We start from the raw sequence: 55279 nt of genomic DNA on the forward strand, positions 1-55279 counted from the left end.
GGGGGGGGGGGGGGGGCCCCCCCGGGGGGGGGGGGGGGGGGGGGGGGGGGGGGGGGGGGGGGGGGGGGGGGGGGGGGGCGGGGGGCCTGGGGGGGGGCCGCCCCCCCCCCGCGGCTGCCGGGTGGGGTGGGTCAGTTCCCGGGGTGCCGGGACAGGAAGTGCTGGCGGCTGTCGGCTCCGGGCGGGGGCGGGGTGCCGTGCACGTACGCCACGCCCGCGTCCCGCAGGGTGGTGTGTGCGTCGCGGCTCAGTGCCCGGCCGGCCTCCAGCCGGGCTTCGACGTCACCGGCGAACCGGCCGCCGTCGACCGGCCCGAGTTTGATCTCGCTCAGTTCGATCGCGGACCAGGAGACGTCCCGGGCCGCGTGGGTGAGGCCGGGGTCGTTGGTGAGGAGGACCAGGGCGTCCCGGGCGTTGGTCAGCTCGGAGCGGGCGCGGTAGAGGGCGGCTCGTTCGCTGCTCGTCTCGAACTCGGCATCGCGGAGGGCGGCGATGCGGAGCCAGAAGTGTTCCCGGTAGGCGATGGCGGCGGCGAGCAGTTCCCGGACGGCGGTGACGACGTCCTGGCGGTGCTGCCGGCGGTGTTCCTCGACGCGGTCGCGGCTGGCGGTGAGGTGTTGTATGCCGCCGCCCAGGGCGGCGCCGGCGAGTGCGCCCAGTACGGCGATGATGGTGGGCCACATGGTGTGGAGGGGCTCCCTTGTCAGGTGGTGGGGCGGGTGATGACGATGGCGGTGGCGTCGTCGCGGTAGCCCTGGGGGTCCGGCCGTGCGGCGGTGACGAGGGCCTGGGCGAGGGCCTGGGGGTCGTGCTGGTGCTCGCGCACGAGGTCCTCCAAGACCTCGTGCGGGACCTGGTCGTGAACGCCATCGCTGGTGAGCAGGACGAGGGGGTCCGTGACCTCGACCTCGCCAGGGACGGCGACGGTCACGGTGGCGAGGGTGGCGCGCACCCAGTCGCCATAGTGCTTGGTCACGTCGACCGGGGGCCCGTACTGCTCGGCCCAGCGGGCCATGGTCTGGTCGGTGGTGTGCTCGGTCAGGGTGCGACCGTTCCAGCCGTAGGCGCGGCAGTCGCCCACCCACACTATGCGGATGCCGGTGCTGTAGCTGCGGGCAACAACCCCGACCGCGTTGGCCTCGTCGCCGTCCGGGCCCGGATCAGCCACGAGAAGCCCCGCGCCGATGATGCCGGCGAGCGCGCTCTTGTGGGCGGCGTAGCGGGCGGCGACCTCGGCCAGGAGCGGGGTGGTGCGGCTGGTGTGGGGGCCGTGCCCGATGCCGTCGATGACGGCTGCGCCGAGGCTGCCGTCCGCCAGGACGTACACCCGGGCGGCGTCGGCATTGTCCTCGGCGGTGCCCTCGCGGGTGGCGATTCCGGTTCGAATGGTCATGGGCGGGTGGTTCCTTCGCTGGTGGCGGGCTGGGTGGGGACGATGACGGTGAGGTAGGCGCGGGTGGCGTCGCCGTGGCGGGATGGCCGGTAGGAGGCGGGGCCGCAGTGGGCGGTCTGCTGGAGCGCGTCGACCAGGCGCCGGACGGCGGTGTCGTCGCCGATGAGGCGCACCTCGACCGGGGCCGGGCCGTCGAGGGCGGGGCCGGGTGAGTCCCGGCGGGCCGGTAACTGGGGGCGGCGGGTGGGCTGTTGTGGCATTCGGTGAGTTTCCTTGTCTGCTGGGGCCGACACGCGGGTATCGGCGGGGTTGTCGGGTTGTTGTCAGGTGGTGGCGGGCTGGTGGGCGTCGAGGTGGGCGCGGGCGTGGTGGGCGTAGGCGGTGGTGGTGAGGTGGTGGCCGCACACGGTGCAGGTGATGCCGTCCCGGCCGTCGACGGCGACGAGGCCGAACGCCTGGCAGTGGGGGCAGGGGGCGGTCTGGGGGTGCGAGTGGGGTACGGCGTGGGTGAGGTCGTACAGCCGGTCGGTGAGGCGGTGGAGCTGGTGGTGGAGGTCGCCGACCGCGGGCAGGCCGGCCGCGTAGGGGAGGTAGGCGGTGAGCCAGGCGCACCAGCCGGTGACGGTGTAGCCGCTGCGGGGTACGGCGGCCTCGCAGGGCTGGGTGTGCTGGGTGCCGTGCCGGTCGCGTGAAGCCGAGGAGTAGGTGTAGGCGAGGTGCCCGGCCCATTCGTCCAGCAGGGCGAGGATGGGCACGGTGCCGTCGTCGTCGGGGCCGGCCGGGTCGACCCGGCCGGGTCCGAGGAGTGTGAGGACCCGCAGATCGACGGGGACGGGGGCGTGGGCGCGGCCGGTGCTGCCGATCCGGCCGCGCGCCGGGGACCCGGAGGCGGCCACGAACTCGGCCTCCAGGAGCCGGACCAGGCGCGGCAGTTCCGCCAGGTGCGCGCGCAGATCGGCCAGGTGCCCGGGGCAGATGTGGGTGCCGGGGGTGGTGGTGCGGTGACAGACGGCGCAGGCGGGCCCGGTCATCGTGCGTTCTGCTCGATCTGGTGGTGGGCGGTGGCCTGGGCGAGGTGGACCTGGTCGATGAAGTGCTCGGCGGCGGCCGCGCCTTCGTGGTGGTGGATCTGGGCGATGACGGCGCCGACGATGGCGGTGAATCCGCAGCGGGGGACGAGGGCGTTGATGTGGTCGGGCAGTGCGCCGGGCTGGCACGGGGTGCCGGTGAGGATGACGTCGACGGCGGTGTCGCCGTGTTCGCAGCGGGCGCCGGAGAGGGCGGTGCCGGCGGTGGACACGATGTAGTGGACGTCGTCGTGGTCGTGTTGCTGGGTTTCCATGATCAGTCTTTCCGGCCGGTGTGACCCGGCCGTGGCTACCGGATAGTAATGACAGGTGTCTCGCGCGTACGCGCGTGCCTGCGTTGCGCGCGTGTGTTCACAGGCGCGCGAGGGGCTACTCGTCGGGGTGGTGGGTGGTGGGGAGGGTGTTGAGCTGGTCGCGGAAGTCGGCGAGGGCGCGGCGGTGTTCGCGTCGGGTGTCGCGGGCCTCGATGAGGCGGGAGGCGGTGAGGTAGATGCCGATGGCGAGCACGGTGAAGAGGACGAGGACGACGGCGACGGTGGTGCCGCCGATGACGGCGACGGTGTAGGTGTGGGCGGGGGTCATCGGGCGGCCCGTCCTCGGCGGCGGTCGCGGGCGTCGCGGGCGGTCTCGTAGGTGAGGAGTGCGGCGCCGATGGTGCCGAGGGTGGCCCATGCGGTGTCGCCGCGGAGTGCGGCGAGTACGGCGGTGATGGCGCAGAGGAGGGCGAGTGCGCCGGCGCCGATGACGGTGCCGCGGCTGGGAACGGGCATGGTGTGGGGTGCCTTTCGGGTGTCGGGGGTGATCCGGTAGCCGCTGCTGAGGAGGTACATCTCGACGGTTTCGGCGGCGTCGGTGGTGTCGGGGGGCCGGCTGGGGTCGGTGGTGAGCCACCAGTCATCGAGGGCGGCGGCGATGATCTTTCGGGGGCCGGTGTGCGGGGGTGTGGTCATCGCTGGGGCCAGGTGGTGGGGCGTGCGCTGCGGCGGCCGCCGGTGGTGGGGCGGGCGGTACGCGGGGCGGGGGTGGGACAGGTGGCGATGTGCGGCCGGTGGAGTGCCTCGGCGGCCTCGGTGGTGGGGCGTTCGGTGGTGAGTTGCCGGGTGAGCCAGCGGCCGGTGTGGTCCTGGCGTACGGCCTGGTTGCCGCCCGGGTCGCGGTCGCGGTCGACGGCCAGGGGGACGCGGTTGGCGGCGGTGACGCACCAGATCACCGGGCAGTGGCATCTGGGGCAGTGGCCGGGGCCGTTGGGGGCGGCCGGGCGCGGTATCGGGTGGTACATCGCATCGGGTCCTTTCGGGTCGGTCAGGCGGTGGGGCGGCAGGTGGTGCACAGGCCGGTGGTGAGGGGGTGGCGGCTGGGTCTGCGGCAGTCGCCGCACTCGTGCCAGCCGGGGCGGGTCGCGGCTGGGGGCGGGTGCACGGTGGCGATCTCGGCGCATGCTTTGCAGGGCTGGCCGGTATGGGCGAGGAACCCCCAGTGGCAGCCGGGCATCCCGCACTTGCTGCGGACGGGGAGGACGGCGCCGAGGAGCCAGCGGCCGGGGTCGTAGATGTCCTCGGCGGGGGTCCAGCGACGCAGCCGGGTGATCTGGTCGCGGATGTCCTGGGCCCAGATCCCGGCGTCCAGCTGCGCGCCGATCTCCCGTGCGATCCGGCGGACCACGAACGGCCGCACGCCGGGCAGGAGGTCGGCCACGGGTTCCAGGACGCGCCAGACGCGGGGGCTGAGCGTCAGGGGCGGCCCGGTGTACGGGGCCGGTCCGGGGCGGGCCGGGCGCAGGGCGGCCGGGACCACCCCCGGCGGGCAGCCGACCACCCCACCGTTACCGGCGGTATCCACAGGATCCGGCCCGTACTCACGGTCATCTCGCCTACGGCGGAAGGAACCACCGGCCGGTGTTTCCCTTCCCCGGTCGTTCAGTTGGTGGTCTTCCTTATACGCGGGGGATCCGTCACCAAGATCGGGACCCGATCCGTCATCAGGACCGGGTGTCGCCCCGGGGCCCTCGGCGGGACGGACCGGGTCGTCGTGCACGGTGACCAGGTGGCGGCCGCGGTACCCGGCGCGGCGCTCCAGGGTGATCCAGCCCAGCGCGTCCAGCTCGGCCAGGAGGCGCGAGACCGTGGCGTCGGCAAGGGGCTGCCCGGCCCGCTTCCCGGTGCGGTGGCGCAGCACCCAGGCCATCTCGGCGAGGGTCAGCTGCCGCTTCTCGACGGTCTGGGTGTAGCGCGCCAGGAGGTAGAGGCGGTGGAGGGTGCCGCGCAGGGTGTCCGCGGCCCGTACGGGGGCCGACACGTACCGCTCGCCGGGGCCGAGGTCGCGGGTCCACCGCTCGGCGGTCTGCCCGGTCCCGGTGACCTGGTGGGTCCGCCGGCGGGTGAACAGCTCCGTCACCCCGTCGGCGGCCGGGCTGCCGAGGCGGCGCGCGCCGCGCTCCACGGTCGACTTCGACACACCCAGCCACGCGGCGACCTTGTCCACCGCGGCGGTCGCCCGCCTGCCCCGGGACAGCGCCTTGTACTTGACGTAGACGCGGGTGTCGGAGTCCTCGTAGCCGTCGGCCCACACGATCCGCATGGGGACGGTGCTCCACTGCCCGCGCCCAGCACCACCGGCCCCGCCACCGTGGTGGTGGCGGGGCTCGGCGGCGGGCGCGGGCTGGCGGGGCATGTCAGACGGCGTCCGGCTGGGGCGCGGGCGGGATGGTCAGGGTGACGGGGCGGCCCATGTGCCGCGGCTGCCAGGTGTTCTCGGCGGGGCGGTGGATCAGCCCGGCCCGCTCCAGCTGCCACAGGTTCAGCCCGAGGTGCTTGTGGGGCACCCCGAGCCGGTCGGCCAGACGGCGGGCGTCGGTGGTACCGGCGGCCAGGCGGCCGGAGTCCCCGGCGAGGTGGGCCAGGCCCCAGGCCAGCAGGCGGGCGGAGGAGTGCGGCAGCGGCGTGGCTATCAGGGCCTGTTCCCAGCGGTGCCGGTCGTAGCCGGCCGGGACCGGGGCCGGAGCGGGGGCCTGCGCGGGGGCGCGCCGGGGCGCGGCCGCCATGTCACGGGGGGTCGGGGTGGGCATGAGCGCTCCTCACTGGACGGGGCCCGGACAGGTCCGGGCATGGATGTCGGCGATGCGGGCGGTGAACTCACGGACGTGGAAGGTGCCGTGGGCCTCCAGTTCGCAGCCGTGACGGCACGTGAACCGCGCCTCCGGGGTGTGGCCCCGGCGGTCTCCGAGGTCGACCCACAGACCGTGCAGACCGGCGTCCAGTCGGACGGCGGGGGTGGGCCGCCCGCCCCCTGGGGGTGGCGGAGCGGGCGGCCCGGTCATCACGCGCCGCCCGTGGCCGGGGCGGGCGTGGTGCGGGAGGCACGGTGCGGCAGCGGCCGCAGCACCATGCCCGTGACGACGAACGGCACACCGGGCCCGATGTCCCCGGCGGCCAGGGCGTGGCGGTACCGGTCGGCCACCGCGCCGATCACCTGCTGCGCGATCTCGTCCGGCGTCCGGCCGGTCTGCGCCAGCACCGCCAGGTCGCGGTCGACCGGCCGGAGCCGGACCAGTCCGGCCCCGGCCGGCGGCGCGGGTTCGGCCGGGTCACCGGGGCTGGCCTGCGGCGCAGAATCCGCCACCGGCCGATCGGCCGGAGACCGGCCGGGCACCGGGAGGCCGAGGACCTCCAGGTCCCGGGTCACCGTGTCGCGGGAGATCTCCAGCCGCTCGGCCATCTGCCGCAGGCTCAGGTCCGGCTCGGCCGCCCGCAGATCGGCCACCTCACGGCGGCGGTGCGCACGCGCCGACTCCGGACTCACCAGCCACCGCCGTCCGGCTCGTCGTCCGGCTCGCCGGGCTCGTCCTGGAAGGGACCGGCCAGGTCCTCCCGGTCATCGAAGTCGTCCCCGTCGTCGTGGGGGTGCGCCAGGGGCTGGCGGGCGTGCCACGCGGCGAGCGCGACCGACCGGCGGACCGCATCCAGCCACAGCTGCGTGCCGCGCTGATCGGCCCGCGTGTGTGCCTCGACGGCGAAGCCGAGGACCTCGTGAGCGCTGCGGGCGTGGAGCCGGAGCTGCGGCAACGGGGCGGGGAGGTCCCGCGGGTGCGGGGTGTAGGTCCATGCCTCGATCCGGTACTGCCTGCGGGGCGTGTCGTAGAGGCCGGAGTCGCGGAGCTGGACCGCGTGCGCGAGGCTGCATGCCGGGGTGCGGCCGAACACCTGCTCCTCCTGCCCGGCCGTGATGTACACGGCGTCGGGCGTGCAGTGGTGGGCCTCACCCGGCGCGTGCGGGCAGACCGCACCCCGCGCGGTGGCCTCGTGCACGTGCACGTCCGCCATCGCGAACCGGACCACCCGGAACGCCGTCGGCTTGCCGCAGCCCTGCACCCAGCAGCGCCCGTTCCGGGCGTACGCGTTGTAGAGGCACTCCTCGCAGATGCAGCCGCCGCCGCAGTTGCAGCCGAGGGACTCCCCGTCATCGTCCTCACCCGCGCAGCCGCAGTACTCGTCCGGGTCCCCGTCGTCCCCGCCCGTGTCGCCGTCGTCGCGGCCGGGCGGCAGGCTGCCGGGCGCCCAGGCCCGCAGCAGGATCCGGGTGGCGGCCTCGGTCTCCTCCGCCGTCGGCGCACGCAAGACGCCCGGCCCGGCGGCAGCGGCCGGGGGCGGGGGCGTCTCCGCCCCGGGGAAGAGCGCGGTGTCGAGGACCTCGGCGATCTGGGGCAGGGTGGCCGTCCACTCGGTCTGCGCACCGGTGTACGTCAGGACCGCCTGCCGGAGTTCGTGCCCGACCACGGGCCGGGTCAGCCGGGGCCGGGTCAGGGCATCGGTGATGATCTTCAGTCGCTGCTCGCGAAGCATGGAAATCTCCTCGTTGGTGCCCGGCCGGGCGGACGGACGTCGGCACGGCCGCCCGGCCGGAGATCAGAAGTAGGGGTGCAGGTCAGTCGGGCGGTGCGAGGTCGTAGCGCGCGAGTTCCCACGCGGTGCGCACCGGCACGTACAGCCGGTCCCGCACCCGGTGCGCGCGGCGGGTCACACGGTCCGCGGCGCGCATGGCGGGGCGGGTCCCGGCGGCCAGGATCACGGCCCACCCCCCGGCCACCGCCACGGACAGGACGAGGAGCCAGAGCACCGCGCTCACCACTCCACCTCCCGCTCCTCGTGCACGCCGAGCGCCGCGTCCAGGCGTCCGGCGTGCTCCCACCGGCCCTGTACCGGGACCACCCACGGGCTGGAGAGGCAGTGGCGGACGTAGTGGGCGGCGGCGTCCGCGATCAGCTCCGGCGCGGCCAGCTCGGGCACGTCGAGGAGCACCTCGTCACCGTGCCGGTCGTGTGCCGACCACGCGGACAGCGGCGCCCAGGCGAGCGTCAGCCCGTCGCGGCGTACGGGCTCGGCCAGCGCGGGGTGGCCCGGCGGCCACGCCAGCCGCAGGTACAGCTCGGCCCGGCCGCTGTACTCCTCACGGACGCCCGCCTCGACGGCGCCCGGAACCAGGCCCCGGGCCAGGACCGCGTTGTGCACGGCATCCGCGTAGGGCAGGTGCGGCAGCGTCAGGGCCCAGGTGGCATCGCCCACGGACAGCTGGTCGCCGTCCTGGGTGCTCTTCCCGGACCTTGCCCCCGCCGCGCCGCTCTCCTCGATGGCGGTCACGCGGCATCACTCCCTGCCGCGCGCTCGGCGAGGCGCGCGCCGACCCACCGCGCGGCCGCCCGCACCGTGCGCAGCGGCGGGTCCCCGGCGGTGTAGCCGTCGTTACGGTGCGCGTACTTGACGGGCTGGCCCGCCCCGTACGGGCCGTCCGGGGAGGGCACGGCGAGCGCGGCCCAGATGACGCCCTTGCGCCTGCCCGTGCTCTGCATGATCTGCCCGACCACCGAGTCCTGAGTGACGGCCTTGACGCCGGTGCGGGTGACGACGAAGTCGTGCGGCTCCGCATCCAGACCGCGGCCGTAGGGGAGCCACGGCGCGGCGGGCCACAGCAGCAGCCCGGCCGCCTGACGCGGCGCCATCCCGTACCCCAGCCACCAGGTGCTGGTGTCCGAGACCCCGGTGTCCTCGGTCTTCTCACCGGTCACCACCTGGGCGGCGCCGCAGGACCGGCACACGATCCGCACCGTCACCTGCTCGAAGTCACCGCCGTGGCCGCAGAACTCGTCCTTGCACTTGTGGTGCGCGGGCTCCTGGCCGTAGTGGTGCTGGGCGCTGTAGCGGGTCTCCTCCCCGGTGCGTACGGCGACCTCCCAGGACGGGCGCCTGCACTCGTCCATGTGCCGGGGCTCGTCCCAGCCGAGGTAGGTGTCGAGAACGCTCTTCACCAGGCACCGCCCACACGCTCGTCCGTGGCCACGGCCTCGGCCTGGTCGTCGTCGGCGAGCTGCTCACCGGCACGGTCCAGGGCGGCGGTGACGCAGCCGGGCGTGCAGTACCACCGGGGCACATCGCCGACGCCGGCGACCTCCACGCGGGTCCAGCCGAGCATGGCCGGGTCCGACGCGTCGCAGTCGTCGGGCGTCCCGCACCCGTCCGTCTCACACGGGCTGGTGGCGGCGGGCGGGGGGATCAGCAGCGCGGCCAGGGCCGCGCGGTCCTCGCCCCGCTCGATGGCGAGGACGGCGGGCTGTCCGTACGACGAGGTGCACCGTACGGCCACGGCGGTGCCCGGGATGTAGTCGATGGCCCCGGTCCAGTGCAGGGTCATCGGGATGCGGTCGCGCGGCGAGACGGTGTCGCCGAGGACCGCGGTCGCGACCTCGGCGGCCGTCAGCCAGTGCGCGGCGGGGCGGCCCTCGATCAGCCGCATCACGCGGTCCCGCTGGCGGCGTATGTCTGTGATCTCCGCTCGCGACTCGGCGCGGGTCTGCTCGCGGACGGCGGCCACGGCGGCCTCCACGCGGGAAGGCTGGAAGAGCAGCCCCGCCAGCTCCTCGGCGGCGGCCAGCTCGGTGCCCGTTGTGATGCCCTCAGCGGTCATCGTCGCGTCGATGACCGCAGCCGCCGCCTGCTCTGTCGTCACCGCCGACCCCATCGGGGCGGGAGTCGCGAGGCGGAAGGTGTCGAACATCGCAGCCGTCAGCAGGAGGACGGGCGGAGCCTCGGGGGGTAGTGCCCCGGGCGGGTTCTGAGAAGATTCACCCATGGTGATCCACTCCTTGGGCTTGGGGTTTGAGGGGTGGTGATCCGAAGGGGCCGTTGCCTGGGTGGAGCCGGGCGCGGCCCCGGCCGTCAGGCGCTCCGGCGCTGCGTGGTCTCCGAGAGCGGCCGAACAGCGGTCATGTCGCTGATCTCGCGGATGTCGCGGCCCGTGAATGTGATGCGGTTGCCGCCGTCGTTGAAAGGGATCTCGCGGGCGTATGCCTTCCGGCGAAGCTGGAGGGCGGACCAGGGCAGGTACCCGGCGGCCTCGGCCGGCGTGTAGTGGAAGACCTCGCCCTCTGGGGTTCCCGGGTACGGCGTGGCCCGCTGTACCCGCTCGGTCGTCGTCTTGGGGGGCACGGGTTCTCCTCGGGAGATGTCATCGGCGGGCACGTGGAGTGCATCCGCCAGCCGACGGAGCAGCGCCTCGCCTGGCTCGCCAACCTCCCCCCGTTCGATGCGGGAGATCTGGCTAGCCGTGGTGTCCGCGAGGCGGGCAAGCTCGCGCAGGCTCAGAGACTGAGCCTGTCGGAGCGCCCGGATGGCTGTTCCGTTCGGTCTCACGCTCAGAGAGTAGGCATCTCTTGCGCACCGATGCAAGACGGATGGGCTACTTGTGCGCTCAGTTACTGAACCTGAAGTGTGCTTTCTGGTGATCACTCACGGGTACTTCTGCCTCCTGATGTGCAACGCATGCGCCCCCGATGCGCTGGTCATGGGCACTTGCTGTTGCGTGAACGTGCGGCATGATGGAGGCCATGGCCAGAGATTGGACGCGGCTCGGCGAGAAGCTGAAAGCAGGACGCATTGCGCGCGGCATGGAGCAGCAAGAAGTCGCGTCGGCGATCGGCGTCAAGCGGGGCGCCATCAGGAACATCGAGATCGGCGATGTCGCGAAGGTGACCCCCACGATCAGGCAGTACGGGCTGCTGATCGGATGGGCTGACGGGGCTATTGAGGAGGTGCTCGACGGCGGCGAGCCGACCCTCGGCGCTGCGCCTCCCGCCGCGCCCGAGGTCGCCTCCAGTGGCCTGTCCGATCTTTCCCTGGAGGTGCAGGAGTCGCTACGCCGTGGCCCGCTCCTCAAGGCGATGGTGGAAGAGGTGGCTACTCCCACAGGCCGAGTGCGCGCGACCATCGTCATCCGCGGTGTCGACGGCCAGTCGCCAGAACAGTTGCTGGAGTCGCTGCGCTCCCTGGACATCGCAATCTCGGCAGAACCTGATGCCCACTCAGTAGACAATTCTGACTGACTTTTCCCTACCGTCTGCCATCAGTGATGAACATGTGGTCATATTTGACCACCGGATGAGGGGGCCACCGAATTCGGTGGAGGGATGACGTATGTCGCCGCACATACGGCCCTGCGCTCTACGCGTGTCAGGAGTGCCAACTGTCGTCGCCATGTGGGTCGACCACGAACGCGACGAGCGCGTGCTCTGCCTGAACGCTGACCTGTTCACCAAGGAACAGGAGCAAGCGATCACGGGCACTTTAAGACGCGGTGGCTACACCGCGCGCGAGCTGATCCATGCCCTTGTCTCGACACCGAGAGGGTGAGTCGTGTGGCTTACGCAGAGAAGAGAACGGGCCGGGGTGGCAAGGTCTACTACCGGGCATGTTTTCAGCGCCCAGACCGCGTGGCACAGGGGGTCGTCGTGGACGAGGACGGCCGAGCCGTCCGCTTCCCAACCAAGACCACAGCGCAGAAGGCCGCCGAGAAGGCCGAGTCAGACGCCTTCGCGGAAGCCAAGAAGGGCCGATGGGTACCACCTGAAGAAGCAGCCGCCGCCGCTCGGGTCACCTTCGGCGAGTTCGCCACGAAGTGGCTCGCCGAGCAGGTTCTCGCCGACTCGACGATGCAGAACTATCCGCGCAGCCTCGCACATCTCTTGCCGACGTTCGGGGACAAGGCGATCCGTGAGATCACCCCACCCAAGGTGAACGCATGGGAGAAGGAGAAGCGTGAGACGTCCGCGCCGAGCAGCGTTCGGACGTACCGCTCACTCTTGCATCTCATTCTTGCCGACGCGGTCGACGCCGGCCACGCTGACAAGAACGCTGCCGAACGCCGCCGAGGCCGTGGCCGACGTCATGGTCGGAGCCGGAGCCGCGGCCCCGAGAAAAAGATCACCACGATGCTCGGCTCCCTCCTGATTGCGGAACGCTCGTCGCTTCTGTCCGGCCGCGACGACGAGTTCGTGGCCCACATCCACAAGACCTACACCGGCCAGCGCTGGGGCGAACTGGTCGGGCTGGAGACCCAGTACGCCCGGCCCGAGGCACGCTCCTTCCGGATCGAGTGGCAGCTCTACGAACTGGACAGTGGGGAGTTGGTGCGCTGCCCGCCAAAGGACGACAGCTACCGCACCATAGATTCGCCGCCCTTCCTCTCGCGCCTCGTCGGTGGCCACGTTGCACGGACCAAACCCGAGCCCTGCCCCTGTCACGGCCTCACGTACGTGTACAGCGGCAGGGGCGTGGGCGGTGCCCGCCAGCAGGGGCCGACCCTTCGTCAGGTCGCCGAGGTGGCCGGCGTCTCCACCGGCACGGTCTCCAACGTTCTGAACCGACCTGACAAGGTGGCGGCGAAGACCCGGGACCGAGTGGAAAAAGCCATCGCCGACCTCGGATTCGTCCGGCAGGTCGGGCCGTCCCGCGAGGCAGCGCACTGGCGGCGCAGCGGACACGCAACATGGGTCTTCACCCCGGCCGCCAGCGGCTGGTACCCGAAGAAGGCGCCTCAGGAGGCGCATCCTGTCCCTGTGTCGGGCGGATTCCCCGGCGTTCCGGTGCGAAGCCGGGGGGCCTCCACCCGCGCAGAGGCGTGCTGGCTGCCCATCAAGGACCGGCTGACTCGCCACGGGCTACGGCACGGCCATCGCACGCTGATGGAGGAACTCGGCACGCCGAAGGTCCTGATGGACGAACGGATGGGGCACGAGGACAGCTCGGTCAGCGCCCGCTACACGCACGTCACGGACTCGATGCGGGCGACGCTCATGGATCAGTTGACGGAGGTCTGGTACGAGGCGCTGGACGCCCGCTTAGCGTTGCAGCCACAGTCCCCAGTCCCGGTGCTCGACCGGCTGTTGCAGGAGCGTCTCACGTCGCGATAGCCGACGGTCAAGATCACACCCAGCTCACACCCAGAATGCCCCAGGACTGCAATCAGGGCCGGTCTCCGATGAAGGAAACCGGCCCTGACCTGGTACTTCTCTGTCGGGGTGGCGGGATTTGAACCCACGACCTCTTCGTCCCGAACGAAGCGCGCTGCCAAGCTGCGCTACACCCCGATGTCCCCACTCGCCGTGGCGACGTCGATTACTTTAGCCCACCGGTGGCTAGAGACGAAATCCGGTTTTGGTCCGGTGACGTACCGGGTTCGGGCGGATGTGGTCCACGACGACCAGCACCACCGCGGCGGCATACAGCCCCAGCCCCAGCAGCAGCGCGTTGGCCAGGACCCCCCGGTATCCGTGCTGGTCGACGTCGAGGAACGGGTAGAGGTACCGGCCCGCCGCCCCCGGCAGTATCAGCTCACCTCGCCCCAGGGAAAAGGCCAGGTAGGCGACCGGATAGAGGAGCCACGGCGCGGCCTGCCGGAGGCGGAGGCGGCCCGGCGTCGTGAACAGGAGCCAGTCCAGCACCGCCGCGGCCGGCGTGACCGTGTGCAGCAGGATGTTCGCCGCCGTGGCCCAGCCCGTCGCCTGCGGCTGTCCCGCCGCCCCGGACGTCGCGGTCATCGCGAACGGGCTCGCTTCGTTCGCCAGCAGCAGGTGGTAGACGAGCGAGGTCGTGACGATATAGAGGAGCGCCGCCCCCGACACCCCGCCCGAGAGCGGGCGACGGGCGGTCCAGGCGCGTCGGGCCGACGCCAGCATGACCAGCGCGAGCAGCACGTTCGCCTGGACGGTGAAGTAGCTCAGCACCCGGAGCGGGTTGCCGAGGAGCAGGTAGACGGCGACGCCGGTGGCCGCGGTCAGCGCGATCAGTACGCGGAGGACGGCGGCCAGCGGTCGGCGCACCGGCGTCACCACGGCGGCGGCCGGAACGGCGGACGGGAACAGTGCGGGCATACCCGGGACCGCGGGGAGGTCGGGTATGTCCCGGGGTATAGGGGCGGTCATGCCCTCAGGCTAGGCAAAAGGGGCATATGGGGCGATGTGGGTGGGCTGTGCGGGGTAACGGGTCCCCGAGCGCCGCGCCCCCACCCCCGAGCCGCCGTCCCTGGTCCGCCAATCCCTACCCCCCTACTCCCGCCCCACCAACGTCAGCAACGAAGCCTCCGGCGGACAAGCGAACCGCACCGGCGTGTACCGATTCGTCCCGCACCCCGCCGACACATGCATATACGCCGTCCGCCCCTCCGCCGTATGCGTGGACAGCCCCTTCACCCGCTCCGTGTCCAGATCGCAGTTCGTGACGAACGCCCCGTAGAACGGCAGACACAGCTGCCCTCCATGAGTGTGACCGGCGAGGATCAGCGGGTAACCGTCCGCCGTGAAGGCGTCCAGGCTGCGCAGATACGGTGCGTGCACCACGCCGATCGCGAGATCACCCGCTCCCGACGGACCGCCCGCCACCTGCTCGTACCGGTCCCGCTTGATGTGCGGGTCGTCCACGCCCGTCAGCTCCACCGACACCCCCGCCGCCTTCAGCACGCCCCGCGTGTTCGTCAGGTTCAGCCAGCCGGCCTCGTCGAAACCGTCGCGCAGCTTCTGCCACGGGTTGTGGATCGCCCCTACGGCCGGGGCATTGCCGTTCAGCCCATAGCGGCCCTGCGCCTTCTCGAAAAGATAGCGGGCCGGGTTGCGCAGCTTGGGGCCGTAGTAGTCGTTGGAGCCGAAGACATACGCCCCCGGGAACTCCAGCAGCGGGCCCAGCGCGTCCAGGACCTCCGGGACCCCCTCCGGGTCGGACAGGTTGTCCCCCGTGTTGATCACGAAGTCCGGCCGCAGCCCGGCCAGCGCCCGCAGCCACCGCTGCTTCTTGCGCTGCCCGCTCACCATGTGAATGTCGGAGACATGCAGCACGCGCAGCGGACGCATCCCCGTGGGCAGCACCGGGATCGTCACCCGCCGGAGGCGGAAGGAGCGGGCCTCGAAGCCCGCCGCGTAGAGCAGTCCGGCGGCACTCGCCGCCGTGATTCCCAGGGGTACACCGTATCGAGCGCGCATACGACCATCGTGTCAGAACCGTCCGGTACGCCACCCCCCCCACCCGAGCCCCACCCGAACCCGGCCCGGCAGCCGCCCGGCACTCGCCTCGCACCCGCCCCTCCCGGCGGACACACCCACCCCCGCCTCCCGCCACCCCCGCGCCCCCACCCCCGAAATCCCCGGCACCCCTCCCCCCGCACCTGCGACAATCAAGTCATGACCACGCTCAAGTCGAAGCTTCAGGATGACCTCAACGCCGCGATCAGGGAGCGGGACGAGCTGCGCTCCTCGACGCTGCGGCTGACGCTCACCGCGATCACCAAGGAGGAGGTCGCGGGCACGACGAAGCGCGAGCTGTCCGACGACGAGGTCCTCAAGGTGATCACCCGTGAGGCGAAGAAGCGCCGCGAGGCCGCCGACGCCTTCGCCAAGGGTGGCCGTGCCCAGCAGGCCGAGCGGGAGACGGCGGAGGGCGAGGTGCTCGTCGGCTATCTGCCCAAGCAGCTCTCCGACGATGAGCTGGAGCAGATCGTCGTCCAGGCCGTGGCGGAGGCGAAGGCGGCCGGTGCAGAGGGGCCGCGGGCCATGGGTGCGGTCATGAAGATCGTGAACCCCAAGGTCGCCGGTCTGGCGGAGGGTGGCCGGGTCGCCGCCGCGGTAAAGAAGCACCTCGCGAGCTGACCCCGGTCAGCGGCCCCGCCCGCACGGATCGCACGACCATTCGCCCGCACGACTCCCGCCCGCACAGGCCACACGATCACCCCCCGCCGACAAGCAAACGGCGGGGGCGCCCCCCAGAGTGAGGAGCGCCCCCGCCACCAGAACGACTACCGACCACCGGCAAGGTCCCGGCTCCCTACATCAGCACACCACCCACCGGCACCGCCCCCGGTACCACCCACCGGCACCGACCCCGATACCGCCCCCGACCCCGACCCCCTACGGCCAACTCCCCCCATCCCCCCCGTTCCCACTCCCATTCCCATTCATCCCGCCATTCTCATTCCCCTCGATCCACCCCTCGGGAATCGAGAACGTCGGCGTGGGAACGGTCCCGCCGGTCCCGCCGTTCGTGCTGATCCCGCCATCAGCCGTCCCGCCCGTGGCCAGGCCGCCGATCAGCCCGCCGATGTTCGACTGGTCGCCATCCCCGTCACCGTTGTCCCCGTCGTCGTTCCCGCCTCCGTCATTGCCGCCGTTCCCCTCGCCGTCGCCGGGCTCTCGCTCGGGGCGGTCGGGGATGTTGACGAGGTTGAAGTCGGGGGCCGGCTTGTCGGCGAGGGCGCCGGACATCATGTCGCGCCAGATGGGTCCGGGGACCTGTCCACCGAAGACCTTGTCGTGCCAGACGCCGCCGATGGTGATGTCGGACATCTGCCGGTCGTGGGCCGGGTCGCCGACCCAGACCGCGCCCGCCATGTTGGGGGTGTAGCCGACGAACCAGGCGGCGTACCGCTCGTCCGTCGTACCCGTCTTACCGGCGCTCGGGCGACCGCCCAGACCGGCCTGCGCGCCCGTGCCGTCCTCGACCACACCGCGCAGCAGGGTGTTGATGGTGTCGGCGGTGGTCTCGGACATCGCGCGCGAGCACGTCGACTTCGGGACGGCCAGGGACTTGGACTGCTCACCGATCCGCTGGCTGATCGACTCGATGGCGACCGGCGTGCAGTACATCCCGCGCGAGGCGAAGGCGGCGTACCCGGCGGCCATGGTCAGCGGCGAGACCTCCTGGCTGCCCAGGGCGATGGCCGGACCCTGGTCGAGCGCCTCGCCGTCGGCCCGCTCGACACCCATCTTCCCGGCCATCTGGACCACCGGGCAGGTGCCGATCTCGCTGATCATCTGTACGTAGTAGGTGTTGACCGACTTCGCGGTCGCCTCCTTCATGTCGTACGGGCCGACCTCCGACTCGTTCTCATTGGCGAGCTCGATGCCCTCTTCGTCCCAGACCTTCCCGTCGCACTGCTGCACCGGCGTCGGGTAGTCCATCTCGTACGGCGACGAGTACACCTTCGTGGCCGGCATCCCGCCCTCTATGGCCGCCGCCGCCACGATCGGCTTGAACGTCGAACCGGGCTGGTAGCCCGCGCCGCCGCCCATCGACTGGTCGACCGAGAGATTGATCTGCGTCTCGTTCTTCCCGAAGCCGTACGGCCGGGACTGGCCCATCGCCAGGATCTTGCCGGTACCCGGCTCGACGATGGTCGCGGCCGTCGCCACCTCGTCGTTCTGGTACACGTGGTCCTTGATCGACTCCTGGACCGACTCCTGCGCGGTCGGGTCGAGCGTCGTACGGATGGTCAGACCGCCCTGGTTCCAGACCTTCGCCCGCTCCTCCTGCGTCTTGCCGAAGGCCGGGTCGCTGAGGAAGACCGCGCGGACGTAGTCACAGAAGAAGCCCGCGCCCTGGACAGCGGTGATGCAGCCGTTCTTGGGCTGGCTGACCTTCAGGCCGAGCGGGGTCTTCTGGGCCTCCGCCGCCTCCGCCGGGGTGATGTCGCCGACCTCGGCCATCCGCTGGAGCACGGTGTTGCGGCGCTTGGTGGCCTCCGCCTCGTCGTTGACCGGGTCGTACCGGCTGGGCGACTGGACGATTCCGGCCAGCAGGGCCGATTCCTGGAGGTTCAGATCCTTGGCGGACTTGGAGAAGTAGCGCTGGGCCGCGGCCTCGACGCCGTACGCCTGCTGGCCGAAGAAGGTGATGTTGAGGTAGTTCTCCAGGATCTTCTTCTTGCCGAGCTCCTCCTCGACCTGGATCGCGTACTTCAGCTCCTTGATCTTGCGGCCGAGGGTCTGCTGGGTGGCCTGGGCGACCTTCGTCGGGTCGTCGCCGGCCTCCTCCACGAAGACGTTCTTCACATACTGCTGCGTGAGCGTGGAGGCGCCCTCGGCGACACCGCCGCTCTGCGCGTTTCTGTTCAGGGCGCGCAGCACGCCCTTGAGGTCGACCGCGCCGTGCTGGTAGAAGCGCGCGTCCTCGATGGCGACGATCGCCTTCTGCATGTACGGCGAGATGCTCTTGAGGTCGACCACGGTGCGGTCGCGTGAGTACACCGTGGCGATCTGGCCGCCGTCGGCGTCGAGGATGGTGGTGCGCTGGCTCAGCGGCGGGGTCTTCAGATTGGCGGGAAGCTCGTCGAAGCTCTCCACCGAACCCTTCGCCGCGAGTCCGAGGGCACCGACGGCGGGCAGCGCGATCCCGGCCATGACGGCACCTGCGAGCACACTGACACCGAGGAACTTGGCGGCCTGCTGCGTCGGGGACAGACCACCGCCCGAGCGGTTCTTTGGCATGGGGGCAGCCTACGTTCTCATTCGCCGGACACGCGTATATGCCTTGGCCTAAGCTGCTCTCAACTGTCACAGCAGCAGGGCTACGTATCAATACGTCCGGCGACCCCGAATCGTTCCGGAGGTTCCCCGGCTTTCTCGATTCTTTCGACTCTTCCGATGAACTGTCGGTGCGCTGTCGATGTGCTGTCCATGACCTATCGATGGCCTATCGATAGGCATCGGTGGAGATCGACGGAGACCGGCGGAGATCGACGGGGATGTCGACGGGGTTGTCGATGAGGGTGTGTCCGAAACCGCCCTGAGTGTCAGATGGAGTCCGTTGTGACTCGACAGAAATGCCCCGGTTCGCCGGGATGGTCACGCATGTCGCCAGCTCACTCCCCCGGGTGATCTGCCGCTTACGCATAGTCCGTTCGGGCCATTCAAGATTGGGCCCGAAGGGGGTGTTGCGCTGTGCCCACCTTCCGTAACGTCCTCAACTGGCGGCGGTGAATATGCCGCTGCCGCCGTGGGGGAGCCTCGATTCGGGAGAGGACGGCGCCGGTATGGGCTGGGTAACCGACTGGAGTGCGCAGGCGGCCTGCCGCACTACCGATCCGGATGAATTGTTCGTTCAGGGAGCAGCGCAGAACAGGGCCAAGGCGGTGTGCACCGGCTGCCCGGTGCGCACGGAGTGCCTGGCCGACGCGCTGGACAACCGCGTGGAGTTCGGCGTGTGGGGAGGAATGACCGAGCGGGAGCGCCGCGCACTGCTGCGCAGGCGACCCACCGTCACCTCCTGGCGCCGGCTCCTGGAGACCGCGCGCACGGAGTACGAACGGGGGGTCGGGCTGGTACCGCTCGACGACGACGAGATCTACGAGAACTACGCGGCGGTGGGCTGACCGCCCGCCCCGCGCGAGGTGTCGTCCGGGCTGACGCCCAGGTCCGCCGGTCTCCGGGCTGATGCCCGAGTGCGCCGGTCACCGGGGTGGCGCCAAGTCCGCCGGGTTGCCGGTGCGGTGCGAGTCCGTCGGTCCGAGTGTTCGCCGGGATCGTGGAGCAGCGCGCGGTCGCGGAACCGCTGGTCCGTCGCCGTAGGCCGGGCCGTTCCCCGTGTTCGTACATTCGCACGTCGGGCGTGCGTGCGTTTTCGCGCCCATCACCCGGCCTTCATGGCCACAACCGGCCTTCATGGCCAGGCGGGTGACAACCAGGTGATTTTCCTCACTCGCCCTCAGGTCTCTCCGTGCGCCCGGCGTTGGCCGCCAGCCGGTTGCCGATGTCCCGCAGCCCCGTGAGGTCGTGCACATCCCCGGGCAGCGCGGCCACCTCGGCCACCGCGACCTCCGGATGGCGCGCGGTGAAGCGGTCGCGGGTACGCCGCTCGCGGGCGAGCAGATGCATCCGCTCGGCGTGCAGCCGCAGCAGACCCGCCGTGAGCAGCTCGACCGCGCGCGCGGAATCGCCGTCCCCAGGGTCTCCTGAGTGGTCTTCCAGGTCCTCCGGGTCTCCCGGGGCATCCCCTACGGCGTCCGGGGCCCCAGGGGTGTCCTGGGGCGCCCCAAGGCCGGGTTCCGGTACGTCGTCCGAGGTCACCGGGGGGGCCGGCGGGGCGGGGGAGCCTGCGTCGGGTGCGGCGGTCTCGGGGTCGTCCGGGGCTGAACTGCCGTGGGTTTCGGGAGAGTTACGAAGTCCAGCTTTCCCGCCCCCCTGATCCACAATGCGGGAGTCCTCAAGATTTTCCGCGGCGGCCAGCGCCCGCTCGGCCGACAGCCCGGCCGCGTCGCTGCCGTGCACCCGGTTCAGCACCAGCCCCGCCAGCGGCATGTCCTCCGCCGCCAGCCGCTCCACGAAGTACGCCGCCTCCCGCAGCGCGTCCCGCTCCGGCGCCGCCACCACCAGGAACGCCGTACCGGGCGCCTGGAGCAGCTTGTAGGTGGCGTCCGCGCGGGTGCGGAAACCGCCGAACATCGAGTCCATCGCCGCCACGAAGGTCTGGACGTCCTTCAGCAGCTGACCGCCCAGCACCTTGCCCAGGGCGCCGGTCATCATCGACATCCCGACGTTCAGGAACTTCATCCCGGCCCGCCCGCCGACCTTCGCCGGGGCCAGCAGGACCCGGATCAGCTTGCCGTCCAGGAACGAGCCGAGGCGCTTGGGCGCGTCCAGGAAGTCCAGCGCGGAGCGCGAGGGCGGGGTGTCGACCACGATCAGGTCCCACTCGTCCCGCGCGCGCAGCTGCCCCAGCTTCTCCATCGCCATGTACTCCTGCGTGCCGGCGAAGCCCGCGGAGAGCGACTGGTAGAAGGGGTTCGACAGGATCGCCTGCGCCCGCGCGGGATCCGCGTGCGCCTCGACGATCTCGTCGAACGTGCGCTTCATGTCCAGCATCATCGCGTGCAGCTCGCCGTCGCCGTCGACGCCCTTGACCCGGCGCGGGGTGTTGTCCAGCGAGTCGATGCCCATGGACTGGGCGAGGCGGCGGGCCGGGTCGATGGTGAGCACGACCACCTTCCGGCCGCGCTCGGCGGCACGCAGGCCCAGTGCCGCCGCCGTGGTCGTCTTGCCGACGCCGCCCGCGCCGCAGCACACCACGATCCGGGTGCCGGGGTCGTCCAGCAGCGGGTCGATGCCGAGCACGCGCGCGGGCGCCAGCCGGCGGGCGCCGTCGTCCTGCCCGGATGAGTCCGGGTCCACCGTCATGAGATCCCCTGCTTCCGCAGCTCGGAGGCGAGTTCGTACAGGCCCGCCAGGTCCATGCCCTCGGCGAGCAGCGGCAATTCGTGCAGCGGCAGGTCCAGCCCGGCCAGTACGGCCCGCTGCTCGTGCTCCAGCGCGTACCGCTCGGCGTACTCCTCGGCCTGGGTCAGCAGCGGGTCCACCAGCCGCTCCGCGTGCTGCCCGCGCCGCGCGCCGCCCAGCCCCGCCGCCGACAGCGCCCGCGCGACGTCCGCCCGCTCCGTGCTCCGTACGAGGTCCAGGGCGGCCTCGTCGAGCAGCTCGGGCCGGACCATGTTGACGATGATCCGGCCGACCGGGAGCCGTGCGGTACGCAGTTCGGCGATGCCGTCGGCGGTCTCCTGGACCGGCATCTCCTCCAGCAGGGTCACCAGGTGCACGGCCGTCTCCGGCGACTTCAGCACCCGCATCACGGCCTGCGCCTGGTTGTGTATCGGGCCGATCTTCGCCAGCCCGGCCACCTCGTCGTTGACGTTCAGAAAGCGGGTGACGCGGCCGGTGGGCGGGGCGTCCATGACCACGTAGTCATAGACGAACCGGCCGCTTCTGTCCTTGCGGCGGACCGCCTCGCACGCCTTGCCGGTCAGCAGCACGTCCCGCACGCCCGGGGCGACCGTGGTGGCGAAGTCGATCGCGCCGAGCTTGCGCAGGGCGCGGCCCGCGCTGCCCATCTTGTAGAACATCTGGAGGTAGTCCAGAAGGGCCAGTTCGGGATCGATGGCCAGCGCGTACACCTCGCCGCCGCCCCGGGCGACGGCGATCTTGCGTTCCTCGTAGGGCAACGCCTCCGTCTCGAAGAGCTGGGCGATGCCCTGCCGGCCCTCGACCTCGACGAGGAGGGTCCGCTTCCCCTCCGTCGCGAGGGCGAGGGCGAGTGCGGCGGCGACCGTCGTCTTTCCGGTCCCGCCCTTGCCGCTGACGACCTGGAGCCTGCTCACATCTTCGAGCGTAACCAGTCCGCGCCCGGAGCGATCGGGAGGCTCGGGAGGCTGTGGACAACCCGGGCCTGTGGATAAGCGTTGGCCCAGGATCCGGGGCGTGCCGGGGAGCCGGGGAGCCGGGGAGCCGGGCGGAAGGGTCCTTCCCGGCGGCCGACGGTGGATCCCTCCGGCTCGGCGGCCCGTCCTCGCGGCTTGGTGGCGCGTCCCTCCTGCTCGGTGGCCCGTCCCGGCGGCTCGGCGGTGTGTCCCTCCTGCTCGGTGGCCGTCCCGGCGGCTTGGTGGCCTGTTCCAGCGGCTACAGTCGCCCCCATGACCAAGTGGGAATACGCAACCGTGCCGCTGCTCGTCCACGCCACGAAGCAGATCCTGGACACCTGGGGCGAGGACGGCTGGGAGCTGGTGCAGGTCGTGCCCGGCCCCAACCCCGAGCAGCTGGTGGCCTACCTGAAGCGCGAGAAGCAGGCGTGAGCGCGGTCGAGGCCCGCCTCGCCGAGCTGGGCCTGACCCTGCCCCAGGTGGTCCCGCCGCTGGCCGCCTACCAGCCGGCCGTGCGGACCGGGCCGTACGTCCACACCGCCGGGCAGCTGCCCATGGTGGACGGCAAGCTGCCGGTCACCGGCAAGGTGGGCGCCGAGGTCACCCCGGAGGAGGCCAGGGAGCTGGCCGCGACCTGCGCGCTGAACGCCCTCGCGGCGGTCAAGTCCGTCGCCGGGGACCTGGACCGGATCGCGCGCGTGGTGAAGGTCGTCGGCTTCGTCGCCTCGGCGTCCGACTTCACCGGCCAGCCCGCCGTCCTCAACGGCGCGAGCGAGCTGCTCGGCGCGGTGCTCGGCGACAAGGGCGTGCACGCACGCAGCGCGGTCGGGGTGGCGGTGCTGCCGCTGGACGCCCCGGTCGAGGTGGAGCTGCTGGTCGAGCTGACCGCCGACTGAGCGGTCCGCACCCCGCTCACCTGCACGGACCCGAGGCGGATGATCGTCGCCTCTCGAACATCCGCGCCCCAGCGGATAGCCTCCGCCCATGGCTAACGGGCAGTGGTATCCGGCGGACTGGCCGGACCGTATCCGCGCTCTCTCCGAGGGCCGCCTCACCCCGGTCGAGCCCAGGGCGGCGGCCACGGTGATGCTCCTCAAGGACAGCGCCGCCGGTCCCGTCGTTCATATGCTGCGCAGACGCGCCTCCATGGCCTTCGCCGGAGGCGCGTACGCGTATCCGGGCGGCGGTGTGGACCCGCGCGACGACGATCACCGCATCCGCTGGGCGGGGCCCCCGCGCGCGTGGTGGGCGACCCGGCTCGGTGTCGACGAACGGCGGGCCCAGGCGATCGTCTGCGCCGCCGTGCGCGAGACCTACGAGGAGTCGGGCGTGCTGCTCGCCGGGCCGGACGCCGGATCGGTCGTCGGGGACACCACGAGCGAGGCGTGGGAGGCCGACCGGGCGGGGATCGCCGCGCGCGAGGAGTCCTTCGCCCAGTTCCTCGACCGGCGCGGCCTGGTGCTGCGTTCCGATCTGCTCTCGGCGTGGGCGCGCTGGATCACCCCCGAGTTCGAGGCCCGCCGCTACGACACCTGGTTCTTCGTCGCCGCCCTGCCCGCCGGGCAGCGCACCCGCAACGCCTCCACCGAGGCCGACCGCACGGTGTGGATCCGCCCCCGGGAGGCCGCCGCCGGGTACGACCGGGGCGAGCTGCTGATGATGCCGCCGACCATCGCCGTACTGCGCCAGCTGGCCGCGTACGGCTCGGCGGCCGACGCGCTGGCCGCGGCGCCCGCGCGGGATCTGACGCCGGTCCTGGCCAAGGGCCGCCTCGCGGGCGGGAAGGGCGGTGAGGGCGACGAGGGCGGTGAGATCGTGCTCTCCTGGCCCGGACACGAGGAGTTCACGCTCCGCATCCCGACCGGAGGTGCCCCCGCATGACGGACGCGAGCGCTCTGCCCGGCCAGCCGCGCGGGGGCGCCCTCTCCGGACCGGCCACCGCGCGGACCGTCAATGTCCTCGCGCCCAACGCGTCCGCGATGACCCTGGACGGCACCAACACCTGGATCGTGGCCGAACCGGACTCCGACCTCGCGGTGGTGATCGACCCGGGCCCCCTGGACGACGGCCATCTGCGCCGGGTCGCCGCCACCGCCGAGCAGGCCGGCCGGCGCGTCGCGCTCACCCTGCTCACCCACGGCCACCCCGACCACGCCGAGGGCGCCGCCCGCTTCGCCGAGCTGACCAGAACACCGGTACGCGCGCTGGACCCTGCCCTGCGCCTGGGGGAGGAGGGCCTGGGCGCCGGGGACGTGGTCACCGTCGGCGGTCTGGAGCTGCGGGTCGTCCCGACCCCGGGGCACACCGCCGACTCCCTGAGCTTCCATCTCCCGGCCGACCGGGCGATCCTCACCGGCGACACCATCCTGGGGCGCGGCACGACGGTCGTGGCGCACCCGGACGGCCGTCTGGGCGACTATCTGGACTCCCTGCGCCGTCTGCGGTCCCTGACGGTCGACGACGGCGTCCACACCGTCCTGCCGGGCCATGGGCCGGTCCTGGAGGACGCGCAGGGCGCCGTGGAGTTCTACCTCGCCCACCGCGCCCACCGGCTCGCCCAGGTCGAGACGGCCGTGGAGGACGGCTACCGCACGGCACCCGAGATCGTCGCCCATGTCTACGCCGATGTGGACCGCTCCCTGTGGCCGGCGGCGGAGCTGTCGGTGCGGGCGCAGGTGGAGTACCTGGAGGAACACGGGCTCATCTAGGCCCGGCCCCGGGGGGCCGCTTCACGGCCTGGGCGCCTTGACGCCGTGCACGCGCGCGTACTCCGTGGCGAGCCATGGCCCCAGGTCGTCCACATAGCTGCGCAGCAGGGCCGCGTCCCCGCGCGGATCGAGGCCCATGAGGGCCGCCGTACGCAGTTGCTCCGCGCGGTCGGGGTAGTACCCGGCGAACGCCTCGGCCATCTCGCGCAGGTCGCTGGTCCAGCCCTGCCAGCGGGGCATCACCAGGGTGAAGCCGGTGCGCACCAGATGCCGGGACAGGGACCGCACCAGGGGCCGCAGAGCCGTCTCCGAGCCGTCCGCGGCGGCGATCCGGTCCCGCCAGCGGGGGAGCAGCAGGGCGAGATCGCCGTTGGTCTCGCGGGCCAGCAGCGTGTCGGGGCGGTAGCGGGGCAGCAGGGCGGCCAGGTCCTCGCCGAGCAGACGGGTGCACAGACAGGCGACGAACCAGCCCAGGTCGTGCCGCTCCAGCTCGCTCAGCACCTGCTCCCGGCCCAGCACCAGGGTGCCGGACCCGTCGATCTCCGGGAACTCCGCGTCCAAGGCGGCGTCCAGCGCGCGGGCGTCCGCCCGGTCGGCGTCGGTGGGCTCCGTACGCAGGGTGATCAGCAGATCGAGATCACTGCGGCCCACCCGCGCGGTGCCCCGCGGGATCGATCCATAGACGTACGCACTGGTCAGCCGGGGGCCGAAGAGGCGCGGGAGCCGGTCGTGGGCGGCGGTGACCACGGGCCGGAAAGCGGGCGCCACGCGCGCGAGGGAGCCCTCGGGGGCGATGTGGCCCTCGGGGTCGAGCCCTCGGGCGGTGCCGGGGCGCCCGGGGGCCTCCGGGGGCGCCGGAGGGGTCGTGGGCGCGCTCGGCGACGGGCTTGTGGGAGGGCCGCCCGGGGACGGGCTTGTGGGCGGGTCCGGGGACGGGCTTGTGGGCGGGTCCGGGGGCCCCTGGGGGCCTGTGGGGGTCAGCGGGAGCGCTTCGCGAGGCGCTCCACGTCCAGGAGGATCACCGCGCGGGCCTCCAGGCGGAGCCAGCCGCGCTGGGCGAAGTCGGCGAGGGCCTTGTTGACCGTCTCGCGGGACGCGCCGACCAGCTGGGCCAGCTCCTCCTGCGTGAGGTCGTGGACGACGTGGATGCCTTCCTCGGACTGCACGCCGAAGCGGCGCGAGAGGTCCAGCAGGGCGCGCGCGACCCGGCCCGGGACGTCCGAGAAGACCAGGTCCGACATGGCGTCGTTGGTCTTGCGGAGCCGGCGGGCGACGGCCCGCAGCAGCGCGGCGGCGACCTCGGGACGCGCGTTGAGCCAGGGCTGGAGGTCGCCGTGGCCGAGGCCCAGCAGCTTGACCTCGGTCAGCGCGGTGGCGGTCGCCGTACGCGGGCCCGGGTCGAACAGCGACAGCTCGCCGATCAGCTCTCCGGGGCCGACCACGGCGAGCATGTTCTCGCGGCCGTCGGGGGAGGTGCGGTGCAGCTTCACCTTGCCCTCGGTGACCACGTACAGGCGGTCGCCCGGGTCGCCCTCGTGGAACAGCGAGTCGCCCCGCGCGAGGGTCACCTCGCTCATGGAGGCACGCAGCTCAGCGGCCTGCTCGTCGTCAAGAGCCGCGAAGAGCGGGTTGCGCCGCAGAACGTCGTCCACGTGTTCTCTCCTTGTCGACCTGCTCAGGGGATCTTTCTCCCCCGTGTACCAGGGGTCCGTGCTCCCCATTTTGCCGGACAGTCCAAACAGTGTGATCTGTCACAAGGATGCCGCACTGGTGTGCCCTGGTAAGCGGCAGGGGTCCAATTGGGGGCCGATCTTCGAGGTCCGGGGCGGATGTCGGTGCCGGGTCGTAGGCTGGCCGGGTGTCCAAATCGCCGGTGAGAGCGCAGGCCGAGGGGGCTGGACGAGTGGCGTCAGAACATGATTCCGCTGTGGGCGAACAGCCGTCCGAGGGTGGAGGAAAAGCGAATAAAAGGATGAATCGGGCTGGCGGGGAAGCGTCGGCGGTGGCGAGGAGAGCGGCGGGGAAAGCGGTGGTGAGGACGGCGGAGGAGTCGGTGGCGGCGGAGAAGACGCCGGTGGGGAAGAAGGCGGCGAAGAAGGCGGCGGTGGTGAAGAAGACGGCGGTGGTGAAGAAGACGGCTGCGAAGAGGGCCGCAGCCGCGAAGAGCGCGACGACCACTAAGGCCGCGAAGGCCGTGACGACCACCAAGGCCGCGAAGACGGCGAAGACCGCGGAGAAGGCCACCCCGGTGGCGCCCCCCGCCAAGAAGCCCGTCATCCGCAAGCCCGAGTCGCACACCGCCCTGGTCCGCCGTGCCCGCCGGATCAACCGCGAACTCGCCGAGGTCTATCCGTACGCCCACCCGGAGCTGGACTTCGAGAACCCCTTCCAGCTCCTGGTGGCCACGGTGCTGTCCGCCCAGACCACCGACCTGAGGGTCAACCAGACCACCCCCGCGCTGTTCGCCATGTACCCGACGCCCGAGGATCTGGCCGCGGCCAACCCGGAGAAGGTCGAGGAGATCCTGCGCCCGACCGGCTTCTTCCGGGCCAAGACCAAGTCGGTGATAGGGCTGTCGAAGGCCCTCGCCGAGCAGTTCGGCGGAGAGGTGCCGGGCCGTCTGGAGGACCTGGTCAAGCTGCCCGGCGTCGGCCGCAAGACCGCGTTCGTGGTGCTGGGCAACGCGTTCGGCCGCCCCGGCATCACCGTGGACACCCACTTTCAGCGGCTGGTCCGGCGCTGGCAGTGGACCGGGGAGACCGACCCGGACAAGATCGAGGCGGCGGTCGGGGCGCTGTTCCCGAAGAGCGAGTGGACGATGCTGTCGCACCATGTGATCTTCCACGGCCGCCGTATCTGCCACGCCCGCAAGCCCGCGTGCGGCGCCTGCCCCATCGCCCCGCTCTGCCCGGCGTACGGCGAGGGCGAGACGGACCCGGAGAAGGCGCGCAAGCTGCTGAAGTACGAGAAGGGCGGCTTCCCGGGGCAGCGGCTCAACCCGCCGCAGTCCTATCTCGACGCGGGTGGCCGCCCGGCGCCGCCGCTGGGGGCCGGATGACCCTTCGCCGGCCGGGTGATCCGGCAGCGCGGTACGCGGCGCGTCGCCGCCGGGCTCCGGCGGACCGCCCCGTTCCGGTGAACCACCCCGCCGGTCCGGTCCGGGCGGAACGATCGTGGAGCAGCCGGCCGTTGGATCCCACAGAACGACGGGGGTGTCGATGACGAGTGCCAGTGGTACGCAGGGCGGGGCGGTGACGGTCAGCAAGGACGGGCTGCCCGGCTGGCTGGACCCGGTGGTGCACGCCGTGGAGACGGTGGAGCCGCCGCAGCTCAGCAGGTTTCTGCCGCCCGAGGACGGCGGTGGTCGGCAGTCCGCCGTGCTCGTCCTGTTCGGGGACGGCAGGAGCGGTCCCGAACTGCTGCTGATGGAGCGGGCCAGCTCCCTGCGCGAGCATGCCGGGCAACCCGCCTTCCCGGGCGGCTCCCTCGACCCGGAGGACGGCGACCCGCAGGGCGACGGCCCGCTGCGGGCGGCGCTGCGCGAGGCCGAGGAGGAGACCGGGCTCGATCCCACCGGGGTCCAGGTCTTCGGCGTGCTGCCCAAGCTCTACATCCCGGTGAGCGGGTTCGTGGTCAGCCCGGTCCTCGGCTGGTGGCGCCGCCCGACCCCGGTCGGCGTGGTGGACCCCAATGAGACCGCGCGGGTGTTCACCGTGCCCGTGGCGGATCTCACGGACCCCGCCAACCGTGCCACCACCGTCCACCCCAACGGATACAGAGGTCCGGCATTTCTGGTCAACTCGGCCCTTGTGTGGGGGTTCACGGCGGGAATCATCGACCGCCTCCTCCACTACTCGGGCTGGGAGCGCCCCTGGGACCCCGACAAGCAGGTCCCGCTCGACTGGCGGTCATGACAGGGTGGTCGCCGAGCTGTGTTCCGCCGGGAGCGGCCATGTCCGCGCGCCGCAGGGCGCCGGGCCGGGCCATGCCCCCGGCGGGGTCCCCGTGACCGGAGAATGACGAGGCGAGGCCGAAAACGGTGAACGTGCTGGACATCCTGCTGCTGCTCGCTGCCGTCTGGTTCGCGATCGTCGGCTATCGCCAGGGTTTCGTCGTCGGCATCCTGTCGGTGATCGGCTTCCTCGGCGGCGGTCTCGTCGCCGTCTACACCCTGCCGGTCATCTGGGACGCGCTCACCGACAACTCCGAGGTGAGTACGGTCGCCGCGGTGGTCGCGGTCATCGTCGTCATCGTCTGCGCCTCCATCGGCCAGGCCCTGACCACCCATCTCGGCAACAAGCTGCGCCGGTACATCACCTGGTCCCCGGCCCGCGCACTGGACGCCACGGGCGGGGCCCTGGTCAATGTCGTCGCGATGCTCCTCGTGGCGTGGCTGATCGGCTCCGCGCTGGCCGGTACGACCCTGCCCACCCTGGGCAAGGAGGTCCGCGGCTCCAAGGTGCTGCTCGGGGTCTCCCGCGCGCTGCCCGCCCAGGCCGACACCTGGTTCGCCGACTTCTCCTCCGTCCTGGCGCAGAACGGGTTCCCGCAGGTCTTCAGCCCGTTCTCCAACGAGCCCATCACCGATGTCCAGCCGCCCGACCCGGCCCTGGCCAACAGCGAGGTGGCCACCCGGGCGAAGAGATCCATCGTCAAGGTGATGGGCACCGCGCAGAGCTGTAGCAAGGTCCTGGAGGGCACCGGCTTCGTCTTCGACGACCGCCGGGTGATGACCAACGCGCATGTCGTCGGCGGGGTCGACGAACCCACCGTCCAGATAGGCGGCGAGGGCCGCCGCTACGACGCGACGGTCGTCCTCTACGACTGGAAGCGCGACATCGCCGTCCTCGATGTGCCCGACCTCGACGCGCCCGCGCTCCGGTTCACCTCCGACGACGCCACGAGCGGTGACAGCGCGATCGTCGCCGGGTTCCCGGAGAACGGTGCCTATGACGTGCGCGCGGCCCGGGTACGCGGCCGGATCCCGGCCAACGGGCCGGACATCTACCACCGCGGCACCGTGCACCGCGATGTGTACTCGCTGTACGCGACCGTCCGCCAGGGCAACTCCGGTGGTCCGCTGCTCACCCCCGAGGGCGAGGTCTACGGCGTGGTCTTCGCCAAGTCCCTCGACGACCCCGAGACCGGGTACGCGCTCACCGTGGACGAGATCCGTGAGGACATCGACCTCGGTCGGACCGCGAACCAGCAGGTGGACAGCGACAGCTGCGCGATGTGAGGGCGGGCGAGGGGGACCGCCCCTGGCGGCAGGGGGCGCGTGCCACTCGGTGAGGCCGCCGTGCTGCCCGGCAAGGGCGTACCGCTCGGCGAGGCTCGTGTGCCGCCCGGTGAGGGGCGCGTGCCGCTCGGCGAGGATCGCGTACGGCTGCCCGGCAGGGCTCGCGTGAAGTGGGAAGCGGGGCGCGTCGCCGCGTCAGCCGCGCGGGTGGCGCAGCCGTACGGACACCCAGCGGGCCCGGCGGCGCAGGATGCGCGGAATGCCCACCCGGGGGTCCGCGCCCTGGAGTTGCGGGGTGCTCCGCTGGTAGGGAGTCGGACCGCCCGCTGAGCGGCGGTCGCGTGCTGCGTCACTGTAATCGTGCGTCCAGCCCATACCGGGACGTGTGCCCCTGGCCCAAGGTCGATAACCTCGACCGGGGCCCCCAATTGGCCTATGCGTCGGGCAAGTGGCCGTTCGTAGTACAGGTGTTCAGATCCGGATACCGGGCGCGAGGGCCCGCTCACCCGGCGCGGTCGCGGCCATTCGGCCAGACGGCCGGGACTGACCAGAAGTCAGCCCAGTCGTGGCGCCCAGGGGAACCCGGCGTGGGATCCGGGCCGGGCGTGGGCCGGGCATGGGCCGGAGCCTGGTGTGGACCGGGACCGGGTATGGACGGACCCAGCGAGGGACAGGACGCCTTGGAGGGAACAGGGCCGCGGGGTGGACCAGACCCCGGCGCGGACAGGAACCCCTGACGGGGCAGGGCCCTGGCGCGGAGCGGACCCCGACGCGGAGCGGAACGCAGCGTGAACCGGACCCCGGCGTGAAGCGGACCCCGGCGTGAAGCGGACCCCGGCGCGGAGCGGAACGCAGCGCGGAGCGAACCCCGGCGTAAACCGGACCCCGACGTGAACCGGACCCCGACGTGAACCGGACCCCGACGTAAACCGAACCCTGACGCGGAGCGACCCTCACCGGTCCGGTTCCGGGTCCTTCAGCCAGTTCACCAGCTCGCCCGAGAACGCCGCCGGGTCTTCCTCGTGCGGAAAGTGGCCCAGCCCGTCGAACAGCCGCCACCGGTACGGCGCTTCGACATACTCCCCGGACCCGGCCGCGCTGCGGGTCCGGGTCACCGGGTCCAGCGAGCCGTGCAGATGCAGCGTCGGCACCCGCACCGGCCGCTTCATCCGCCGGTTGAACTGGATGCCGTCGGGCCGCGCCAGCGACCGCACCAGCCAGCGGTACGGCTCGATCGAGCAGTGCGCGGTGGAGGGGATGCACATCGCCCGCCGGTACGCCTCGACCGCCTCGTCGTCGGGCAGCTTGGGGCCGGACCAGTCCCGGATCAGCCGTCCCACCAGCGCCCCGTCGTCGGCGACGAGCTGCCGCTCGGGGATCCAGGGCCGCTGGAACCCCCAGATATAGGAGCTGGCGGCGGTCTGCCGGGCGTCGGAGAGCATCGCCGAGCGCCAGCGCCGGGGGTGCGGCATCGAGGAGACCGCCAGCCGCCGGACCAGCTTGGGGCGCATCACTGCCGCCGTCCAGGCCAGATAACCGCCCAGGTCATGGCCGACCAGCGCGGCGTCCGGCTCGCCGAGGGAGCGGATCACCCCGGTGATGTCGAGCGCGAGGTTGGCCGGATCGTAGCCGCGCGGAGTGCGGTCGCTGCCGCCGACACCGCGCAGATCCATGGCCACCGCCCGGAAACCCGCGTCGGCGAGGGCGACCAGCTGATGCCGCCAGGCCCACCAGAACTGGGGGAAGCCGTGCACCAGCATCACCAGCGGACCGTCACCGAGTTCCGCGATGTGGAAACGGGCGCCGTTCGCGGCCACATCGCGATGGACCACCGGCTGCCCGCCAGGCAGATCGATCCGTACGACCGAGGCCGGATGCGCCGAAGGAGTGGCGGGGTCGGTCATGACGAACCGCGCGCCGTGGCGCCGGCGCCCGCCGCCTCGATGGCGGCCGGGACCCGGTCGCCCGAGCCCGTCAGCGCCGGCCGGTCGTCCGTGACCGGCTCGGGGCGCGGGTGCGGCTTGGCGTTCTGGAGCACGCCCGCGGTCTCCTTCACCGACGCGGCCACCTTCTGCGGGCCCCTGCCCTTCTTCGCCTTCTTGGCGAAGAGCAGACCGATCAGCGCGACCGCGACCGCCACCAGGACGTTCGCCGCGAAGGACAGCAGAAAGCAGAGCGCCAGATTCCAGCCACTCCAGGTACGGATGCCGTACGCCAGGGCGAAGTTCAGCATCGGCAGGGAGAACAGCAGCACGACCGCGGCCACGCCGAACGCGCCACCGCTCATCACGCCCCGCTTGACGTCCTGCTTGAGCTGCGCCTTGGCCAGCGCGATCTCGTCGTGCACCAGCGCGGACATATCGGTGGTCGCCGAGGCGAACAACTGGCCGATGCTGCGTTCCGCGCCGACCGGGCTGCCGTCGGGTGCGCTCATCGCGGTCTCCCTCGTGTGCGTACGGTGCCGTCCGTGCGCCTGTGTCCAGCCTCGCTGTCCACTTCGGCCGACGCGTCCGGTCCCGCTCTTTTGTACCGTCTCGTCAGATCATGCCGGACCGCGGTTCTCCTCGCCTGCCCCGCCCGGCACTTCGGCAACCGCGTCGCGGGCCGCTCGGGTGCGTTCCTCGGCGATCCTGCGGTGGTCGGCGGCCTTGCGCTCGTAGATCTCCGCCATCCGCAGGTGGTACGCCGGGTCGTGCTCCTCGTAGATGTCGGGGATGCCGTCGAGGTCGTCGTCGCGGTCCTCGTCCTCGACCATCCGGCGGTACTTGGCGTTGCGTATCTTCAGCAGCACGGTGGCGAGGACGGCGGCGATCAGCGAGCCGGTCAGTACGGCGGCCTTGATCTCACCGGTCATCGCGGCGTCGCTGTCGAACGCCAGTTCGCCGATCAGCAGGGAGACGGTGAAGCCGATCCCGGCGAGCGAGGCGACCGCGAAGACATCGCCCCAGGCCAGATCGTCGCTGAGGGAGGCCCGGGTGAAGCGGGCGGTGAGCCAGGTGCCGCCGAAGATCCCGAGGGTCTTGCCGACCACCAGTCCCAGCACCACCCCGAGCGTCTCGGGTTGCGTAAAGACATCCCGCATCGCACCGCCGGACACCGCCACACCCGCGCTGAACAGGGCGAACAGCGGCACCGCGAACCCCGCCGACAGCGGCCGGACGAGATGCTCGATGTGCTCGCCGGGGGAGTGCTTCTCGTCGTCATGGGTGGTGCAGCGCAGCATCAGGCCCATGGCGACACCGGCGATGGTGGCGTGGATGCCGCTGTTGTACATCAGCGCCCAGATCACCAGCGCCAGCGGGACATACACGTACCACCCGCGTACGCCCTTGCGCAGTAGCACCCAGAAGAGGACCAGGCCCGCCACGGCGCCGCCGAGCGCGGCGAAGTTCAGCTGGTCGGTGAAGAAGACCGCGATGATCAGGATCGCGAAGAGGTCGTCCACGACCGCCAGGGTCAGCAGAAACGCGCGCAGGGCGCTGGGCAGCGACGTCCCGATGACCGCGAGTACGGCGAGCGCGAAGGCGATGTCGGTGGCGGTGGGCACCGCCCAGCCGGCCAGCGACCCGCCGCCGGAGGACGCCGTCAGCACATAGACCAGCGCCGGTACGGCCATTCCGCACAGGGCCGCGACCACGGGCAGCGCGGCGGCCTTGGGATCGCGCAGATCACCGGCGACCAGCTCGCGCTTCAGTTCGATACCGGCTACGAAGAAGAAGATCGCGAGCAGTCCGTCGGCCGCCCAGTGCGCGAGCGACAGATCCAGGCCGAGCGCGGCGGGGCCGAGGTGGAAGTCCGAGACCGTGCCGTAGCTGTCGCCGAAGGCGGGTACGTTCGCCCAGATCAGCGCGGCCACGGCGGCGATCAGCAGCAGTACCCCGCCGACCGTCTCGGTGCGCAGGGCTTCCGCGACGAAGTTCCGCTCGGGCAGCGAGAGCCGTCCCAGTGCCTTGCGGGGGGCGTTGCTCCCCGCGTCGTCCTGGGGGTTTTCCTTGTGGCGGGCGGGCGCGGACACGGTGAGACCTCCGGTCGGTGAGCATGACGGGACACTTGCCGACCAGACTTCCCGGCACACCAGTTGCAGATCTCCACGGCAACGATTGCGATCTTGTCGCGTTGTTGACGCACTTCTTATTTTAACCGTACGCGATCAGAGGCGCCGAAACGGAAAGGGGCACCCCGGGTGGGGTGCCCCTTTTTGATCACGGGTGTTGGCGCCGGTGCCGGAGAGGTGCCCGGCGTCGGTGCGGTGCGGTGCCGGGTGCACGGGCGCCAGGTGTGCCAGGTGCCCGGTGCCGGTGCGGTGCCCGGTGTCGTGCCGCCGGGTCAGTCCTCGGTGGGAGCCGACGGGAGCTGGGCCTGGATCAGGTTCATGACCGTGGAGTCGGCGAGCGTGGTGACGTCGCCGATCTGCCGGTTCTCCGCGACATCGCGCAGCAGTCGGCGCATGATCTTGCCGGAGCGGGTCTTGGGCAGCTCGGCCACCGGCAGGATCCGCTTGGGCTTGGCGATCGGGCCGAGCGTGGTGCCCACATGGTTGCGCAGGTCGTTGATCAGCGCCTCGTCCTCCGAGGCCGAACCGCGCAGGATCACGAACGCCACGATCGCCTGACCGGTCGTCTCGTCGGTCGCGCCGACGACCGCCGCCTCGGCGACCGACGGGTGCGAGACGAGCGCCGACTCCACCTCGGTGGTGGAGATGTTGTGACCGGACACCAGCATCACATCGTCCACCCGGCCCAGCAGCCAGATGTCGCCGTCGTCGTCCTTCTTCGCCCCGTCACCGGCGAAGTACCGGCCCTCGAACCGCGACCAGTAGGTGTCCAGGAACCGCTGGTCGTCGCCCCAGATGGTGCGCAGCATCGACGGCCACGGCTCGGTCAGCACCAGATAACCGCCGCCGCCGTTGGGCACCTCGTTCGCCTCGTCGTCGACGACGGTCGCGGAGATACCGGGCAGCGGGCGCTGCGCGGAACCGGGCTTGGTCTCCGTCACCCCCGGCAGCGGGGAGATCATCATCGCGCCGGTCTCGGTCTGCCACCAGGTGTCCACGATCGGCGTGCGGTCGCCACCGATGTGCTTGCGGTACCAGATCCACGCCTCGGGGTTGATCGGCTCGCCGACCGACCCCAGCACCCGCAGGCTGCTCAGATCGAACTTCGCGGGGATGTCGTCGCCCCACTTCATGAACGTACGGATCGCCGTGGGCGCGGTGTAGAGGATCGTCACCCCGTACTTCTGGACGATCTCCCAGAACCGCCCCTGGTGCGGCGTGTCGGGCGTGCCTTCGTACATCACCTGCGTGGCGCCGTTGGAGAGCGGCCCGTAGACGATGTACGAGTGCCCGGTGACCCAGCCGACATCGGCCGTGCACCAGTACACGTCCTTCTCCGGCTTGAGGTCGAAGACGGCGTGGTGGGTGTACGACGCCTGGGTGAGGTAGCCGCCGGAGGTGTGCAGGATGCCCTTGGGCTTACCCGTGGTACCGGAGGTGTAGAGGATGAACAGCGGGTGCTCGGCCTCGAACGCCTCGGGCGTGTGCTCCGCCGACTGGCGCCCGACGATCTCGTGCCACCAGACGTCCCGGGTGCCGTCCCAGGCCACATCCTGCTCGGTACGGCGTACGACGAGCACATGTTCGACGTTGCCCGCCTTCTGCACGGCCTCGTCCACGGCCGGCTTCAGCGCGGACGGCTTGCCCCGCCGGTACCCGCCGTCGGAGGTGATGACCACCTTGGCGTCGGCGTCCTGGATACGGGTCGCCAGTGCGTCGGAGGAGAAGCCGCCGAACACCACGGAGTGCGCGGCGCCGACCCGGGCGCACGCCAGCATCGCGACCGCCGTCTCCGGGATCATCGGCATATAGATCGCGACCCGGTCGCCCTTGGCCACGCCCAGCTCCAGCAGCGCGTTCGCCGCCCTGGAGACCTCGTCCTTCAGTTCCGCGTAGGTGATCGCGCGGCTGTCGCCGGGCTCACCCTCGAAGTGGATCGCGACCCGGTCTCCGAGCCCGGCCTCCACGTGCCGGTCCACGCAGTTGTACGCCACATTGAGCGTGCCGTCCTTGAACCACTTCGCGAACGGCGGGTTCGACCAGTCCAGCGTCTCCGTCGGCTCCTTGGCCCAGCTCAGCCGGCGGGCCTGCTCGGCCCAGAAGCCGAGCCTGTCAGCCTTGGCCTGTTCATACGCCTCCGCCGTGACATTGGCGTTCGCGGCCAGGTCGGCGGGGGGTGCGAACCTGCGCTCTTCCTTCAGCAGGTTGGCCAGGCTTTCGTTGCTCACGACATCTCCCTTTCCAAGGGTGTCCGTTGTGTCCCAAGCCACAGCTCACCAGAAGCGAGGGGCCGATGACAAGGGTCGACGGGCAAATGGTTTAGACCTGTGAGAAGGGACTCCGCCAGGCGTGCCCTAACCGGTTCCTCCCGGTCTTTCCCGCCGGGCATGGGGCACGTCGTACCAAAACTTCACCGCTCCAATCCTTCCCACGGGCGCGATCCCCGCCAGGTTCAGGGTGTGTCTTCCATGTCACACGGGGGTGAGGGGGCGGGCACAGGGGTGGGAGGGGGAGGGGACGGGAGGCGGCGGGGCAACCAGGGGGGGCTAGGGAGCTGACCGGGAACGGAGGGGAGGGCAACCAGGGGGCGAGGGGCGCGGACCGGGAATGAGGAGTGGGCACGGCAGGGCAGGGGCAAGGGAGGATCGACCCCGGTCAGGCCCGGCTCCGTAGCCCGTCCGCCCCCTCCACGTCGTCGAACACCCGGTCCTCACCCCGCTCGGTGAGTAGATACGCCTGTGCCTCGCCCACATGGAAGTACATCCCGTGCAACTCCAGCGCGCCCTCGCGCAACGCCTGCGCCACGGCCTCGTACGCCCGCAGATGCTCCAACTGCTGCACCACATTGGTCAGGCACAACTGCTCCACCGCGTCCGCCGGACGGCGTCCCGCGAGCCGGGGCCAGGGGCGCCCGACGTCCGCCATCCGCTCCAGGCTGGGCCGACCGTGCCGCAACCACCGTCTGAGCGGCGTCATCGCCCCACCCGGCTCGGCGTTCAGCAGGGCCTGCATCCCACTGCACCCCGAGTGCCCGCACACCGTGATGGACCGCACCCGCAACACATCCACCGCGTACTCGATCGCCGCGGCCACCGAGTCGTCCCCGCTCTCCGCACCCGGCAACGGCACCAGGTTCCCCACATTGCGCACCACGAACAGATCGCCCGGACCACTGGAAGTGATCATCGAGGTGACGACCCGTGAGTCCGCACAGGTGAGGAACAGCTGCGACGGCCGCTGCCCTTCCCTCGCCAGCCGCGCCAGCTCTCCTCGCACCAGCGGCGCGGTGTTCCGCTGGAACGCGCTGATCCCACGAGCCAACTGCTGACCGCTTTCATGGCCGCTGTCATGACCGGGGTCCGGATCGGCGTGGCCTTGGGGGTCGCTCTTGATGCCGGTGCCGGTGCCGACTCCGGTGCCGGTGGTGCTGGTGCCAGCGTTCGCGGCTTGGGCTGTGGCTGTGCCGGGGGCCGGTGCTGCTCCGGATTCCGGTCCGGCGTCCTTTCCGGCTCCGGCTGCGGCTACGACACCCCTGGCGTCCGGCCCGAGTACCGGGGCGTACCCGTCGGGCGCGGTCCGATCAGGTGAGCCGGGACCGAACCGACCGTCCCCCATCGATGCCGCCGATGTCTTCGACGCACTCGGTGCACCCGACGCACCCGACGCACTCGGTTCACCCGATGCCTCCAATCCCTCCGATGCCTCTCTCCTCTCCACCCCCTCCCTCTCACGCGCCGAACCCGTCGGCTCGCACTGATGGTTGCGCCACGGCGTCCAGGGCCTGCAACGGCAGTCGGCGATGGGCGCGTCGACGCCACCCGCCGCACCGGCGTCCCGGGCCACGCCGCCGTTCCCGGCAGCGGTCCCCGCTCCCCTGCAGTCCGCAGCTCCAGCAGGCCCGGACGGATCCCCGGAGGGACCCCGGGACGGCCCCCGGGACGGACCCCCGGAGGGACCCCAGGACGGGGGGACCCCAGCAGGATCCCCAGAGGAATCCCCGGACGGCCCGCCGGACGGACCCGAGCGCCCAGCGTCACCCTCCGCACCCCCGGCTCCCGCCGATCTCAAGCCATCCGAACCCCCCGTCACCCTCATCGCCCCGGAATCGCCGGACGGCACTCCCACCGCCCCCGCCGCACAGCCTTCTCCCAAGGCCCGCCCGGCACAGGCAGCTCCCACGGCGCCCCGTGCCCGCCCGCCTTCGATGCCCTCCGCGCTCCCCGAAAACCTCACGACCTCCCCTGCTTCCATGCCGGAGGCGTCCGTCCCCGACACCGGAAGGCTTACGTCGAGGTCGAGGAGCGGGATGGCCATGGGCCCGGTCAGCCGGGGACCGCGGCGGCCGGTCAGATGGACGGTGCCGCCCTGGGCGGTGTGGGTGTTGCGCCAGTCCTGGAGCGTTTCGTAGGCCGCGTGGTCCATGAAGGAGCCGTCCAGCACGACGACGGCGTGGGCCCCGTGCGGCACATGGTGCAGGGCACGGCTGAGACGGGGCACGGCGAGAAACGTCAACTGGCCTCTGACATGGATGTGATGGGCTCCTTTCTGTTCGTCGTAGGTGATCCGGGTGCGGGCCAGGCGGTTGAGGGCGACGGCCACGGCGACGGCGATCCCCAGTGTCACGCCCTCCAGGACGCCGAGGAGCACCACGCCGAGGGTGGTGACCGCGTAGACCAGCACTTCTCGGTGGCGGGTCACCGTGCGGATGTGGTTCAGGGAGACCATCTGGATGCCGACGGCCATCACCAGGGCGGCGAGTGAGGCGAGCGGGATCAGCTCCAGCACCGGAATCATCAAAAGCGCGGCGACTACTACGAGAACGCCGTGCAACATCGTGGAGTTCCGGCTCACGGCACCCGCGTTCACATTCGCCGAACTCCGTACGGCCACTCCCGCGACGGGCAGTCCGCCGAGCGCGCCGGAGGCGATGTTGGCGGCGCCCTGGCCGAGCAGTTCGCGATCCAGGTCGGAGCGGCCGATCTTGGCGGTGAGGCCGGGGCGGGCGCCGGCCAGCTTGTCCACGGCGACCGCGCCGAGCAGCGACTGCACACTGCACACCAGCGTGGTGGTGAGGACGGCGGTGGCCAGACCCAGCGCCGGGCCCTCGGGCAGCCCGGCCAGCGCATGGCTCTGCCAGGACGGCAGTTCCACCTTGGGCAGGGCGATCCCGGCGAGCGAGGCGGTGGAGGTGGCTCCGGCGACGGCGATGAGCGGGGCCGGGATTCTGCGCAGCAGGTGTCCGGGGCGGCCAGGGATCCGGGGCCAGAGGAACAGCAGGGCGAGGGTGAGCGCGCTCATCGAGACGGCGGCCGGATGCAGCTGCGCGAGCTGGGCGGGCAGCGCGGCGAGGTTGTCGAGGACCGCGCTCTGCGGGGTGCCGCCGAGGACGATGTGCAACTGGGCGATGGCAATGGTGACACCGATCCCGGCGAGCATGCCGTGCACGATCGCGGGGCTGACGGCGAGCGCGGAGCGCGCCACCCGCAGACAGCCGAGGCCCAGTTGGGCGAGCCCGGCGAGGACGGTGATGGCGCAGGTGGTTCGCCAGCCGTAGCGGTGGATCAGATCGGCGGTGACCACCGTCAGTCCGGCGGCCGGGCCGCTGACCTGGAGGGCGGAGCCGCCGAGCCGGCCGGCGACCAGTCCGCCCACGGCGGCGGCGACCAGCCCGGCCTGGAGCGGTGCGCCGGTGGCCAGCGCGATGCCCAGGGAGAGCGGCAGGGCGATCAGGAAGACCGCGATGGAGGCGGAGACATCGGCGCCCGCGATCCGGAAGCGGGGGCGGCGCCCGGCCGGGGGCGGGCTGTGCGGCTGGTGGACATGGCGCGCGCGCCGGGCGTCGACAAGGCGGGTCCCTTTGGCCCGTGCGGTTTCCAGGGCCTGGGGCAAGGTGCGGAAGGCAGACATCGGGTCCCGTCTCCTCCGGGGCGGCGCGGTCGCGGAACAGGTGGTCCCCGTGTGGGGCGGGGGTCGGGTCGCGGCCGTGGGACACGGCGTGCAGCGGCGGGATGAAATGAGCGATTGGTAAACGGATCGTAATCCGGAGTAAAGGTCAAGCATGGATTTAAGGGGCAAATGGGCTAAGAGATCACCTTGATGAGCGAATCAGTAATTCAGTCGGCTTGTCGTACTAATTCCTTCTCTGTTCCGTGCGAGCTTGACCGCGCCGCCGGTTCTCCCCGGCGGACGCCGTCCGGTCTCCGGCGGCGTGTTGGCCCGAGAGAAGGAAGAAGGTGGGCGGACATGGCCGCCACCCAGAGGATCGCCGCGGGGGCCGTGGTCGCCGCGGTCTGTGCCGTGTCGCTCGCCGGCTGCGGCATCGGCTCCGGCTCCACCGGTTCCGGGGAAGGGGCGGCCGGACCGGACAAGGCCCAGCCCGCCCCGGCGCCCAAGAGCGCGGTCCGGCTCATCGGCGACGGCTCCACCGCGTTCACCGGCGCCCAGCCGCGGCTGCCCCGCCCCGAGCGGCTGAAGCCCGGTCAGAAGCCCCCGCAGTTCGTGGTGTTCTCCTGGGACGGGGCCGGTGAGGACAGCCAGAGGCTGTTCTCACACTTCCGCGAGGTCTCCAAGCGGAACAACGCCACGATGACCTACTTCCTCAGCGGCGTCTATCTGCTGCCCGAGGAGAAACGCGACCTCTACCGGCCCCCGCAGCACTCCCCGGGCCGCTCCGACATCGGCTTCAACGACAACGAGGGCATCGCCGAGACCGTCAAGCAGCTCCGGCTGGCCTGGCTGGAGGGCAACGAGGTCGGCACCCACTTCAACGGCCACTTCTGCGGCGAGGGCGGGGGCGTCGGCGAGTGGTCGGTCGAGGAGTGGAAGGACGAGATCGCCCAGGCCAAGCAGTTCGTGAAGTCCTGGAAGACCAACACCGGCATGCGCGACGCCGCCCCGCTCCCCTTCGACTACGACAAGGAGCTGATCGGCGCCCGCACACCCTGTCTGGAGGGCCAGAAGAACTTCACCAAGGCCGCCGCCGAACTGGGCTTCCGCTATGACACCAGCGGTGTCAACAACCAGGTCTGGCCCGGCCGGAAGGAGGGCCTGTGGGATCTGTCCATGCAGCTCGTCCCCTTCCCCGGCCACACCTACGAGCAGCTCACCATGGACTACAACTTCATGGTCAACCAGTCCGGCGCCACCACCCAGGGCGACCCGTCCCAGTACGAGTACTGGGGCGACCAGATGCGTGACGGCCTGCTCCAGGGCTTCGATCGCGCCTACGACGGCAACCGCGCGCCCCTGATCATCGGCAACCACTTCGAGTCCTGGAACGGCGGCACCTATATGCGCGCCATCGAGGAGGTCGTCGAGGAGGTCTGCACGAAGTCGGAGGTGCGCTGTGTGTCCTTCCGCCAGCTCGCCGACTGGCTGGACGCCCAGGACCCGAAGACCCTGGACAAGCTGCGCACCCTGAAGGTGGGCCAGGCCCCGCAGCAGGGCTGGGAGCCCTTCCTGTCGGCGAGCCTGGCCCCGGCTCCCAAGGGCGTCCCGGGAGCACCGCCCGCCGACCGGAAGCAGTAGCCCCGGAAGCAGCAGCCCTGGAGGGGGCGGTGTTCCACGCACGGGCCGACGTCCCGCGCACGGACTGGCGCCCCGCGCACGGGCTGGCGCCTCATGCACGGGCTGGCGCCCCCCCCGCACGGACTACGCGGGAGCGGTGACGCTCTCGCCGAGCACGAAGCCGGGGTCGACCTGGGCGGCCAGGTCGGCTCCGGTGCGCTCGTTGCCCCACGACTGGGCGTTCTTCAGATGGAAGTGCACCATCTGGCGGGTGTAGTTCTCCCAGTCGCGCAGCGCGTAGGTCGCGTCGGCGGCCGTGTGCAGCTGCTCCAGGGCCCGGCGGTTGTGGTCCTCCAGCAGCTCGAACCGGGGCGGGCGGCCCTTCTCCATGGCCCGGACCCAGTCCGAGTGCCCGACCGTGACGAGCAGGTCGTCACCGGTCTCGGCGCGCAGGAAGTCCAGGTCGTCCTGCCCCTGCACCTTGTTGCCGACGACCTTGAGGGTGACGCCGAAGTCGCGCGCGTACTCCTTGTACTGGCGATAGACGGAGACCCCCTTCCGGGTCGGCTCGGCGACGAGGAACGTGATGTCGAAGCGGGTGAACATGCCGGAGGCGAAGGAGTCCGAACCGGCCGTCATGTCGACCACGACGTACTCGTCACGCCCGTCGACCAGATGGTTGAGGCACAGCTCCACCGCTCCCGTCTTGGAGTGGTAGCAGGAGACCCCCAGATCGGCTTCGGTGAAGGGCCCCGTGACCATCAAACGGACGGCCCCGCCGTCGAGTTCCACCGGCCGGGCGCAGGCGTCGTAGACCGGGTTGTTCTCGCGCACCCGCAGCAGCCGCGAGCCCTCGCCGGGCGGGGTCGTCTTGATCATCGTCTGGGCGGAGCCGACGCGCGGGTTGCTGCCGCGCAGATAGTCCTTGATCAGCGGCAGCCGGTCGCCCATGGCGGGCAGGGCCGCGGCCTGGTCGTCGTCCAGGCCGAGCGCGGCGCCCAGATGCTGGTTGATGTCGGCGTCGACGGCGACGACCGGGGCGCCGGTGGCGGCCAGATGGCGGATGAAGAGGGACGACAGGGTGGTCTTGCCACTGCCACCCTTCCCGACGAAAGCAATTTTCATGTTCAGTAAGCCTAGTGGTGCACGGCACCCGGCGGGCCCGGGGACGTGAAGAAGACCACTCCTTCGTGGGGTGCGCGCCCCGGGTGCGTAGGGTCGTACCCATGAGTACGACAGGCGCGACCGACGACCCGCTCGCGGCCCTGGGTTCGCTGCCCGGCGTGGCCGACTCCGTCGAGTCCGTACGCAAGGCCGTGGACCGGGTGTACCGGCACCGCGTCATGCGGCGGCGCAGCAACGAGGTCACCTCCGAGGCGGCGCTGCGCGGCGCGCGCGGTTCGGCGGCGCTCTCCGGCGCCGACTGGGCGCTCGAAGAGGTGCGGCGGCGCAGTGACTTCGGTGTGGAGGGCGAGGCCCGGGTCATGGGGGCGGCGCTGCGGCTGACCGCCGAGGCGGGTCAACTGCTGTCCATCTGGCGGCAGTCGCCGCTGCGGGTGCTGGCCCGGCTGCATCTCGTCGCCGCCGCGACCCGGGGGGACGAGGTGGGGCGCCCGCGGCTGGCGGGCGAGCCGGTCGACGAGCCGCTGCTCGCGCTCCCGTTGCCCGGCGCCGACGAGGTCGCGGGTCGGCTGGAGGGGCTGAGCGAACTGATCGTCGCGGGCGGTGCGGCCCCGGCTCCCGTCACGGCGGCCGTCGTCCACGGTGAGCTGCTGGCGCTGCGGCCCTTCGCCTCGTACAACGGGCTCATCGCGCGGGCCGCCGAGCGGATCGTGCTGGTCGGCAGCGGCCTGGACCCGAAGTCGGTGTGCCCGGCAGAGGTGGGGCACGCGGAACTGGGCCGTACGGCCTATCTCGCCGCCTTCGAGGGCTATGTCTCCGGTACGCCGGAGGGGATGGCGGCCTGGATCGCGCACTGCGCGCGGGCGGTCGAGCTGGGGGCGCGTGAGTCGACGGCGGTGTGCGAGGCGTTGCAGCGGGGCGCCGCCTGACGGCTGCCCCTGGGTGGGTGACCCGGGCCGGACAGGGTTGCGGCGGTACGAGGTCTCGTACCGCCGCTGGCATGGGTACCTGGTTACCAGGCGTCCTCGATGTATTGCCCATCAGGTCGGGAACTTCGCCCGTCACCTGGTGCGGCTGGCCCGTAATCGACGGGTCGACGTCGCGTGGGTGCCCTGTACACATGCGCGGTCCGTGGGGCCAGATGCGTTGTTTAAGGCGATCCTCTCGGATATGTCCTTGGTCTCGCGGGCCGTTGAGTCCTTTGTACTCCCGCCCCGAGGGGAGCGGAAGGGCTGGCTACGGTTCTTTACTTTTAGGTTCAAAAAGGATCAAAACAACAGTAATGAAGAGCTCATGACCGACGGATCGAAGGTGTGGGGAAAGGGGCAGGTCAGGGGGCGGGCCATAGGCGCAGGCCGTGGGATGGGCCATCGGTGCAGGCCATGGGCGCGGGCCATAGGGGGTTCATAGGGGCGGGTCAGGCGGCGGATCGTAGGGCCGCTGCTGCTGCCGCCGCCGCAGCCCGGCGGCGGCTGGCGTACCAGACCAGGCCCGCCGTGGCCGCGGCGGCCCCTATGGCGGCGGCTGCCACCAGGGCGGGGCGCGGCGGTACGGAGAACGAGGGCAGGCGCTGCTTGAGCCGGACCGGGCGGTGGAAATCCAGAATCGGCCACCCGCGCGCGAGGGCCTCGCGGCGCAGCGCCCGGTCCGGGTTCACGGCGTGCGGGCGGCCGACGCTCTCCAGCATCGGCAGATCGGTCGCCGAGTCGCTGTAGGCGAAGCAGCGGGCGAGGTCGTAGCCCTCGGAGGCGGCGAGCTGCCGGATCGCCTCGGCCTTGGTGGGGCCGTAGGCGTAGTACTCGACATCGCCGGTGAAGCGGCCGTCGTCGCCGATCACCATCCGGGTGGCCACCACCCGGTCCGCGCCGAGCAGCTCGCCGATCGGCTCGACCACCTCCGCGCCCGAGGTGGACACGATCACCACATCGCGGCCGGCGATGTGATGGTCCTCGATGAGGGAGGCGGCCTCGTCGTAGATCAGCGGGTCGATGATGTCGTGCAGGGTCTCGGCGACGATCTCCTGGACCTGGCGGACGTCCCAGCCGCGCACCAACTGGGAGAGGTAGGCGCGGGTGCGTTCCATCTGGTCGTGGTCCATGCCGCCGACGAGCAACACGAACTGGGCATATGCGGTACGCAAGACGGCCCGGCGGTTGATCAGACCGCCTTGGTAGAACGACTTGCTGAACGAGAGCGTGCTCGACTTCGCAATGACCGTCTTGTCCAGGTCAAAGAAGGCCGCTGTGCGGGGCAAGGAGTGGTTTTCCACGCCCTTGAGCATAGGGGCAGCCCATTCGGCGTAAGGTGAGGCGCGTGGGTTTGCCTGAGAGGGCTCTCGGGTACACCATGGAAGTCACGGATCGTTCGCGACCGTGCTAACCCGGTCCGGCTCCTCCCCCCCCCGAGTCGGCCGTGGGGACGACCCCCGCTCTCCCCCCCGGCGGGGGTCGTCGCATGTCCGGACGGCGTTTCGCGTTCTTCTCCTCATCTCCCGCGGCATAGGTGCCGTACAGGGGCGGCTGTGGCCGCCCCTTTCGCCTGTCCATGATCGGTCACTCTGCGTAGTGCTCGGGCTGCTCTGCGGGAGTCGCGCGGGATACGGCCCGGGGCCTGTGGGCCGTCACCGGTTTGGGTGACGGCGATATTCACAACCACCGAGTTGTCCACAGATTTCGACCAAGATCCACATCATTTCCAGGATCGCTGCACGCTCATTCCAACGCGCCGCGATCGATGCGAGTTCGCCATCGGCGGACCCGTTTCTCGGACGCGTTTGGCCGGTTTCCTTCGGCCGTTCAAATGGAGGCCGGATCCCCGGTTCTTCCTACGCACCCGAATCGCGGCGCCTCGGGGCGGCGCCGACCGCACCGATCAGACCGACCGCACCGATCACATCGACCGCACCGATCTCACCGATCTCACCGATCTCACAACGAGGGGGAGTCCCATGTCCGCCACCGTCACCCACGATCCGCCATCGCCCGGCCACGGCCGCCGGGCCGGACCGCTGATCCTCACCGAGGACCCCGGACTGCTGGACGACCTGCTGCGCCTGTGCGCGGCGGCCGGGGCCACGGCCGAGGTCCACCACTCGGTGCCCGAGCGCACCGACGCCTGGGAGGCCGCGCCCCTGGTCCTGGTCGGCGACGACGCCGCCGGGCGCGTCCGGGGTACGGCCCGGCGGCGCGGGGTCGTCCTCGTCGGACGCGACCAGGACGACCCCGGGGTGTGGGAGCGGGCCGTGCGGATCGGCGCCGACCATGTCCTGCTCCTGCCCGACGGCGAACAGTGGCTCGTCGACCGGATCGCCGATGTCGTCGAGGGCGTCGGACGCCCGGCGCTCACCGTCGGGGTGCTGGGCGGCCGGGGCGGGGCGGGCGCCTCCACCCTGGCCTGCGCGCTCGCCGTCACCTCCGCGCACGAGGGGCTGCGCACCCTGCTGGTGGACGCCGATCCCCTCGGCGGCGGACTCGACGTCCTGCTCGGCGGCGAGAGCGCCGAGGGCCTGCGCTGGCCCGCGTTCGCCGCCTCGCGCGGCCGGCTCGGCGCCGGAGCGCTGGAGGAGTCCCTGCCCGAACTGCACGCGCTGCGGGTGCTCAGCTGGGACCGCGGCGACCGGGTCACCGTGCCCGCACAGGCCGTCCGCGCGGTGCTGTCCGCCGCCCGGCGCCGCAGCGGCACGGTCGTGGTCGATCTGCCCCGCCGCCTGGACGACGGGGTGACCGAGGTGCTCTCCCAGATCGACATCGGCCTGCTCGTCGTCCCCGGCGAACTCCGCGCGGTCGCCGCAGCCGGCCGCATGGCGTCGACCGTGGGCATGGTGCTGCGGGACCTGCGGGTCGCCGTCCGCGGGCCGTACGCGCCCGGCCTCGACGACCGCGAGGTGGCCCGGCTGCTCGGGCTGCCGCTCGCCGGGGAAGTGCCCGTCGAGGCCGCACTGCTGCGCCCGGACGGGAGCAAGTCACCGCCCGCGGCCGGCGGGCGCGGCCCCCTGGCCCGGTTCTGCAAGGGATTCTGGGAGCGCGCCCTGACCGAGGCGAACGCGGCATGAGCGCGCGATCCGGATCCGCCCTGCTGGACGGGGTGCGGCAGTGGCTCGCCGAGAGCGGCGCCGAACCCACCCCCGCGCGCGTGGCGCAGGCCCTGCGCGAACAGGGCCGGGTCCTGGGCGACGCGGAAGTGCTCGGGGCCGCCCGCCAGTTGCGCTCCGAACTGATCGGCAGCGGCCCCCTGGAACCCCTCCTCGCCGACCCGTCGGTGACCGACGTCCTGGTCTCCGCCCCCGACCGGGTCTGGGTCGACCGCGGCGGCGGCCTGGAACTGACCCCGGTCGCCTTCCCCGACCCGGCGGCCGTACGGCGGCTCGCACAGCGCCTCGCCGCGGTCGCCGGGCGGCGCCTGGACGACGCCCGCCCCTGGGTCGACGCCCGCCTGCCCGACGGCACCCGGCTCCACGCGGTGCTGCCCCCGGTCGCCGTCGGCTGTACGTGTCTGTCCCTGCGGGTCGTCCGCCCGCGCGCGTTCACCCTGGGCGAACTCGTCGCGGCGGGCACGGTGCCGCCCGGCGGGGACCGGATCCTGCGCGCGCTGCTGGCCGCCCGGCTGTCCTTCCTGATCAGCGGCGGCACCGGCAGCGGCAAGACCACCCTGCTCAGCGCCCTGCTCGGGCTGGTCGGGCCCGGCGAACGGATCGTGCTGGCCGAGGACTCCGCGGAACTGCGCCCGGACCACCCCCATGTCGTACGGCTGGAGGGCAGACCGGCCAACCAGGAGGGCGCCGGCCTGGTCACGCTGGAGGACCTGGTGCGCCAGGCCCTGCGGATGCGGCCGGACCGGCTGGTCGTGGGCGAGGTGCGCGGACCCGAGGTGGTGCATCTGCTGGCCGCGCTCAACACGGGCCACGAGGGCGGCTGCGGGACCGTCCACGCCAATGCCGCCGCCGACGTCCCCGCCCGGCTGGAGGCCCTCGGTACGGCGGCGGGCCTGGACCGGGCGGCCCTGCACAGCCAGCTGGCGGCGGCCCTGTCCGTCGTCCTCCACCTGGTCCGGGACCGTGACGGGCGGCGGCGGATCGACGAGGTGCGGGTGCTGGAACGGGACCCGGCCGACCCGTCGGGCCTGGTGCGGACGGTCCCGGCGCTGCGCTGGGCAACGGGGGCCTTCGCGCGCGAGCGGGGCTGGGAGCGGCTGGAGGCGCTGCTGAGCGGGGCCCCGGGCGACGGGGAGGGACCGGCCGCGGTGACCGGGCGACGGAAGCGAACGGAAGGGAACGGGCGAGATGGGAGTGAGCGGGATGGGTGAGGTCTGGACGGGGGCGGCTCTGGGGTGTGTCGGGGTCGCGGTCCTGCTGATGGGTGGCGGGCCGTTCGGTGCGCGGCGGACGCGGCTGCTGTTCGCCGATGGGGGTGGTGTGGGGCACGGTCCGCCGCTGTGGCCCCGGTGGGCGCGGGTCCGGGTGCGTGTGCGCGTGCGTGTCGAGTGGTGGGTGCCGGTGGCCGGGCTGGTGCTGGGCATCCTGGGCGGCTCGGTGCTGCCGGTCGTCGCGGGGGCGGCCGGGATGCCGATGGTCCGGCGGATGCGGCGCGCGCGGGAGGCCCGACGGGACCGGGAGCGCCGGACGGCCGAAGTGATCGCGCTGTGCGGGGCACTGGCCGGGGAGGTGCGGGCGGGACGGCAACCGGGCGACGCGCTGACCCGGGCCGCCCGGGAGTCCGACGGGCTCGGCGCGGCGCAGCCGGCGGTGCTGGCGGCGGCCCGGTTCGGCGGGGACGTCCCCGGGGAACTGGCCGGGGCGGCACGGCAGCCGGGCGCCGAAGGGCTGCTGGGGCTGTCGGCGTGCTGGCGGGTGGCGGTCGACCAGGGCGCGGGGCTCGCGGCCGGGCTCGACCGGCTGGACGCCGCCCTGCGCGCCCAGCGGGACCGACGGGCCGACCTGCGCGCCCAGTTGGCGGGCGCCCGCGCCACTGCGCTGATGCTCGCCGGGCTGCCCGCGGCGGGCCTGCTGCTCGGCACCGCCCTTGGCGCGGACCCGCTCCACGTCCTGCTGCACACCGGCCCCGGCCTCGTCTGCCTCGCCGCCGGCCTGGTGCTGGAGGCCGCCGGGCTCTGGTGGGCCCTGCGCATCGTCCGCCGGGCGGAGGCGGCATGAGCGGCGGGGTTGTCCACAGCCTGGGGGCGGCCCTGGGGACGGCGCTGACCCTCACCTGGGCGGTACGGCGGCTGCGGGCCGCCCGACGGGAGCGGCGGGTACGACGCCGGATCGCCCGACTGCTCACGCCGGGGACGGCGTTGCCGGGGCGGCGGCTTCCGGCGGGGGCCGGGTGGGCGGTGGTCCGGCGCTGGGCGCCCTGGGGCGGTGTCGTGGGCGCCGGGTGGGTGCTGATCGGCGGGGCCGCGGGCGTGGCGCTCGGCGCGGTCGGGGCCGTCGGCCTGTGGTGGTGGCGTCGGCGGCAACGCGCGGGGAGGGCGGCGGACCCGGTGGCCGACCTCGCGGAGGCCGGACGGCAACTCCCGCTCGCCGCCGATCTCCTGGCCGCCTGCATCGCGGCCGGCGCGGGTCCGGTGCCCGCCGCCCACGCGGTGGGCGAGGCGCTCGGCGGCCCGGTGGGGGACGCGCTGGCCCGGGGCGCGGCCGAGGTCCGGCTCGGAGCCGAACCGGCCACGGCGTGGCGTGCACTGGCCGCGCTGCCCGGCGCACGGGGTCTGGCCCGGCTGCTCGCACGGGCCGACGAGTCGGGGCTCCCCGCCGCCGCACCGGTCGCCCGGCTCGCCGAGGACACCCGCGCGCAGTGGACCCGGGAGGCGACGGCACGGGCCAGGAGAGCAGCCGTACTGATCAGCGCTCCGGTGGGGCTGTGCTTTCTGCCCGCGTTCATCGCGGTGGGGGTGGTGCCGGTGGTGCTGGGGATGGCGAGTGAGGTGCTGGGCGGGGGGTGAGGGGAGGTGGGGTGGAGGGCGGGGGAGCGGCAAGCGAAGGACGACGGACGAGGCGTGATCGGCGGACCGCCGATCGGCAGGCGATCGGCAAGTGAGAGACGACCTACGGGGGTTGAGATGTACGGACTGGTACGCGCGCGGGTGCGTGTATGGGCGGGGTGGGTACGGGCGCGGGCGCGGGTGGTGCGCCGGGCACGGGGTGACGCCGGAATGGTGACCTCCGAGTACGCGCTCGGCCTGGTGGCGGCGGCCGGGTTCGCCGTCGTGCTCTATCGGGTGCTGACCAGCGGAACGGTCGGCGCGAAGCTTCAGTCGATGGTCGAGAGTGCCCTCGATGCGGGCATGTGAGCCGGGGTCGGCGGACGAGCGGCGGAACGAGGGCCCGGCGGGGCGGCGGTCGGACGGCGGCTTCGTGACTGTGGAGGCGGCTGTGACGCTCCCGGTGCTGGTGATGTTCGCCATGGCCCTGGTCTGGGCGCTGTTCGTCGCGGCGGCGCAGATCCAGTGTGTGGACGCGGCCAGGACCGGCGCCCGCGCCGCGGCCCGCCAGGACCCCGACACCGCGGTCGTCGAACTGGCCCGAGCCGCCGCCCCGCGCGGAGCGGAGGTCACGCTCGGCCGGGAGGGGGACCGTGTCCGGGTGGTGGTCGTGGCCCGGCCCCCCTTGCTGGGCGGGCTCGCCTTCCATCTGCGGGAGGAGGCCGTGGCGGTGGTGGAGGGGACGAGCGCGGGCGGGGCGGCGCCCGGGACGGTGGAGGTTGTGCCGTGACGGGGAGGTTCCGGGGCTGGTGGGCGCGGGGTGCGAGCGAGTCGGCCGGGGCGTCCCGCGCGACCAGGGGCGTCGGGTTCATCGGGGCCGCCAAGGGCGCTGTCAAGGTGCCCAGAGTGGCAGGCGCGGCCCGGGACCGAGGTTCCGCGACCGTCGTCAGCCTCGCCGTCGTCGCTGTGCTCTGTGTGGTCTTCGGCACGGTGCTCGCCCTGGGGCAGGCCGTCGTGGTCCGGCACAGGGCGGCGGCCGGGGCCGATCTCGCGGCGCTGGCGGCGGCCGAGTACTGGGCCCGTGGTTCCACCGCGGCCTGTGCTCGGGGGAGGGAAGCCGCGCGGGCGCACGGTGTGCGGCTGGTGCGGTGCGTCGTCGCCGGGGAGGTCTCGGACGTGACGGCGGCCTCGGGGCGGGGCCTGTTCGAGGCGGAGGTACGGGCGCGGGCGGGACCGGCGACGGCGTACGGCCCTGGGCCGCCCCCGTGAGCCGCCTGCCGGGCGGGCGTACGGTCCTGAGCCGCCCTTGTGGCCGCCCTGGGCGGGCGTACGGTCCTGAGTGTCCCTGTGAGCCGCCCCGGCGTCCCGGCCTGGCCCCCGTCAGTCGCCCCGGCGTCCGGCCCGGACCCGCCCCGTCAGCCGCCCTCGGCCGGTATCCAGCGCAGCCACACGCCACCCCGGCGTCCAAAGCGACTGAGCCCCGCCCCGCCCTCGCCCCGCCCCCCGCGTCCAGGACGCCCCGCCGCCCCACCCCCGGCGCCCAGGCGCCCGCCGCCCCCGGCGGCCCCCCCCGGCGGCCCCCCACAGCCACCAAAGGGCCGCATGACAGCCCCTGGGCCGACGCCTACGAGCCCTCCCGAGCCGCTCCCTGGGCTCCCCCCTCCGCCTCCCCTTCAGCCTCCTCTTTCGCCTGCCCTTCCGTATCCCCCGCCGCCTCCCCCTCCGGCACCCCCCGGAGCAACTCCGTGAGCAGCCGCACGGCACCCCGCTTGTGCAGGGGATCGTTGCCGTTGCCGCACTTGGGGGACTGGATGCAGGACGGGCAGCCGGCGTCGCACTCGCAGGACGCGATGGCCTCGCGGGTCGCGGTGAGCCACGCGCGGGCGGTGTGGAACGCGCGCTCGGCGAAGCCCGCGCCGCCGGGGTGGCCGTCGTAGACGAAGACCGTCGGGAGCAGGGTGTCGGGGTGCAGGGGGACCGAGACGCCGCCGATGTCCCAGCGGTCGCAGGTGGCGAAGAGCGGGAGCATGCCGATGGAGGCGTGTTCGGCAGCGTGCAGAGCGCCGCCGAGGATCTCGGGGCCCACGCGGGCGGCGTCGAGCTGGTCCTCGGTGACGGTCCACCACACCGCGCGCGTGCGCAGGGTGCGGGGCGGGAGGTCCAGCTTGGTCTCGCCGAGGACCTCGCCGGTGATGAGACGGCGGCGCAGGAAGGAGACGACCTGGTTGGTGACCTCGACCGAGCCGAAGCAGAGTCGGCCCGCGCCCCAGGGGATCTCGGTGTCGGTGTCCAGGACGGAGATGGAGGTGGTGTCGCGGGCGACCGTGGAGTACGGGGGGCTCGCCTGTTCGACCAGGGCGACGTTCTCGTCCAGATCCAGGGAGCGGACCAGATAGGTGCGGCCCTGGTGGAGGTGGACCGCGCCCTCGTGGACGGTGGCGTGGGCGGCGCCCGCGTCGACGGTGCCGAGCAGCCGGCCCGTGCCGGACTCCACGATCTGCACGGGGCTGCCGCCCTCGCCGCGGATGTCGGTGAGGTCGGCGGCGCGTTCCCGGCGGGTCCAGTGCCAGGCGGTGGCGCGGCGGCGCAGCAGCTTCGCGGCCTCCAGCTGCGGCAGCAGGGCGGCGCTGCCGGGGCCGAAGAGGTCGAGGTCGGCGTCGGTCAGGGGCAGCTCGGCCGCCGCGGCGCACAGATGCGGGGCGAGGACGTACGGGTTGTCGGGGTCGAGGACGGTGGACTCGACGGGCTGGTCGAACAGGGCTTCGGGGTGATGGACGAGGAAGGTGTCCAGCGGGTCGTCGCGGGCGACCAGGACGGCGAGAGCGCCCTGTCCGGCCCGCCCCGCCCGGCCCGCCTGCTGCCAGAGGGAGGCACGGGTGCCCGGGTAGCCGGCGATGAGGACCGCGTCCAGACCGGAGACGTCGATCCCCAGTTCGAGGGCGGTGGTGGCGGCGAGGCCGAGCAGCTCGCCGGAGTGCAGGGCCTGCTCCAGGGCGCGGCGCTCCTCGGGGAGGTATCCGCCCCGGTAGGCGGCGACACGCCGGGACAGGGACCGATCGATCTCGGCCAGGCGCTCCTGGGCGATGACCGAGATCAGCTCGGCGCCGCGCCGGGAGCGCACGAAGGCGACCGAGCGCACACCCTGGACGGCGAGATCGGTGAGCAGATCGGCGGTCTCGGCCGTGGCGGTGCGGCGGACCGGGGCGCCCCGCTCGCCCTCCAGGTCGGTCAGCGGGGGCTCCCACAGGGCGAAGACCAGCTCCCCGCGCGGGGAGGCGTCGTCGGCGACCTCGACCACGGGCAGCCCCGTCAGCCGCCGGGCGGCGACGGCGGGCTCGGCGGCGGTGGCGGAGGCCAGCAGGAAGACCGGGGAGGAGCCGTAGCGGGCGCAGAGCCGGCGCAGTCGGCGCAGTACCTGGGCGACGTGCGAGCCGAAGACGCCCCGGTAGGTGTGGCACTCGTCGATCACGACGTACTTGAGGGCCTTGAGGAAGGACGACCAGCGGGGGTGGGAGGGCAGGATCCCCCGGTGCAGCATGTCCGGATTGGTGAGGACGTAGGTGCCGTACTGGCGGATCCACTCGCGCTCCTCGAACGGCGTGTCGCCGTCGTAGACGGCGGGGCGCACGGCGGTGCCCAGGGGGCGTGAGAGTTCTTTCACGGACCGGCACTGATCGGCCGCCAGGGCCTTGGTGGGGGCCAGGTACAGGGCGGTGGCGCCGCGCCCGTTCGGGGCCTCGGAGCCGTCCAGGAGGGTGGAGAGCACGGGGACCAGATAGGCCAGGGACTTGCCGGAGGCGGTGCCGGTGGCGACCACCACCGACTCGCCGTCCAGGGCGTGCTCGGCAGCCTGCGCCTGGTGGGCCCAGGGGTGCTCGATGCCCGCGGCCTGCACGGCGGCGACGACCTCGGAGCGGATCCGGTCCGGCCAGACGGCATGGCGGCCCGCGCGCGGGGGCAAGTGCTCCGTATGAGTGATGCGCGCGGCCCGGCTCGGGCCCGAGGCGAGCCGGTGCAGGACCGCGCCCGGGGCGGGGCGGGGCGCGGAGTCCGTCGGGAGTCGATCGGAACGGTGATTCTTGGCCATCGGCACCGAGTGTGTCATTGGAGTGACGGACAATGGGCTCAAGGCGTCGTGCACGCCTGCCGGTAAGTGATTGAATGCCATCGCGGCTGGCGAACCGTCCCGGGGGCTCCGCCGAGGTGCCCAAGGGCGACCGCTCGATAGCAAGGTGCTGGAGGATCCGTGGACCTGTCCCTGTCGACCGAGACCATCGGCGATCGCACGATCGTCAGGGTCGGTGGCGAAATCGACGTATATACCGCGCCCAAGCTGCGCGAGCAGTTGGTCGAGCTGGTGAACGACGGGAATTTCCACCTCGTCGTGGACATGGAGGGCGTGGACTTCCTCGACTCCACCGGTCTCGGCGTGCTGGTCGGCGGCCTGAAGCGTGTGCGGGCCCATGAGGGCTCCCTGCGCCTGGTGTGCAACCAGGAGCGCATTCTGAAGATCTTCCGCATCACCGGCCTCACCAAGGTGTTCCCCATTCACACCACGGTCGACGAAGCGGTAGCGGCCACCGACTGATCATCCGGTCCGGGTCGCCCCGCGCGGCCCGGACCGGCCCTGTTTTCTGGGGGACCGGGGCGTTCGACGGCCCGGCCCCCGCTCGCACGCCCGTAGCTCCGAGGGGGATGCATGGCCACCGTCGAACTCCGCTTCAGCGCGCTTCCCGGGCATGTCCGTACCGCCCGGCTGGTGGCGGCTGCGGTGGCGCGCAGGGCCGGGGTGGACGAGGCCGTCCTCGACGAGGTGCGGCTCGCCGTCGGAGAGGCGTGCAGCCGGGCCGTGGGCCTGCACCAGAGCGCCGGGATCACCGCGCCGGTGCGGGTGGCGCTGGTCGAGGAGGAGAAACAGTTCTCCATCGAGGTCGGCGACGAGGCCCCGCGTTCGGTGCCCGGTGGCGCCGGGTCGAGCGACGCGACGGACGCCGAGGCCGAGGAGGACGAGATGGGCCTCGCGGTCATCAGCGGCCTGGTGGACGACGTCGAGGTCACCTCCGACGCGCACGGCGGGCTGATCCGGATGACCTGGCAGACGACCCCGCCGGAGGCGGCGGTTCCGGCGTAGGTTCCGGCACAGCGCCGCCCGTTCGGGTCGCACACACGTTTCGCCTTACTTTTTCGAGGGTCCCGCAGAGCGGGGCCCTTGATTTTTTTCCGGGTTCCTCAGCGCCGCACAATTCGTGAATGAATTCACGATCAAGCTTTAATTCCTTCAGTGCATTACAGCTTTCCGGATCATGGTTTCTGGGCGATCATTTACCGAAGGTCATGTGAAAGTACCTGTGAAGCAGAATTCCGCTTACCGCGCACTGTTTTGATCAGAGTAAGATCCCTACAATCCGTCCACATCTTGAGCTCAGCCCAAGCGTCAAGGAGGACGAATGGCGGGGCTTTCTTCCCCTCATCAACTGGATCATCCGCTGGTCCATTCACTGGATCATTCGCTGGATCATCCATCAACCTTCGCAGCCGCCGTGCTGACCGACGACAACCGCGTCATGGTGATGGTGATCGCGGCCGTCGCGTTGGCTGCGCTCGTGGTCGCCGGTGTGCTGCTGCGGCAGGTGCTCGCCGCGGGCGAGGGCACCGACAGCATGAAGAAGATCGCGGCGGCCGTCCAGGAAGGCGCGAACGCCTATCTGGCCCGGCAGTTGCGCACGCTCGGTGTATTCGCGGTGATCGTTTTCTTCCTGCTCCTGCTGCTGCCCGCCGACGACTGGAATCAGCGCATCGGGCGATCGGTGTTCTTCTTGATCGGCGCGCTGTTCTCGGCGGGCACCGGCTATATCGGCATGTGGCTGGCCGTACGGAGCAATGTGCGGGTCGCCGCGGCGGCCCGGGAGGCGACTCCGGCCGAGGGTGAGCCGGAAAAGGATCTCACCGAGGTCTCGCACAAGGCGATGAAGATCGCATTCCGTA

General features: G+C 72.1%; 57 protein-coding genes, 1 tRNA gene and 1 pseudogene (1 of these 59 cut by a window edge). 24 read left to right on the top strand and 35 right to left on the bottom strand.

Annotation, left to right across the window (positions count from 1 at the left end; genetic code table 11):
* Positions 1-131: 131 nt before the first annotated feature.
* The 18 genes from ABZX40_RS36435 to ABZX40_RS36520 form a co-directional block, all read right to left on the bottom strand.
* Positions 132-683 (bottom strand): hypothetical protein, encoded by a 552-nt coding sequence (locus tag ABZX40_RS36435; protein WP_355736162.1) that lies wholly within the window; start codon positions 681-683, stop codon positions 132-134.
* Between the two features lie 20 nt (positions 684-703).
* On the bottom strand, positions 704-1393 hold the full coding sequence (locus ABZX40_RS36440) for a hypothetical protein (protein WP_355736164.1): 690 nt from the start codon (positions 1391-1393) through the stop codon (positions 704-706).
* The gene (locus ABZX40_RS36445; protein WP_355736167.1) at positions 1390-1653 is read right to left on the bottom strand and encodes a hypothetical protein; all 264 of its coding nucleotides are present in this window, start codon (positions 1651-1653) and stop codon (positions 1390-1392) included. The genes ABZX40_RS36440 and ABZX40_RS36445 overlap by 4 nt, the downstream gene beginning before the upstream one ends.
* Before the next feature lie 63 nt (positions 1654-1716).
* Positions 1717-2424: a hypothetical protein gene (locus ABZX40_RS36450; protein WP_355736170.1), complete on the bottom strand. Its 708-nt coding sequence runs from the start codon at positions 2422-2424 to the stop codon at positions 1717-1719.
* Positions 2421-2735, bottom strand: coding sequence for a hypothetical protein (locus ABZX40_RS36455; RefSeq protein WP_355736172.1), 315 nt, complete (start codon positions 2733-2735; stop codon positions 2421-2423). Before ABZX40_RS36455 ends, ABZX40_RS36450 begins: the two co-directional genes overlap by 4 nt.
* Before the next feature lie 115 nt (positions 2736-2850).
* Positions 2851-3063 (bottom strand): hypothetical protein, encoded by a 213-nt coding sequence (locus ABZX40_RS36460; protein ID WP_355736175.1) that lies wholly within the window; start codon positions 3061-3063, stop codon positions 2851-2853.
* Positions 3060-3431, bottom strand: a complete 372-nt coding sequence (locus tag ABZX40_RS36465) for a hypothetical protein (protein ID WP_355736178.1) — start codon at positions 3429-3431, stop codon at positions 3060-3062. The genes ABZX40_RS36460 and ABZX40_RS36465 overlap by 4 nt, the downstream gene beginning before the upstream one ends.
* Positions 3428-3760: a hypothetical protein gene (locus ABZX40_RS36470; RefSeq protein ID WP_355736181.1), complete on the bottom strand. Its 333-nt coding sequence runs from the start codon at positions 3758-3760 to the stop codon at positions 3428-3430. Before ABZX40_RS36470 ends, ABZX40_RS36465 begins: the two co-directional genes overlap by 4 nt.
* Positions 3761-3783: 23 nt before the next feature.
* Positions 3784-5151, bottom strand: coding sequence for a hypothetical protein (locus ABZX40_RS36475; protein WP_355736183.1), 1368 nt, complete (start codon positions 5149-5151; stop codon positions 3784-3786).
* A gap of 1 nt (position 5152) precedes the next feature.
* The gene (locus tag ABZX40_RS36480) at positions 5153-5545 is read right to left on the bottom strand and encodes a hypothetical protein (RefSeq protein WP_355736186.1); all 393 of its coding nucleotides are present in this window, start codon (positions 5543-5545) and stop codon (positions 5153-5155) included.
* Positions 5546-5554: 9 nt separating this feature from the next.
* The gene (locus tag ABZX40_RS36485) at positions 5555-5797 is read right to left on the bottom strand and encodes a hypothetical protein (protein ID WP_355736188.1); all 243 of its coding nucleotides are present in this window, start codon (positions 5795-5797) and stop codon (positions 5555-5557) included.
* A complete protein-coding gene (locus tag ABZX40_RS36490; protein WP_355736190.1) occupies positions 5797-6279 on the bottom strand; it encodes a helix-turn-helix domain-containing protein in 483 nt (160 codons plus the stop codon). Before ABZX40_RS36490 ends, ABZX40_RS36485 begins: the two co-directional genes overlap by 1 nt.
* On the bottom strand, positions 6276-7319 hold the full coding sequence (locus ABZX40_RS36495) for a hypothetical protein (RefSeq protein WP_355736193.1): 1044 nt from the start codon (positions 7317-7319) through the stop codon (positions 6276-6278). Before ABZX40_RS36495 ends, ABZX40_RS36490 begins: the two co-directional genes overlap by 4 nt.
* A gap of 82 nt (positions 7320-7401) precedes the next feature.
* Positions 7402-7602, bottom strand: coding sequence for a hypothetical protein (locus ABZX40_RS36500; protein ID WP_355736196.1), 201 nt, complete (start codon positions 7600-7602; stop codon positions 7402-7404).
* Positions 7599-8114: a hypothetical protein gene (locus ABZX40_RS36505; protein ID WP_355736198.1), complete on the bottom strand. Its 516-nt coding sequence runs from the start codon at positions 8112-8114 to the stop codon at positions 7599-7601. Before ABZX40_RS36505 ends, ABZX40_RS36500 begins: the two co-directional genes overlap by 4 nt.
* Entirely contained in the window at positions 8111-8779 is a 669-nt protein-coding gene (locus ABZX40_RS36510; RefSeq protein ID WP_355736201.1) for a hypothetical protein, read from the bottom strand. The genes ABZX40_RS36505 and ABZX40_RS36510 overlap by 4 nt, the downstream gene beginning before the upstream one ends.
* The gene (locus ABZX40_RS36515) at positions 8776-9600 is read right to left on the bottom strand and encodes a hypothetical protein (RefSeq protein WP_355736203.1); all 825 of its coding nucleotides are present in this window, start codon (positions 9598-9600) and stop codon (positions 8776-8778) included. The genes ABZX40_RS36510 and ABZX40_RS36515 overlap by 4 nt, the downstream gene beginning before the upstream one ends.
* Positions 9601-9686: 86 nt before the next feature.
* Positions 9687-10160: a helix-turn-helix transcriptional regulator gene (locus ABZX40_RS36520; protein WP_355736206.1), complete on the bottom strand. Its 474-nt coding sequence runs from the start codon at positions 10158-10160 to the stop codon at positions 9687-9689.
* Between the two features lie 182 nt (positions 10161-10342).
* Between ABZX40_RS36520 and ABZX40_RS36525 the strand changes: the two genes are divergently transcribed.
* The 3 genes and pseudogenes from ABZX40_RS36525 to ABZX40_RS36535 all read left to right on the top strand — a co-directional run.
* The gene (locus ABZX40_RS36525; protein WP_355736208.1) at positions 10343-10849 is read left to right on the top strand and encodes a helix-turn-helix transcriptional regulator; all 507 of its coding nucleotides are present in this window, start codon (positions 10343-10345) and stop codon (positions 10847-10849) included.
* Positions 10850-11000: 151 nt separating this feature from the next.
* Positions 11001-11156, top strand: a complete 156-nt coding sequence (locus ABZX40_RS36530; protein WP_355736211.1) for a hypothetical protein — start codon at positions 11001-11003, stop codon at positions 11154-11156.
* Between the two features lie 95 nt (positions 11157-11251).
* Positions 11252-12715: pseudogene (locus ABZX40_RS36535) on the top strand (LacI family DNA-binding transcriptional regulator); the annotation flags it as partial.
* Positions 12716-12818: 103 nt separating this feature from the next.
* Here the strand turns inward: ABZX40_RS36535 and ABZX40_RS36540 are convergent.
* The 3 genes from ABZX40_RS36540 to ABZX40_RS36550 form a co-directional block, all read right to left on the bottom strand.
* A tRNA-Pro gene (locus ABZX40_RS36540) sits at positions 12819-12892 on the bottom strand.
* 48 nt (positions 12893-12940) lie between these two features.
* Positions 12941-13726 carry a Pr6Pr family membrane protein gene (locus ABZX40_RS36545; protein ID WP_355736213.1) on the bottom strand — a complete coding sequence of 262 codons (786 nt, stop codon included), beginning with the start codon at positions 13724-13726 and terminating at the stop codon, positions 12941-12943.
* Between the two features lie 123 nt (positions 13727-13849).
* Positions 13850-14776 (bottom strand): metallophosphoesterase, encoded by a 927-nt coding sequence (locus ABZX40_RS36550; protein WP_355736216.1) that lies wholly within the window; start codon positions 14774-14776, stop codon positions 13850-13852.
* Positions 14777-14974: 198 nt separating this feature from the next.
* On the opposite strand from ABZX40_RS36550, the gene ABZX40_RS36555 reads away from it, so the two are divergent.
* Entirely contained in the window at positions 14975-15439 is a 465-nt protein-coding gene (locus ABZX40_RS36555; RefSeq protein WP_355736218.1) for a GatB/YqeY domain-containing protein, read from the top strand.
* A gap of 258 nt (positions 15440-15697) precedes the next feature.
* On the opposite strand, the gene ABZX40_RS36560 is transcribed toward ABZX40_RS36555, so the two are convergent.
* On the bottom strand, positions 15698-18052 hold the full coding sequence (locus ABZX40_RS36560; protein WP_355736221.1) for a transglycosylase domain-containing protein: 2355 nt from the start codon (positions 18050-18052) through the stop codon (positions 15698-15700).
* A 545-nt stretch (positions 18053-18597) separates the two neighbouring features.
* Between ABZX40_RS36560 and wblA the strand changes: the two genes are divergently transcribed.
* Positions 18598-18936, top strand: coding sequence for a transcriptional regulator WblA (gene wblA / locus ABZX40_RS36565; protein WP_355736327.1), 339 nt, complete (start codon positions 18598-18600; stop codon positions 18934-18936).
* Between the two features lie 322 nt (positions 18937-19258).
* On the opposite strand, the gene ABZX40_RS36570 is transcribed toward wblA, so the two are convergent.
* Together ABZX40_RS36570 and ABZX40_RS36575 are read right to left on the bottom strand one after the other, a co-directional pair.
* A complete protein-coding gene (locus ABZX40_RS36570) occupies positions 19259-20737 on the bottom strand; it encodes an ArsA family ATPase (RefSeq protein WP_355736224.1) in 1479 nt (492 codons plus the stop codon).
* Positions 20734-21711, bottom strand: a complete 978-nt coding sequence (locus ABZX40_RS36575) for an ArsA-related P-loop ATPase (protein ID WP_355736226.1) — start codon at positions 21709-21711, stop codon at positions 20734-20736. Before ABZX40_RS36575 ends, ABZX40_RS36570 begins: the two co-directional genes overlap by 4 nt.
* Before the next feature lie 312 nt (positions 21712-22023).
* Here ABZX40_RS36575 and ABZX40_RS36580 point away from each other — a divergent pair, with 312 nt between their 5' ends.
* The 4 genes from ABZX40_RS36580 (at position 22024) to ABZX40_RS36595 (ending at position 24458) form a co-directional block, all read left to right on the top strand.
* A complete protein-coding gene (locus tag ABZX40_RS36580) occupies positions 22024-22182 on the top strand; it encodes a DUF4177 domain-containing protein (RefSeq protein ID WP_009189813.1) in 159 nt (52 codons plus the stop codon).
* The gene (locus ABZX40_RS36585) at positions 22179-22646 is read left to right on the top strand and encodes a RidA family protein (protein WP_355736229.1); all 468 of its coding nucleotides are present in this window, start codon (positions 22179-22181) and stop codon (positions 22644-22646) included. The genes ABZX40_RS36580 and ABZX40_RS36585 overlap by 4 nt, the downstream gene beginning before the upstream one ends.
* 88 nt (positions 22647-22734) lie before the next feature.
* Positions 22735-23631: an NUDIX hydrolase gene (locus ABZX40_RS36590; protein ID WP_355736231.1), complete on the top strand. Its 897-nt coding sequence runs from the start codon at positions 22735-22737 to the stop codon at positions 23629-23631.
* A complete protein-coding gene (locus ABZX40_RS36595; RefSeq protein ID WP_355736234.1) occupies positions 23628-24458 on the top strand; it encodes an MBL fold metallo-hydrolase in 831 nt (276 codons plus the stop codon). Before ABZX40_RS36590 ends, ABZX40_RS36595 begins: the two co-directional genes overlap by 4 nt.
* A gap of 21 nt (positions 24459-24479) precedes the next feature.
* On the opposite strand, the gene ABZX40_RS36600 is transcribed toward ABZX40_RS36595, so the two are convergent.
* Together ABZX40_RS36600 and ABZX40_RS36605 are read right to left on the bottom strand one after the other, a co-directional pair.
* On the bottom strand, positions 24480-25253 hold the full coding sequence (locus ABZX40_RS36600; protein ID WP_355736330.1) for a nucleotidyltransferase domain-containing protein: 774 nt from the start codon (positions 25251-25253) through the stop codon (positions 24480-24482).
* Between the two features lie 182 nt (positions 25254-25435).
* The gene (locus ABZX40_RS36605) at positions 25436-26110 is read right to left on the bottom strand and encodes a Crp/Fnr family transcriptional regulator (protein WP_029382547.1); all 675 of its coding nucleotides are present in this window, start codon (positions 26108-26110) and stop codon (positions 25436-25438) included.
* Between the two features lie 320 nt (positions 26111-26430).
* On the opposite strand from ABZX40_RS36605, the gene nth reads away from it, so the two are divergent.
* From nth to ABZX40_RS36620, 3 genes are all read left to right on the top strand, one after another.
* Positions 26431-27516: an endonuclease III gene (nth, locus tag ABZX40_RS36610; protein WP_355736237.1), complete on the top strand. Its 1086-nt coding sequence runs from the start codon at positions 26431-26433 to the stop codon at positions 27514-27516.
* A gap of 160 nt (positions 27517-27676) precedes the next feature.
* On the top strand, positions 27677-28372 hold the full coding sequence (locus tag ABZX40_RS36615) for a CoA pyrophosphatase (RefSeq protein WP_355736240.1): 696 nt from the start codon (positions 27677-27679) through the stop codon (positions 28370-28372).
* A gap of 125 nt (positions 28373-28497) precedes the next feature.
* Positions 28498-29697 carry a MarP family serine protease gene (locus ABZX40_RS36620; RefSeq protein WP_355736243.1) on the top strand — a complete coding sequence of 400 codons (1200 nt, stop codon included), beginning with the start codon at positions 28498-28500 and terminating at the stop codon, positions 29695-29697.
* Between the two features lie 195 nt (positions 29698-29892).
* Here ABZX40_RS36620 and ABZX40_RS36625 read toward each other — a convergent pair whose 3' ends face one another.
* The 6 genes from ABZX40_RS36625 to ABZX40_RS36650 form a co-directional block, all read right to left on the bottom strand.
* Positions 29893-30072, bottom strand: coding sequence for a hypothetical protein (locus tag ABZX40_RS36625; RefSeq protein ID WP_355736245.1), 180 nt, complete (start codon positions 30070-30072; stop codon positions 29893-29895).
* Positions 30073-30650: 578 nt separating this feature from the next.
* A complete protein-coding gene (locus tag ABZX40_RS36630; RefSeq protein ID WP_355736248.1) occupies positions 30651-31601 on the bottom strand; it encodes an alpha/beta hydrolase in 951 nt (316 codons plus the stop codon).
* The gene (locus tag ABZX40_RS36635) at positions 31598-32131 is read right to left on the bottom strand and encodes a phage holin family protein (RefSeq protein ID WP_355736251.1); all 534 of its coding nucleotides are present in this window, start codon (positions 32129-32131) and stop codon (positions 31598-31600) included. Before ABZX40_RS36635 ends, ABZX40_RS36630 begins: the two co-directional genes overlap by 4 nt.
* 108 nt (positions 32132-32239) lie before the next feature.
* Positions 32240-33712, bottom strand: coding sequence for a Na+/H+ antiporter NhaA (nhaA, locus tag ABZX40_RS36640; RefSeq protein WP_355736254.1), 1473 nt, complete (start codon positions 33710-33712; stop codon positions 32240-32242).
* 311 nt (positions 33713-34023) lie between these two features.
* Positions 34024-35979 carry an acetate--CoA ligase gene (acs, locus tag ABZX40_RS36645; RefSeq protein ID WP_355736257.1) on the bottom strand — a complete coding sequence of 652 codons (1956 nt, stop codon included), beginning with the start codon at positions 35977-35979 and terminating at the stop codon, positions 34024-34026.
* Positions 35980-36406: 427 nt separating this feature from the next.
* Positions 36407-39658 carry a bifunctional SulP family inorganic anion transporter/carbonic anhydrase gene (locus tag ABZX40_RS36650; RefSeq protein WP_355736259.1) on the bottom strand — a complete coding sequence of 1084 codons (3252 nt, stop codon included), beginning with the start codon at positions 39656-39658 and terminating at the stop codon, positions 36407-36409.
* 336 nt (positions 39659-39994) lie between these two features.
* On the opposite strand from ABZX40_RS36650, the gene ABZX40_RS36655 reads away from it, so the two are divergent.
* Entirely contained in the window at positions 39995-41278 is a 1284-nt protein-coding gene (locus tag ABZX40_RS36655) for a hypothetical protein (protein WP_355736261.1), read from the top strand.
* 123 nt (positions 41279-41401) lie between these two features.
* Here ABZX40_RS36655 and ABZX40_RS36660 read toward each other — a convergent pair whose 3' ends face one another.
* Positions 41402-42382, bottom strand: coding sequence for an ATP-binding protein (locus tag ABZX40_RS36660; protein ID WP_355736264.1), 981 nt, complete (start codon positions 42380-42382; stop codon positions 41402-41404).
* A gap of 101 nt (positions 42383-42483) precedes the next feature.
* Between ABZX40_RS36660 and ABZX40_RS36665 the strand changes: the two genes are divergently transcribed.
* Complete coding sequence (locus ABZX40_RS36665) at positions 42484-43308, top strand: oxidoreductase (protein WP_355736266.1); 825 nt, start codon at positions 42484-42486, stop codon at positions 43306-43308.
* Between the two features lie 488 nt (positions 43309-43796).
* On the opposite strand, the gene ABZX40_RS36670 is transcribed toward ABZX40_RS36665, so the two are convergent.
* Positions 43797-44660, bottom strand: coding sequence for an HAD family hydrolase (locus ABZX40_RS36670; RefSeq protein ID WP_355736268.1), 864 nt, complete (start codon positions 44658-44660; stop codon positions 43797-43799).
* Between the two features lie 666 nt (positions 44661-45326).
* Between ABZX40_RS36670 and ssd the strand changes: the two genes are divergently transcribed.
* From ssd to ABZX40_RS36705, 7 genes are all read left to right on the top strand, one after another.
* Positions 45327-46430 (top strand): septum site-determining protein Ssd, encoded by a 1104-nt coding sequence (gene ssd / locus ABZX40_RS36675; RefSeq protein WP_355736270.1) that lies wholly within the window; start codon positions 45327-45329, stop codon positions 46428-46430.
* Positions 46427-47680, top strand: a complete 1254-nt coding sequence (locus ABZX40_RS36680; RefSeq protein ID WP_355736273.1) for a TadA family conjugal transfer-associated ATPase — start codon at positions 46427-46429, stop codon at positions 47678-47680. Before ssd ends, ABZX40_RS36680 begins: the two co-directional genes overlap by 4 nt.
* Complete coding sequence (locus ABZX40_RS36685; protein WP_355736276.1) at positions 47658-48527, top strand: type II secretion system F family protein; 870 nt, start codon at positions 47658-47660, stop codon at positions 48525-48527. The genes ABZX40_RS36680 and ABZX40_RS36685 overlap by 23 nt, the downstream gene beginning before the upstream one ends.
* Positions 48524-49315, top strand: a complete 792-nt coding sequence (locus ABZX40_RS36690) for a type II secretion system F family protein (RefSeq protein WP_355736279.1) — start codon at positions 48524-48526, stop codon at positions 49313-49315. The genes ABZX40_RS36685 and ABZX40_RS36690 overlap by 4 nt, the downstream gene beginning before the upstream one ends.
* Positions 49316-49432: 117 nt before the next feature.
* A complete protein-coding gene (locus ABZX40_RS36695) occupies positions 49433-49663 on the top strand; it encodes a DUF4244 domain-containing protein (RefSeq protein WP_355736282.1) in 231 nt (76 codons plus the stop codon).
* Positions 49650-50084 (top strand): TadE family type IV pilus minor pilin, encoded by a 435-nt coding sequence (locus ABZX40_RS36700; protein ID WP_355736285.1) that lies wholly within the window; start codon positions 49650-49652, stop codon positions 50082-50084. The genes ABZX40_RS36695 and ABZX40_RS36700 overlap by 14 nt, the downstream gene beginning before the upstream one ends.
* Positions 50085-50200: 116 nt before the next feature.
* The gene (locus ABZX40_RS36705) at positions 50201-50563 is read left to right on the top strand and encodes an Rv3654c family TadE-like protein (protein WP_355736333.1); all 363 of its coding nucleotides are present in this window, start codon (positions 50201-50203) and stop codon (positions 50561-50563) included.
* Positions 50564-50918: 355 nt separating this feature from the next.
* Here the strand turns inward: ABZX40_RS36705 and ABZX40_RS36710 are convergent, their stop codons facing one another.
* Positions 50919-53462, bottom strand: a complete 2544-nt coding sequence (locus ABZX40_RS36710; RefSeq protein WP_355736288.1) for a DEAD/DEAH box helicase — start codon at positions 53460-53462, stop codon at positions 50919-50921.
* A 78-nt stretch (positions 53463-53540) separates the two neighbouring features.
* Here ABZX40_RS36710 and ABZX40_RS36715 point away from each other — a divergent pair, with 78 nt between their 5' ends.
* The 3 genes from ABZX40_RS36715 to ABZX40_RS36725 form a co-directional block, all read left to right on the top strand.
* Positions 53541-53882: an anti-sigma factor antagonist gene (locus tag ABZX40_RS36715; protein ID WP_355736290.1), complete on the top strand. Its 342-nt coding sequence runs from the start codon at positions 53541-53543 to the stop codon at positions 53880-53882.
* 111 nt (positions 53883-53993) lie between these two features.
* Positions 53994-54425: an ATP-binding protein gene (locus tag ABZX40_RS36720; RefSeq protein ID WP_355736293.1), complete on the top strand. Its 432-nt coding sequence runs from the start codon at positions 53994-53996 to the stop codon at positions 54423-54425.
* Positions 54426-54834: 409 nt separating this feature from the next.
* On the top strand, positions 54835-55279 hold the beginning of the coding sequence (locus ABZX40_RS36725) for a sodium-translocating pyrophosphatase (protein ID WP_355736296.1). The gene runs 1919 nt beyond the window's last position; the window shows 445 of its 2364 coding nt (coding positions 1-445); its start codon is at positions 54835-54837; its stop codon lies beyond the right edge, outside the window.

Source organism: Streptomyces sp. NPDC004610 (assembly GCF_040609715.1).
Taxonomy (GTDB): Bacteria; Actinomycetota; Actinomycetes; order Streptomycetales; family Streptomycetaceae; genus Streptomyces.

Excerpts from the sequence above, each read along its gene's own strand:
- ABZX40_RS36560 (WP_355736221.1), bottom strand. The coding sequence starts at position 18,052 with ATGCCAAAGAACCGCTCGGGCGGTGGTCTGTCCCCGACGCAGCAGGCC.
- ABZX40_RS36625 (WP_355736245.1), bottom strand. The coding sequence starts at position 30,072 with ATGGGCTGGACGCACGATTACAGTGACGCAGCACGCGACCGCCGCTCA.
- ABZX40_RS36670 (WP_355736268.1), bottom strand. The coding sequence starts at position 44,660 with ATGCTCAAGGGCGTGGAAAACCACTCCTTGCCCCGCACAGCGGCCTTC.
- ABZX40_RS36455 (WP_355736172.1), bottom strand. The coding sequence starts at position 2,735 with ATGGAAACCCAGCAACACGACCACGACGACGTCCACTACATCGTGTCC.
- ABZX40_RS36485 (WP_355736188.1), bottom strand. The coding sequence starts at position 5,797 with ATGACCGGGCCGCCCGCTCCGCCACCCCCAGGGGGCGGGCGGCCCACC.
- ABZX40_RS36495 (WP_355736193.1), bottom strand. The coding sequence starts at position 7,319 with ATGCTTCGCGAGCAGCGACTGAAGATCATCACCGATGCCCTGACCCGG.
- nth (WP_355736237.1), top strand. The coding sequence starts at position 26,431 with ATGAATCGGGCTGGCGGGGAAGCGTCGGCGGTGGCGAGGAGAGCGGCG.
- ABZX40_RS36570 (WP_355736224.1), bottom strand. The coding sequence starts at position 20,737 with ATGACGGTGGACCCGGACTCATCCGGGCAGGACGACGGCGCCCGCCGG.
- ABZX40_RS36440 (WP_355736164.1), bottom strand. The coding sequence starts at position 1,393 with ATGACCATTCGAACCGGAATCGCCACCCGCGAGGGCACCGCCGAGGAC.
- ssd (WP_355736270.1), top strand. The coding sequence starts at position 45,327 with ATGTCCGCCACCGTCACCCACGATCCGCCATCGCCCGGCCACGGCCGC.
- ABZX40_RS36470 (WP_355736181.1), bottom strand. The coding sequence starts at position 3,760 with ATGTACCACCCGATACCGCGCCCGGCCGCCCCCAACGGCCCCGGCCAC.
- wblA (WP_355736327.1), top strand. The coding sequence starts at position 18,598 with ATGGGCTGGGTAACCGACTGGAGTGCGCAGGCGGCCTGCCGCACTACC.
- ABZX40_RS36435 (WP_355736162.1), bottom strand. The coding sequence starts at position 683 with ATGTGGCCCACCATCATCGCCGTACTGGGCGCACTCGCCGGCGCCGCC.
- ABZX40_RS36530 (WP_355736211.1), top strand. The coding sequence starts at position 11,001 with ATGTGGGTCGACCACGAACGCGACGAGCGCGTGCTCTGCCTGAACGCT.
- ABZX40_RS36635 (WP_355736251.1), bottom strand. The coding sequence starts at position 32,131 with ATGAGCGCACCCGACGGCAGCCCGGTCGGCGCGGAACGCAGCATCGGC.
- ABZX40_RS36445 (WP_355736167.1), bottom strand. The coding sequence starts at position 1,653 with ATGCCACAACAGCCCACCCGCCGCCCCCAGTTACCGGCCCGCCGGGAC.
- ABZX40_RS36615 (WP_355736240.1), top strand. The coding sequence starts at position 27,677 with ATGACGAGTGCCAGTGGTACGCAGGGCGGGGCGGTGACGGTCAGCAAG.
- ABZX40_RS36465 (WP_355736178.1), bottom strand. The coding sequence starts at position 3,431 with ATGACCACACCCCCGCACACCGGCCCCCGAAAGATCATCGCCGCCGCC.
- ABZX40_RS36665 (WP_355736266.1), top strand. The coding sequence starts at position 42,484 with ATGAGTACGACAGGCGCGACCGACGACCCGCTCGCGGCCCTGGGTTCG.
- ABZX40_RS36590 (WP_355736231.1), top strand. The coding sequence starts at position 22,735 with ATGGCTAACGGGCAGTGGTATCCGGCGGACTGGCCGGACCGTATCCGC.
- ABZX40_RS36700 (WP_355736285.1), top strand. The coding sequence starts at position 49,650 with ATGCGGGCATGTGAGCCGGGGTCGGCGGACGAGCGGCGGAACGAGGGC.
- ABZX40_RS36680 (WP_355736273.1), top strand. The coding sequence starts at position 46,427 with ATGAGCGCGCGATCCGGATCCGCCCTGCTGGACGGGGTGCGGCAGTGG.
- ABZX40_RS36630 (WP_355736248.1), bottom strand. The coding sequence starts at position 31,601 with ATGACCGACCCCGCCACTCCTTCGGCGCATCCGGCCTCGGTCGTACGG.
- ABZX40_RS36685 (WP_355736276.1), top strand. The coding sequence starts at position 47,658 with ATGGGAGTGAGCGGGATGGGTGAGGTCTGGACGGGGGCGGCTCTGGGG.
- ABZX40_RS36650 (WP_355736259.1), bottom strand. The coding sequence starts at position 39,658 with ATGTCTGCCTTCCGCACCTTGCCCCAGGCCCTGGAAACCGCACGGGCC.
- ABZX40_RS36475 (WP_355736183.1), bottom strand. The coding sequence starts at position 5,151 with ATGCCCCGCCAGCCCGCGCCCGCCGCCGAGCCCCGCCACCACCACGGT.
- ABZX40_RS36690 (WP_355736279.1), top strand. The coding sequence starts at position 48,524 with ATGAGCGGCGGGGTTGTCCACAGCCTGGGGGCGGCCCTGGGGACGGCG.
- ABZX40_RS36595 (WP_355736234.1), top strand. The coding sequence starts at position 23,628 with ATGACGGACGCGAGCGCTCTGCCCGGCCAGCCGCGCGGGGGCGCCCTC.
- ABZX40_RS36550 (WP_355736216.1), bottom strand. The coding sequence starts at position 14,776 with ATGCGCGCTCGATACGGTGTACCCCTGGGAATCACGGCGGCGAGTGCC.
- ABZX40_RS36480 (WP_355736186.1), bottom strand. The coding sequence starts at position 5,545 with ATGCCCACCCCGACCCCCCGTGACATGGCGGCCGCGCCCCGGCGCGCC.
- ABZX40_RS36525 (WP_355736208.1), top strand. The coding sequence starts at position 10,343 with ATGATGGAGGCCATGGCCAGAGATTGGACGCGGCTCGGCGAGAAGCTG.
- ABZX40_RS36515 (WP_355736203.1), bottom strand. The coding sequence starts at position 9,600 with ATGGGTGAATCTTCTCAGAACCCGCCCGGGGCACTACCCCCCGAGGCT.
- ABZX40_RS36720 (WP_355736293.1), top strand. The coding sequence starts at position 53,994 with ATGGCCACCGTCGAACTCCGCTTCAGCGCGCTTCCCGGGCATGTCCGT.
- ABZX40_RS36710 (WP_355736288.1), bottom strand. The coding sequence starts at position 53,462 with ATGGCATTCAATCACTTACCGGCAGGCGTGCACGACGCCTTGAGCCCA.
- ABZX40_RS36580 (WP_009189813.1), top strand. The coding sequence starts at position 22,024 with ATGACCAAGTGGGAATACGCAACCGTGCCGCTGCTCGTCCACGCCACG.
- ABZX40_RS36460 (WP_355736175.1), bottom strand. The coding sequence starts at position 3,063 with ATGACCCCCGCCCACACCTACACCGTCGCCGTCATCGGCGGCACCACC.
- ABZX40_RS36695 (WP_355736282.1), top strand. The coding sequence starts at position 49,433 with ATGTACGGACTGGTACGCGCGCGGGTGCGTGTATGGGCGGGGTGGGTA.
- ABZX40_RS36545 (WP_355736213.1), bottom strand. The coding sequence starts at position 13,726 with ATGACCGCCCCTATACCCCGGGACATACCCGACCTCCCCGCGGTCCCG.
- ABZX40_RS36655 (WP_355736261.1), top strand. The coding sequence starts at position 39,995 with ATGGCCGCCACCCAGAGGATCGCCGCGGGGGCCGTGGTCGCCGCGGTC.
- ABZX40_RS36450 (WP_355736170.1), bottom strand. The coding sequence starts at position 2,424 with ATGACCGGGCCCGCCTGCGCCGTCTGTCACCGCACCACCACCCCCGGC.
- ABZX40_RS36555 (WP_355736218.1), top strand. The coding sequence starts at position 14,975 with ATGACCACGCTCAAGTCGAAGCTTCAGGATGACCTCAACGCCGCGATC.
- ABZX40_RS36660 (WP_355736264.1), bottom strand. The coding sequence starts at position 42,382 with ATGAAAATTGCTTTCGTCGGGAAGGGTGGCAGTGGCAAGACCACCCTG.